This is a genomic window from Brevibacillus sp. IT-7CA2 (assembly GCF_949767855.1).
Classification (GTDB): domain Bacteria; phylum Bacillota; class Bacilli; order Brevibacillales; family Brevibacillaceae; genus Brevibacillus.
Map to the genome: position 1 here is coordinate 115343 of NZ_CATKQT010000002.1, position 57671 is coordinate 173013.

The following is a 57671-nucleotide window of genomic DNA, read 5'->3' on the forward strand; positions in this document are numbered from 1 at the left end:
AAGGTTAAGGCACAGAAAAATGCTCCGCAAATCGACTTGACCATCGTTGAGGGCGGCGAGCAAGAGAAAGGTCGTCAAGAAGGCCTATGGGAAGCCGTATCCGCAACAGATATCCCGAACATGAAAAACGTACCGGAAGATTTGCGTGTGACGGAGGATAGCGGTGTAGTCGTAAACTTCACGCCGATGGGGATTTCCTACAATGCGGACCTGGTAAAAGAAAAAGGCTTGCCTGTACCGAAGTCTTGGAATGACCTGGCTAAGCCTGAAGTGAAAGGCTACATCACGATGACAGACGTAGCGAGCAACTTCGGACGCTCTGCGATGATCATGCTAGCGTACGCAAATGGCGGGTCCGAGAAAAATATGGAACAGGGCTTCAAACAAATGGAAACGATTGCAGGATACATGCCGACCTTTGCGAAGAGTGCAGCACAGCTCCAGCAAAATCTGCAAAACAAGAGCGCAGCGTACACCACTTGGACAATGGCGCGCAGCTTGACACAAAAAGAAGCAGGCGTACCATTGGAGTTCGTTTTCCCTGAAGAGGGCGGAAACATCGTACCGAACGTAGCTACGCTGGTAAAAGGTTCGAAGAGTCCAAAAGCGGCAAAAGCATTCGTCGATTTCCTTTTGACAGATGAAATTCAAACGATGTACGCAACGAAGCTGTACTACAATCCGGCAACATCTGTGAAGCTACCAGACGATGTAGCGAAAACATTGGAATTCGATCGTACAAAGGTTGTTAACTTCGACTATAGCGTAGTGAGTAAGGAAACATCTGCTTGGCTGGATCGCTTTAACAAAGAAATCGCACCTAAAACAGGAAAGTAGGTATTCACGTGACCAAGGTGATTGACGTTGAACTGCGCGGCATCATGAAAAAATTTCAAAGCAATGTCGTGGTTCAAAACTTCAACCTGCAGGTGGAGCAAGGCGAATTCATCTCGTTTCTCGGCCCATCTGGTTGCGGTAAGACCACGACCTTGAATATGATTGCCGGTTTTTTGGACTCGGATGGCGGAGACCTCTTGATCAAGGGGCAGCGAATGAATGGCGTGCCTCCGTACAAACGGGAGCTAGGAATGGTGTTTCAGACGTACTCGCTGTTCCCGCATATGACTGTGGCGGAAAACATCGCTTACGGCTTGAAATTACGCAAAGTGAACAAGCAAGAAATGCAAGAGCGTGTGAATCGTGTACTTGGGCTGGTCAAGCTGCCAAACGTAGCAGACCGCTTCCCGAATCAGCTATCTGGCGGACAACGTCAGCGGATTGCGATTGCACGAGCGCTTGTGATTGAGCCGTCACTCCTGCTTTTGGATGAGCCGCTCAGTAACTTGGATGCCAAACTTCGTGAAGAGCTACGCGATGAGTTAAAGCGCTTACATCACGAAATCGGTGTTACGACTATTTTCGTTACACATGACCAAGAAGAGGCGCTAGCGCTCTCTGATCGCATCGTGGTCATGAATCACGGATTCGTGGAGCAGATCGGTACACCGCTGGAGATTTACAATCAGCCCGCATCTGAATTCGTACATACCTTCATCGGTAAGACGAACCGTTTGGAAGGGGAAGTCATCGGAATTGACGGGGATGTACTCACGCTGCGTACGACTGGTGGAATGCTAGTGAAGGCGGCGAAGCAACAGCGAACAGTGGCACTCCATGAAAAAGTGATCATTTTTATCCGACCAGAGAAAATCAAGTTGGCCGATACAGCAATCAGTGAGGAAGCGAATCGGGTAAAAGGACATTTGCAGATTGCCTCCTTCCTGGGCTCGTACACAGAATGTGAGGTCAAGGTCGGGGAGCATACGCTTTCGGTAAAAGTCCAAATGACCGATAGTTCGGTGGACCGCCAAGAAGGTCAAACGGTTTACTGTCAATGGAACGCGGACGACGTACTGGTCATGCCCGCAGGAAGGGGATGACGGATGAGTAAGCGTCTCTCGGTTACGTTGTTGACAGCACCTGCGATGATTTTGCTGCTTGGAGTATTCATCATCCCGATGATGATGATGCTTTTGCTTAGCTTTCAGGATGAGAATCAGGCATTCTCTTTGCACAATTATTTATTGTTTGTACAAGATCCGTACTACTTGGAGATTCTGTGGCGGACGATTCGTGTGAGTCTCTGGACGGTACTGGCGAGCCTCTTGCTCGGATTTCCTGTAGCGATGTACATGGCGCAGGCTACAGGGAAAATGCGTGGAATCGTCACGATGCTAATCCTGGCCCCTCACCTCATCAGTGTTGTGATTCGCAACTTCGGTTGGGTAGTGGTTTTGGGTGAAAAAGGGTGGATCAATGAAACGTTGATCAGTCTGGGGTTGATCGATCAACCATTACGGCTGTTGTACAACGAGCTGGGTATTGTGATCGGTCTGACGGATTCCTTTATTGCCTACATGGTTCTGGCGATTGCAACCAGCTTGTATGCCATCGATCCGTCCCTGAATAAGGCGGCGTCGATTTTGGGGGCTTCCCGCGCACGTACGTTTTTCAGTGTGACTTTGCCCTTGTGCTTACCGGGGATTATTGCCGGTACGACACTGGTGTTCAGCTTGTCGATGAGCGCTTTTGTAACACCTGCCTTGATGGGGGGAACGTCCGTGAAGGTCATGCCTGTCATCGCCTATGAGCAAATCATGGCGACACTGAACTGGCCTTTGGGTGCGGCACTTGCCTTCCTGCTTCTGGGCAGCACGATCCTATTGGTGACTTTGTATACGAAGCTGATTGAAACCAAGCGGTATAAAGAGGTGTTTGCGTCATGAAAAAAATAAACGTACTCGGACTCATCACGTTCTTTGTGCTTGTTTTGGTCAATCTGCCGTTTCTGGTCATTATCCCGAGCTCCTTTACCGCAGCAGGATATCTCGGATTTCCACCGGAAGGGTTTTCGTTGCAGTGGTATGAAATGATTTTGGATCGACCGGAGTTCATCGATTCGCTGTGGTTTAGTCTTAAGCTAGCTACGGTAACGGCAATTTTGGCGACTCTCATAGGGACATTGGCTGCATTCGCGCTGTCCAAATACAAGTTTCGTGGGAGTGGCATCATCAACGCACTGATGCTTTCTCCGCTTACCGTTCCTTCGCTCATTATCGGGATTTCCGCGTTGCTGTTTTTCACGCGAATTGGTATCGCAGGGACGTTTACGGGGCTTTTGCTGGCGCACATGCTGATCTCGATTCCGTATGTCGTAAGGCTGGTGCTCACAGGGCTTAGCTCGTTCGATTATACGTTGGAAAAAGCGGGATACATGCTGGGGGCCCATCCGTTTCGGGTGTTCTGGGATATTACGTTGCCACTGTTGCGTCCGGCCATCGTGTCGGGGATGATCTTTTCGTTCTTGACGTCGTTTGACAATGTGACGGTTTCCTTATTCTTGGTGGCACCGGATACGACGACGCTGCCACTCGCGATTTTCACCTATATGCAGGAAACACTTGACCCGTTGGTGGCTTCGATTTCCTCGGTGGTCATCCTGTTGAGTCTGGTGTTCATCGTCTTGTTGGAAAAAGTGTACGGACTAGAGCGCCTGTTCGGACTCAATTCACAATCTCACTAAGGAAGAGGCACTATGTCAATCCACACTTATGTACAAGAGAATATGTCCCACTATCTCCAGCTACTCGAAGAGGCAGTCAACATGGACTCGCCTTCTCGTGACAAACAGCTGGGCGACCGCATGGCGGGCTGGTTCGCCCTGCAGTTTCAACGGCTGACAGGGGGAGTAGCAGAGCTGATCCCGAATAAGACGTATGGCGATCAGGTGCGTTGTACGCTGGGCAACGGGGAAAAGCAAATCCTCATCATCGGTCACTACGATACCGTGTGGCTAGAAGGAGAGGCGGCTCGCCGACCATTTGCGATCCGGGATGAGAAAGCGTACGGGCCTGGCGTATACGATATGAAAGCGGGCGTTTTGCAAGCAATGTTTGCGATGCGGGCATTGGTGAAGCTGGATCGCCTGCCTGCAGATAAAAAAATCGTGCTCCTATTAAACAGTGATGAAGAGATCGGCAGCCCGACTTCTCGTCGACTGGTAGAAGAAGAAGCCGCGCGTTCGGTGGCGAGCTTTGTGTTGGAGCCGCCAACCGAACCGAGCGGCGCACTTAAAACATGGCGGAAGGGAAGCGCCTATTTTACCGTGGCAGTCAGCGGTATTTCCTCACACGCTGGCGTCGATCATCAAAAAGGTGTCTCTGCTATTGAAGAACTGGCGAGGCAGGTGCAATTTCTGCATGCCTTGACCGATTACGAGAAAGGCACGACCGTCAATGTGGGCGTCATCAAGGGCGGGATTGGTTCCAATGTCGTAGCGGATTCGGCAGAAGCTGAAGTAGACGTGAGATTTATCTCGATGGAAGAGGCATTACGCATTGAGAAGGTAATGAGCGAACTCACGCCAGTGCTCGCCGGTACAAATATCAGCATAAAGGGAGGCATTCGCCGACCGCCGATGGAGCGAACCGAAGAGACAGGCAAATTATTTTCCCTTGCACAATCGATTAGCATCAATGAACTAGGGATGGTTTTAGAAGAGTCGGGTACAGGTGGAGTCAGCGATGGCAACTTTGCTGCTGCTTGTGGAGTCCCGACACTAGATGGACTTGGTGTAAAAGGTGGCTACGCCCACTCGCCGGATGAATGGATCGAACTGGGAGAAATATCGACGCGTGCTACTTTGTTGGCGCGGTTGATAGAGGAAGTTTAGAGAGATAAAAGAGAAAGAGCACCTGCTCTGATGCGAAAGAGATTGCATCGGGGCAGGTGCTTTTGTGTGAGGAAGAAAGAGGTTATTTTTTCGAGGATGTATTCAGCTTTTTCACAAAGCTATTAAGGTAGTTCGCTCCGCGGCTGGTGAGGATACCAGCCAGCACGGCAGAAACGTAGTAGCCGCTGCCCTCAAGACCAAAGGGGTTGACTTGAAAAGCGAGGGAGAGCGAAATGCCAATGAGGATAGAGAGGATGTAAGTGGAGCGGTCTTTTAGTACGGGGAAGGCATTCTTTAAAATTTCGGTTACGGCTTCAATTAAGATCGCCATAAAAGTAAGCAGACTCAGGCTGTGAATGAACTGATCAATTTCAATCAAAGGTTGTTCCTCCTTTTGTTTTTAAAGCGGGGCGTGGTTCGGGGAGTCAGAGGCGATCAAGGCTGAAAGACAAACATCCAGCCGTCATTCATTTGGAAGGGAGTTAATTCGCGAGGCGAGATTTCGCCCCAAGGAAGGTAGGTGTCACCTTCGTGGATGACGCCTTGACCAAGCGGTCATTGATGAGGAACAAACGGAGATGCGGCTGGATCAGCTACATCTAGGAGACCCTTCCCTGCATGTACGTTTTGAGTTCGGTCTCCAGCTCTTTGACACGGTACTCTAACTGTTGTCTTTCTACTACCAGCGTCGTGTATTTATCTCGCCACTCCTGCACGATGGTTTCAAGCTCCATGCAACGGTTGCGCCAAACATGGAGTTCTTCCCGAAGCTTGTCCATTTCCTGACGCAGCTCCTGGCGAATTTGCTGGTTTTCCTGCGAGATTTGCTGCCTGTCTGTAATCATCAACTCTTTCTTGTTGTTGTGGCGAGCAACCAGATAGGTGACGATTGCCGTCAGCACACTGGATACTACCAAAGGGAGAGTGGAAGAGTTGAGTAGTGTTTGGATCATCCGTTTATTCACCCGCTTTCTCTTGTGAGGTCTATATATAGAGTAGACAGTTTGGGGAAATTCTCACGGTGTTTTGGGTGAAAATGCTACCACAATTGCTTGATTTGGAAGTAGGAATAAGCGGGGAGGGCTTCTATGACGCTGTTGGCAGAGAAGGAGTAGCCGAAAAGCTCTACGTAGTCGCCGGGCTGTAAACGGACGATGCTTGAGCCGTTTAAACACCAGGCATGGTTGGAATAGGAAACGATGCTGTTGAGTACTTTATGGAGTTGACCGTTGATTCGGACGTCTAAATGCAGTCCGTTGGGTGAGGTTGTTGGGCTTTTGATGCGAGCTGAGCCGACGATTAGGAAGTCGCCGGGTGTTTTTGCAATAAAGCGATTTAGTTTTTTATCGAATTGTTGTAGTTCGTCGTGGGTGGTTGTGTTGAAATTGATTTTGGTAAAGGTGTCGGGGGCGGTTAGGGTTTGGTCGGCGGACATGGTGACGGTTAGGTTTGTGGTTGTTTTTGCCGTAAAATCGGTAACGAGATTTGAGGAGAGGACAGTGAAGCTCTGGATGACAGGACTATCGAAGACACCATCCGGGGAATGAATAACAGCTTTTACTCGCAGATCTGAGTTGATTGGATTCGGGAAGGTAACTTGATTACTTAGTGTTGCGGGAATCCAATTAAATCCCCCGTCATTGGTAATAAACCAACTGATTGTACCATGCTTCTGATCCTCTTCCGCTGTTAACACTACATTAAGAATGGGAGATACAGCTGGCAGACGATTACTGACGAATTCTTGAGTGAGATTGCCTGATTCTCCACCGATTGTCAGGCTGAATTTTGTTATCTCTGGAGTCATGGTTACAGTTGGTGTTACAAGCTTCATCCTAAGGTTGATCGTATCAGTTGGGGATGAAAACTTTATCTCTTGGCCATTTGAAGCAGGGAGCCACTGTGCCCCATGGTCTGGAGAAATTTCCATAGAGAATGACGAAGAGGTAGACACAAAATCGCTCCGCATCATTGTCAGATTTTTGCTGTAGGCGGTAGATGCGTAGACACAGCGAATTTTTTGATTGGAATCCTTATATACATAGGAGAGGCTGCCTTTAAAATTCGTCACGAGAGTCTCGTCATCGGCGATCTCTAAAGTGTCTGCATTCACTGATAAGGAGCAGATTTTTCCTGTTAATTGGGTGTCGTAGGTGAAGCGATAGGTATTTCCGTCTTTCACCAAACTATGAATACGATCGGCAGTTCTGGGAAGTGCTTTTGCTTGGAGTAAGGTGCCTGAGAGGGGAGCTATCGTGCAAACGTAAATAGAGCTAGGACTGGCATTTTGTACGGCGGCAATAATAATTCTACGTGTATCTGGGTCAAAATAAGTAGCTAGGGAGTCATTGAAGCGTTGTATAGTTAGTTGCTTTGGGGACTGTAAGGGAGATCCAGTAAGGCTTATTTTTGTGAGGAAGACTCCATTCATATATAGTGTATGATGTATGGATACAATCGCTTCTTGATCACTATCGTAAAAAAGGCTAAGGCTAATCAAAAGACCATTACTGTTTGTTCCTGGTAGAAGAAATGTTGGTATCAAAGTATTCATTTCACTATCGAATTTTGCAATATAAAGGCCATAGGTTCCATATGTCCAACCGAACCATATGTGATTATTTTTGTCTACACAAAGAGAGGTAGACTTATATACGTCTCCACCACTTGTGGAATGGTGTAATACCCAGTCCTTATGGAAACTTCCGTCGCTATTAATACAACCAAGGTAAAGGTGCCTATAGAAATTTTCTTTGCTTGTTGGTACACCGAGCCAAACTCGGTTGTTATAATCGACTACGAAACTTACATCAGGTACATAGCTTCCATTAGTTGAAGCAGGATCAAAGTTAGGACTGAATGGAGTAGGAGATATTTTCTCAAAAGCAAGCGAGCCATCCGGGTTTTCAACTCGATAATAAACTCCCTCTGTTTTTAGGAAAGCGACATGCCATGTCCGATTCGTTCGATCTGTAAATGCAATTGGCTGGAAGTAGGAGCGAGTATCATCGTTGGTAAGACGTTCCGAGTTAGAAAATGCCATTGTTGAAGGAAGGACAGTATTGGCGTTTATCGTGACGGTATCGGAGCTTTTAACAGGAATAGGCTTGGTATAGAGGATTCCTTCCGAATTCCCGGGGGCAATTGATGCTTTCTGGTTCGAAGTATCGAACAAGATGTTAGTGGAATTGATACTATCGTAGTTATTGGTATTTTCAAAGCTCTCTTGAAAAGAAGCCGTTTTGGCAACCCTGACTGCGTTTGTCCGAACCGCTGCCGTAGTCTTATCATAATCAATACGGGAGCGGTTGCTAAAATCTTCATGGTGCGTATAAGTAATGGTACTTCGCTGTTTTTCGATCGAATCGATCCGGTCTTTTAATGCTGGGTCAGCCCCGACACTTGTAATCCCAGTACCAGTCCCAATAAATAGTTTATGCGTGTCTGTAGTAAAAAGCGGTTCCCCAGCAGGAGCGGAGGAAGGTAAATTCGTTTCTTTTCCTCGTTTGAATTTGATTGGTAGTGACATTAGAATGTACCTCCATCTACCTCTGTTATCGTGGAGCCATTGCCGCCGCCAGAGCCAACATTTATTTTGTAGTCTCCATTTGACAGCAAAAGGACGCGTAGATTGGTATTTCGGTTATATCCATATTTGTAGTCTACTCCGGGCATCGCCATGTCCCAGGAATCTAGTAAGTCTACATCCATGGTAAGGGAGTCTAAACTTGTTTCATCAGCGGTTGAAGACTGTTCGAAGTAGAATGCGCATCGCAAGTTTCTTGCTTGGCCTAACTTCTCGTCCCAGTCTTGGATGAGATTGAAATCGTCTATTGTCATTGCTTTTGCTCTGAAATCAATGGAGTTATTAACATCAACTGTGGTCCAAGAACCATCCTTTTGCTTTGCTCCCCATGTTGTTCCACTGTCCGTACTTATTGCTACTCTTAAAACACCTTTCTCTGTGCCTGATAAGGTTAAAGAGTTGATTTTAGCAACGCCAAGAAAGCTAGTATCATGTTTCATTTTCACGATTCTTGGTACAGGAACTCCAGTGAGATGAGCGACTGTGGGCTCTCTTTTAGGTTTCGAAACAAGGATTTTGAGGGTGGATTTGTCTATTAAATCTTTCAAGTAAGGGGCACATGTAGAGAGGTCGAGCATGCCTTTATTTAGAAACATATCGTCTGTAGGGGGAGTAGTACCAACGGTTTCCCAGCCGGAAGAAGTGTACGTTTTCACGTCTGTACCGTCTTGTACGAGGAATCTATTATTTATTGACTCAATTAGCAGAACAGGACGAAAGCCTCTACCTGGGGTTGTAAGGTCTGTTGTACCAGATGTCCAGTTTATGAGACCGTTATAACCCCGAATTACGCGGGCCTTTGAGTTGGATTGATCAGTAGTACTTGTCCATGAACCATGATTCAAGTTATTCCAGATGCGATCATCGGTCATGTATTTATCCCATTCGTTGTCTTTATCCGATGCATTTACTCCACCTGTCGGCAGTCGCAATGTTATTTCTATATCAGAGGATGTGAACAATTGGGCAGTATAAAAGCCGACATAATAATGTCCGTTCCATACAAAACGTTCTGATACTCTGATGCGATATTGTGTGTAAGCTTTATCATTATTGAATGAGAAGGTCTTTTTAAGACCGTGCCAGCTTGATACTTCATTTCCAGTATGCAAGATATCCCATGAAGTTCCGTCATGAGAAGCTTCGAAGACCCATTTTTTCGGACTGTATATTGCATATAGATAATACGAAGTAATTTTTGTTGGCGTTGAATACTCGATCTTTAAAATCTCTTCTGTTCTTTCAGTAGCAGCAGTACTTGTCCAGTACGTAGTCTCCGATCCATCAAAAGCCTTCCATGCTTGATAACTGGCTGTGTCATACTCTGTTGAAGCAGAAACGTTACACACGGCAGAAGAATACCCAGACAATCCTGGAGTGGTGTGCAGGCTTTTTATTGGCAGCCCGCTTCCGCTTGCAATCCCTGCTGTATTTAAGGCATCCCATGAAATGATTTGGATATTGCGGTCAGCCATCAGCAATTTATCACCTTTGTGATTTGTACCGTACATAATGAAATACCCATCACCATTTGCACTTGTTGCAGGAGCATTGGGAAGAAGTCCTGACATTTCTTTTCCGACAGATATGGTTCCAAACGCACCAGCAGGTGCCAAGTAGTTAAAACGAATACGTTTTCCTACAGTTAAATCTTTAACATCTATTACTTCATCAGGATGGAAAAGCCGACCATCAGCATCAATATCAATGGCATCAAGATACCACCAGAACCCGTCACCATTGTTGTAAATTTCAACAGAATGTTTTTTAAATTCTAGCCCTAGTTTCTCGTATTGAAGGATAGCACTTTGATTGTGAGCCCCAACAATGGCGCTATAGCTTTCTTCTACGCCGTCAATTACTATTCTTAGGTCTGGATGATACCCAGCATTAGCCACACCTAAAATTCTTAGCTTGTGTCCATAAAAGTTAAACTTGACTTTATTTTTGCCACTCCTCTCAGCATAAATGGCATTTCCGCCAGAACCAGCACTTGGTTGCACAACCCATGAGCCTATATATGAAATGGCTGGACTGTCATTCTCATATCGTCTCCATCCCGCTTCTGGTGTAAGTAACTGATCTCCAATTGTAGTCATAGGCTACACCTCCTTGTATTCAAATACTGGCCGAAAACCTGTACTCGCATAAGCTATTGATGAATTCCCCATGCCCAGACCTTTCCATATTGGAAAGTTATTCTCATTTCCTCTTATAACACGATAAGTATTGTCTTGATTTTCGGTAGTTCCTGTACTTGATATACGGGAACCTGTCAAAGTGGTATCTTGCGTCCATGTAAAAAGTACCTTGTAATGGAATACATCATCCAATGTATATCCATTTCTTATCATGCTCTGAGGAAATCCCATTAAATATCTTTCATATTCGTTGTTTACAGGAAAGCATGCCCCATCACTTAATCTGGCATCTAAGGTTTTATTTCCATTTGCATCTGCATAAGCAACTCCACCTGTTAAGCTCCGCATAATACCTGCCATTTCATACATTCTGATGTCTCCTATGCGGACATAAGTATTGGTTCCCACCCTTTCTGTGATGTGTATTCTATATTTTTTATAGGCTGTCTTGTTGTCTATGACAATCTCTATCTTGTCTGTCCATGTGCTATTTGATTTTCTATCTAGTACATCCCAGGTTGTTCCATCATTCGATCCTTCAAAAGTCCATACTCTTGGTCTTGCAGGGTCTGCTGATGAGTATGCAAGAATATCGTACCTCTTTACTATTTTTGGCTCAGTAAATTCATAAGCAATCCATTCTGGAGATGCAGGTGATGGAGCGCTTGCAGAGTGCCAAGCATTGGTTATACCTCCATCAAAAGAATGCCATGGAGGACTATTCGATAAGCTACTATTTGCACTGGCTATGCCACTGGGAGCTGTGTCTCCTGTCATGGCAGAGATGATATTTCCATTATTCCAAGCTATTCCTTGAATAAGCCTTCCTGTATTTAAAGCGTCCCATGGAATGGAGTGGTTTACAACTCTGTCTCCAATTAACAATCCTTTATCTACCTTGACAAAATAAAACGTTCCACCGTTTCCGCTGGTTGGTGCTGCTGTCATACCGGTGACTGGAATTTCACCACGAGTAGCTGTGCCAAGTAAGCTAAGGCTTCCCGTTGATCCTGCGGTGTTTTGCCAATATTCACAGACGATATAATCACCAATCTGCATGTCTAAAACTTTTGTTCTTTTTTGTCCTGTCGTTGCGGGTACTGGCATATACGGTACACCTCCTTATATTCAAACACTGGACGATTCAAGTCACCTTGATTTTCTCAATACTCGAGTATTGATTAACATCCAGAGTAAAAGAGTACACACAATTACCAGATGGAAGCACTACGTCTTCTGTCAATTCAATCGAGTAGTCGGTTTTAAGCCGTAATGTACCATCCAGCTCCATATAATTGTCATGGTCAAAGTTAGAGGCCTCGTTATTGGAAAAGGATGCAATTTCGAGAGTGAAATTTTGTTCACCAGAGGCAAATTTCAGAACTTCAATAGGGGATAATTTATAGTTAGAAGTGTAGGGGATGTTGATATTTACTTCTAAAGGAGAAACAGGAGATGCGATAACGCCATATTTTTCTACTTGAATCATTGAATTACCTTTACCAGGTGAACTACCTCCTACCGTATCTGTATAGGTGGGTAGAGTGTCTTTGTCATACCAAATGCAGCCAATGCTGTTGAGGACTGCTTTATCACTAAGATTGGCTCGAATGACAAGAGAATTACCTGGTAGGAAAGTGCTTAAGTCAACCAACTGATTCAACGGAAAACCAGTTGTGAACGTGTTTCCTCCATCGAATGACAAATCAATGCTGACGTTGCCCTCAAACTCTGCATCCAATAAAAGATGGGTCGGAGCTTTTGCCAATGGAATCGGTTTGGAAACCATGACAGGATTTTTATCAGATGCTTGCAGTATTTGTACCTCAGTAACGGTCATATAACCGCTTTTATTCCATACCGTTACTTTGACCTCATTAATGAGATAATCCAGAATTATGGGGTAGTGCCACGAACCGTCGCCATGTACTCCTTTATCGGTCTTGGAAGCGAGATTAATCCTTGGTGTAATAGCCTCCCATTTACCTGTTGAAGGGTTTTTTACGAAGATTTGATGATCGCAATAGTTGTGATCAACGCCATAACTGCCGTTCATCCAAAGAATAATTTTGGATACTTTTACGGGTGTCGCCCATTTCATGAATAAGTCAGCACTGGTACCACTCTGAAGCCAGTAATCAGAATATCCGCCTGAAGATACAGCGGCATTATCATCTGCGATTTTTTCAACAGAATAGTTTGATGTGGTGCCATTTGCTTTGAATGGTCGATAGGCAGTATTTTTATCGTTGTAATCTCCAACAGAAGAAGCAGTCTGTACACCTAGTGTCTGCCAGCTATAAACGGCGCCTGTTGATTTGATGAATTTTCCGTTTCCAATTTGATAGGATTCGGACTTTGAGGTATCAATTCCAGACGTATCTACAAATGCATCTGCATACAAATTATGCCGAACCGACGCTCCCTGATTCGCACCTTCTAAAGTGCGATAAGCATTACGCAAAATATTAGTAGCAGCAACAACGTCTACTAACGGTTTGGTACTGCTATGATCCCCACCTCCCCCTTCTTTACCTGGCATCTCAACAAGCATGCTATCGTCATACCAAGTAAATCCTAAAGATTTTAAACTGCCAGTAGCTGGAATGTTCGCTCGTAATTGGAGGTTTGTACCTTTTAGTGAAGAGGTATCGAGTAGCTTGTTTAAATCGATGTTGTTTACCCAAGTTGTTCCATCAAGGGTCAGGTCGAAGGTGACCGCGTCAGTATATTCCGCAGTTGTAATAATCTTCTTTGGAGAGCGGCCAACATTAACTGCCTTAGTGACTAGGGTAACAGCGTCAATAATTTCATAAAATTTAATTTCGTGCCAACCGGTATAAATTACCGGGTTTACACTACGATAACTGCGAAGCTTGGCCAGGCGGTAATAGCGGTATGCAGAGGTATTAGTAAATCTGTGTTCTAACTCTGAACCTGTGTTTGCATGAGATCCTGCGTATAAATCTGTCCAATTGGTATTGTCTTGTGAACCTTGCAGAGTAAACGTGGCAAGACCGTACTGTCCAGCTGAGATTCCAACAGCTCGGATTGCGAGCTTAGTAATAATTTTAGGGACGAAAAAGTCAATTTGCCACCAATGACCTTCTGCCGGAGGAGTCGCTCCATCTGAATAATAGAAATCAGTTAAATTTCCGTTGATTCCCATCCACCCAGGGTAACCAGATGTTTCACTAGACGAGGTTACGTGATAAGGGGCGGGTTCAGTAGGACTGGACATGATGATGTTTGTATCGTGAAGTCCGGGTAAGACAGCACCATTTATAATCCCAAAAGAAGATGACTTTTCGATATCAATTCCTGAGGAATCGCTAAATACATCTACATACATGTTGTTTTGACGATAGGCGGGTCTGTTATGTGTTTCCGCATCACGGAAGGTATTCAGCAAAATATTGATTGGGGTCTGTAAATCAAAGGAACTGCTCGAGGCTCCGCCGTTATTTCCCCCACCACCCCCACCAATCTTCCCCTGCATGTCATCCAACCGAGCTTTCAGACTGGGAAAAGACCTCCCATCCCGATCCCTACGTGCAGCGACCACCTCGGCGTTCGGGTTAGAGGAGACATCGCCTTGCAGCTTCAAAATGGCTTGGTCTTGCTGGGCATTCTTTTGTTCGACTTGCGAAAGACGGAGATCTTGTGTCTGATTTTTCGCTTCTGCCGCACTGACCGTTGACGATAACGTATTTAGCCGCGTTTGAAAGGTAGAAACATCACTTTTCACTGCATCAAGCTGACGATCCTGTTCATCGTCTTTTTCTTTTAGCTCACGGAATTTATCCTTTAAGCTCGGTTTATCTTCTCTGGCATCATCCAGCTCATGGAGGTAGGAGTCAATTTCGGCATGGGTACGCTTTCCCTTGTTGGCCAACTCATTATGATCGAGGACGACTTCGGTGCCTGTTCGGGTGATTCTGACCGACATACGTTCAGCTCCTTTTCGATTTATTTGGTATAAACGGCGGACAAATTGAGCCCGAAATGGACATGCGTCGTTTTATCTATAAGGGATGGATCGGTTTCTCGGGAAATCCGCGTCCAGAAAACTTGTTCATTTCCTGCCGCAGTATCTGGCAGGGTGAAGGAATCGCCCCACGTGCCGGGCACACCGTTTTTGTCTGTGGCAACATCTACAAGCCGCTTGTACTGATCGGTACCTGCATAGGAGGTGAGAACGCCTTGGATACCTGTAAAGGTTCCATGACGCATCGTATTTCGGGCGATCATTTTCACTTCTTTGTACTGGCCTTGGAGCATATGACCGAGAAATTCCTCTGTGTTGTCTTGCAGAGGGACCTCATTTCCTTCGCCATCGATAAAAAAGAGGGTGGGGGAGGGGGAAAAGTCGTATTCGTCTCCGCCCCACATTTCCATCTGGTCGCTGGAGCTAATGGTTGTTTTTCCGTCTGCCTCAATAAAACGAAGGGAACCTGTAAAAGGAATGGGATGCTGAGTCAAATCAAATTGAATGGATGTTTGGCTTGTCCGACACGTTTTGGAGTCGACAGGAGCTCCTTTGGAATCTAGCAGCTCCACGCGGGTGCCGGGAGAGAGGTTTGAGACAGTGAGAGTGGGGAGGGAGAAAACGCGGACGTGTTCCATGTCCAGATAGTCGTCTGTAGCGCTGCTGTTGAGAAACATACCGATTTTGGGGGCGAGGCGATTGAATTCTTCTGTACCGATGATGTTCCAGATGACGCCGTCCTCGGACCAATAGGCGGTGTAAGTATTGTAATCGCGTACTAACCGGAGCCAGGGGAAGGTTTTCGCAGTGCCTTGCGATGCATCGTAATATTCTTCGATGTGGAAAAAGTCGTTGTGGTTGATGAAAACAGTCAATCCACCTGTGCTTCCAGAAGCTTTCGGATTGTATGAATTTTTCATATCGAGGACGAATTGTTTCACGGGGGTAAGTGTGTCTAAAAAGAGTTGAAGTGGCTCAGCTCCGCCTTTTAAACGGAGCGAGCCTGGTGCGTCAGTTAGCGACCACCTTGAAGAATCATTTGGTGTCATGTTCCACTTGGAATCGAGGGTAAGAGAATCGAAGGAATCTTCGAAGAGAAACCCCGATTTACGCAGAGAAACCACACTCATAAAAGTACCTCCTTACGTAAATAGCCATATTCGTTTGCCAATCACACATGCCTCAGGGCGTTGTTTCCAGATCGCCAGCAAGCATTTGATCAGTGCTTCGACGCATTTGTCTCCGCTTCCGGGATCGCAGTAGGGGGTGACCCGTACGGCATCACATATCCAATTACTGAGTCTAATGAAGTCAATTTCACAATAATCCCAAACATCTTCGGTGCCGTTGGTCGTAAAGACCCATCTGTATGTGTGTTTACCCTTGGAGACAGGAAATACGGGTACTCCATGTTGGTTAGTATATGAGCCAGCAAGTGTACCATCTATAAAAAAATCTAGTCTGCTATTAAACGGAGCGGCTTTAAGACTCCAGTTTTCGGTAGCGTTGAACGAGCGCACCCGAAAAAGAGAAAAGTACTTTTTTCCTGTCCAAGTGCTTATCTGACCACGTTGTTCCGTTTTTATTTCGACTCTTACTTTGGAATTTCGTTGTTTTACTAGATTTGAAAAAGAGAAGCTGTAAAAGTCTGAAACTGCTAAAGTGTTGGATTGAAGTAAATGATCATTTTCGTCATACATGTTCACATGTAATTTACTTCCATTACATCCTCCCATCCAAATAGGTACATTTGCCGTTGTTTTAAAGGCATAAACAAAGGCGCTTGAAGGTTTGAGCGGGAACTTATCTTGAAATGTATATTGACCATTACTTAAACGTGCTTCAACATCGCAGTCAGAATCAAATTTGATTTTTATCGAATAGTTTTTCCCTTCTAAACTATCATTTTTTATACGTGCACGTATTGTCTGGATATCATCAAAGTCGTTGTAATTTCTTTCTGATATGAGCTGATTATCGTCATCATCATATATTCTGACCCTTACACGAGCGTCACGGCACGGTTTCTTTTTTCCTTCACGAATTGCAATAGTATCAATCCAACACCAAGAATCATCAGGGATAATTTCGTCAAAAGAAGGAGGTGTATTAGGTTCATAGGGGGACTTATTTTTGGGGTAGATGTTATTTAATTTGTCTGAACAATAGTCAATCCAGGTCTCTACCATGTTTCCGTTACTGACAATAAACATCCCACCATCGTCATATTTGCCTCCGCGATTGCTTTCTCCCTTAAAGAGGCGGTATTGGACAGAATACTTTTTTCCTTGAGGGACATCAACTGTAATAGTGCGCTCGAGACTTTCTTTACCCTCTGTATAATAGGTCTTCCTAGAAATAGTCCCTCCATTTACTGCATTCATAACGAATACTTCGACTGCTGTATTATCATATTCCTCTGTTAACTTATGAGGCTTATTAGAAGTTATTTTTAAATCTTTGATCGCCATGTAGAAAGGCCAGTTATTTTTACCGAGTCCGGAATCTTCTCTATAAATATCACGAAATCTGAATGCAATAGCATAGGTACCTCGATCTTTAATGTACAAAGGATTTCTCTTATATGGTGTGGAACTTCGCCAATCTTTTATTTCAAGAGGATTTTGAATCAAACCGATATGATCTTTAGAAGTAAGCTGACCCAATGATTGTGAGGCTATTAATTTCCCTTTCTCAAATTTTCCTAATTGACTCAATCCTTCCATACGTCTGACATAGGTTTGTTTCCCGCCACTTGGATTATTTTGTCCATTATCAAGTTCGTAAACATAGTATTGATAATCAAAATTAATGGTTATTTTTTCATCACCAACACTTTTAAAGATGACATACCAAGTAGTAGGTATAGAACCCGCACTGTCTTTATACGGTGCTACCTGTTGTGAAGTAATAACGTAAGTAGAATTGTAATGAATTGGGGTTTTTATTTTTGCATTTTTATGTGGGCTAAACTGCCATGTTACAGGGACATTATAAGAATCTTGAACGACTGTGCCTTTCCCAGCTAAAATCTTAAGTTTTTCCGTATATTTCGCTGTTCCAACGGAAGATGCTTGTATAGTCCTGTACACACCCCGCTTATCCAATGACCTAGCATGGCCAATTGGGGTAGAACCTTCAAAATAAATTCTGCCGGAATTTGAATATAGGTATGCCTTTCGAGGCGTATATATATAGTGCGGGTTAGAAGTTGGTATTGAATAATCTATTGGTACTGTCTGACTTCCTTTTGGATAGCATTCCTCACCAGCTATTACAGGATCTGGTCTTGTAGGCGGCTTATAATCTCGCTCAGGAACTTTCACCTTATCGTGATCCTCAAATTGCCATTTTAACGTTTGCTTGCCAGAAGGAAGCGGAACAATAACAGTTGTCCCCAAAGGATCGGAGGTGCTTTCTCTACCCGACCAGATTAGCGTTCCATTACGATACAACTTTAGCTTCTCATACTTTGAAAAAGAACCACCATACTCAAATTTTACGTATCCATCTTCGGCTAAATCGATGTCCTCAACATATAATCGATTTGTTGTCCCATCTTTATTTTCAACCTTAAGCACACCGTCACCACCATGACCAGGGCCATTGTAGCGGGTTACAATATCTTCCCATTCCCAGTGGTCTTCCACCCGGATTTCTTTAGCGTAATGATCTTTGGAGTTAAAGTCTTCAGAAAAGATCTCGGTATATTCATTTTCATGAGCAGATTCATCCACCAAGCTACTTAATGCTAAGTCCTCTGTAAGTTCAAAAGTAGTACCAGGATTTAGGTGAATCTTGTAGACATTTTCATCTCCATCGTTGTCCGTATAGCTAGAATCACCATCCGTCCGCCAATCACGGTCTACATCAATATAGCTCCCCATCGGTGTGCGGTGTTTTCCACGAGAGGAGCCATATGAAAATTCCCCCGGATATTCATTTTCTAGGGGTTCTTCCGTGGAAGTATCATGAATTCGGAAGGTAACAGTATTGGTTCCTTGGGAAAGGGGGACTCGTACGTTTTTCGCAGATTCATTTTCAAGGGAGCTAAGAACTTCTTCTCCGTTAACGATCACAGAAAAGGTTTCAGATGGACGCAGTCTGTGAAAAAAGCTAAACTCCATCCAGCCATCAGCTTCTAAATGTATGACTCGTGTGACATCTCCATTTCCTTTTACGATGGGATCCTCCATGTGGAACCCTGTGCCCACACCTCCAATTGTTTTCCAAGTCCATTTATTTTCACCAGAAAGCGAGAAGCCCTCTGGTTCTCTCAAATAAGTAGAGCGTTCTTCATAATGGTCAATCTCTAGTGGAGGGCAAATCATTTGAATGTCACCAGTCAAATCTACTGTGCAATCGTCTCCGACAGTTACCGTATAAGTAACAACTGCATTGTCTTCTTCTGTAGATGATTGTCTTCCATCCAAAGACCACTGCCAGCCATGTGTAGAATGAACTGTACTCCCCTTTTTACCGGAGCCAGATTGGTTGTTGGATGTAAAAGTGTCGTCAAAAAACATAAGTGACTCTTCTGTATAGGGGAGGTCATTTGTTCCCATTTGGTATTCGAAGCTAAAATCCCCTGCACAGTCGCTATCCATCACTCGTTGGACTCTTCTCGAACTTGTTCCAACAATTCCTGAGAAAAAGGTGGACATTTTACTCGAATCGGAATAGGTTAACCATTCCCATCCAGGAATGTTATAAGCCGCATCCCCCAACGTATCCACATCCGGTGGTGTCTGCTCATCCAGACTCTGCACCACTTCAACGCACTCCACATCTTTAACATAAACCGCATTCTTCCCAAACCGCCGATCACTCATCCGCCGCACAAACCAATCAAACTTGTACGTCTGCCCCGGCTTGACGTGAAACTTCGCTTCCTGCCAGTTGCTGTTCTGATTCCATTCCCCACCGACCTGATTATTGTTAATAAAAAACAGCAACCCATCGCCAGGAGCGGTGCTAGCCATGTACTTGAAACGAATGAAACCTTGCTTTTTAAAGCGCCATTGAAAAGTCACTTTGCTGGAGTTGCCGTGCTTGAGAGTGGTCACATCCAGCTTCATGATATTCTCATTCCCTGCCATCTCATTGGAGTCGATAGAGTGAACCATCTTCCATTCCTGATCTTCTGTCGAGGATACGTAACGGAAAAGGCCGTGAAACTTGTCCGATAGCGGGAGAGTCCGCATATCAAATGTAGGGACTTCTTTATCGATGGCATCGTAATGATTGAGATAGTAACCGCTAAAGTGATGATAGTAAGGAGCTGGACAAACTGGCAGAGAAACATTTTGGTGGGTTCCATCTGGCTGCTCGGCGTTTTTCAGGATTTTGTAAATGCAATCTCGTACCATGAGCAAGGCGCGTTGATAGTCGTTTTTTTGCGGATCGATTTGCTGGTTGACCCACCATTCCAGGCGACGGTACATGTTCCAAAGCGCTTCGCGGCAACGAACCTTGGCGTACCAGTTTTTGTCCCGAACAAATTGCTCAATCATCTGGTCGATCATGCTTTCGAGAGAGTCGAGATTTACCGTCTGCCAACGACCAATCTGACCCTTGCCGGGATCACCTAGTAGCGGATTCTGATATCCAGCGTAACGATCCTCTGCGCGAGGACGATTGGGGCTGTCCGGATTGTCCGGATGATTCGGGTGGAATGCGCCCTCTACCAATGAGGAGCGCATTTTTCCGAATGTGACGTTGCCCACTGATTTAGAAAAAATGCCAAACGTATGACCCAAAATGATCACCTCTAATCGGTAAAATCGTATTGCAAGTTGTGATCTACCCAGACGCGGATGCGGTTGCCTGTAACCCAAACACGCAGCGTATACCATTTCTCTTTTGCCCAAGCAAATGGGCTCATCGGGGTAGAGTACATGGTTGATCGGCCATTCTCTACTTTGAAAAGCTGCATGGGTCGCGGCATTCCGCTGGCGCTTCCGTCACTGACGACGAACATCCAGTAGTTCTGGTCGTTGTGATATTTGAACACGATACCAGCGCTGTCTCCATCTGCGGGCTCATCGACTTTGAAATCAACCTCAAACTGATAGTCTGAATAGGTAAAGTCATTTCGAATGTAACCACTCATGCCACTGGAGCCTTTTGTGTGGGTAAAAGTGCCTTGGTCGCGATTATGCTCCCATGTGCCAGAACCAAAACGAGTCCAGTTGTCTTGCCCCATCGCGAGTGCGTTCCTATCTGTCGTCCACGGATAGTACGCATTGAATGGATCGTGGGGATCGTATGCTTCTGGAACAGAAAAACCACCTGACCAATGCTCGGGATCGTGTTCAGCTTCGAGTACATCATCCGAGTAGTCGTAGACCAAACCTTGTCCTATTTCTTCTATACGATCTACCCACGCTTTCTTGTAGTCGCGAACGGAAAGTAATGGTTGCTCGATATGCCCTTTTCTGTGATCCATTTGGCCAGCCAAGTATTCGAGGATGACGGCATCTGCGAGTTCTTTTTTACCCATGATTGGGGTGAGCAGTGAGGTAGCTCGCTCTTGGTTGGAGGCGACCCAATCCGCGTTGATAACAGCTTGATCTGGTTGTTTGTAACTGAGGATGGATTCGATCAAATGAGCTGCTGCTTCCGGCTGATAGGCAATCAGTTGCTCATGCAATACCGTTTGTTCTAGCGCGAGCTTGGCATACTTTCGCCATTCATCGTCTTGCAGTTCCCCATCACGCGCACTTTTTTCGGCCACATCGTATAAATCGACGAGGTAACTGGCTCGTTCATGCGGGGAGGTAGCGAAGAGATAACCGCTGCACAATTCAGTGATTCTACTGCGCAGTAGTGCGGTGACCGGCAACTCGTCAAGATCGCTGGCGTGAGCGGATTTACGAGCTGTATGCTCGTCGAACAAAAAGGACGGATCGGGTTCCATGTAACCAAAAGGATGCTCAATTTGCAGCTCGGCTGGACGAAATACATCTTCGCCAACGAGTGTTTCTGCAATGGTTGCAGGGGCTGCCTCCAGTTGACTAGCGATCCCCACCTCTTCAACCGAGGAAGAGAGCAATACTTCCCGTTTTCCTGCAACCCCGTCCTCCTCCAGATGCGAGAGAACCTCATTCGGGCGGGTCGACTCCCATGTCTCAAAAGAAAGAATGCCGGCCCTGTCTTGCAACGCTTTACTGAAAATGACCTCAGATTCGATCAATGCCTGAACCCGTGTCCGTACACCCTCTAAAAATTCCTCATCTACGTAAGCATCGAAAGTCTTGTTGGTTAGCGCCCATTCCATGAGTGCTTCCAAAATACTCTGACCGTCTGTAAGGCGCGAGGCAAAAATCATATCGTCCATCAGGTGGGAAGGAAATTCTTTAGAAGCAAGGATGTCTTCCAAAAGATGAGCGGGCAGTAACCGTAAGATGGTCGCGAAGACTATATCTTCAGCCAGGAGACTTGGGCGTACATTTTCCAAGAGGGCGAAAATGTCATCCTCATCCTGATAAAAAGATGGCTTAGGTGCTTTGCCCCCACTAAGGTCGATAGCGCGTTCCTTTTCCCACAGATGAGCAGCACGCATGAGATGGCGATCTGCGCGAAGATCATCCGTCAAAATGGAAGCGGGGCGAGAAAGGTGTTTCTTTCCGAGTTCGAAGTGCTGGGGAATCCAGAGCTTACTTGCTTTTTCTCGCTGAGAATGAATAAGAGGATTAGGGATAAACAGTTGAGGATTGTTGTGTCGAAAAGCTTGTTCGAGATAGCTCAGAATCGATGCGTCTGTTTGAATCGAACGTGTGCTAGTAAGCTGTGACATAAGGATAGCAAGGTCCGAAATCGAGTATCGACTACCGAAAGTAAACTCTGTCATGAGTGTGCCTGGTGATTGATAGGGACGAGCAGCACAGAGGTGAGAAGTATTGATAGACAAGTCATTCTGGTACGGCCGAAAGCCTTTGAAGGTTAAGGTATTAAGTGAGAGAAGGCGCGTGAAATCTCGATAGCCCCAGTCTCGCTTCTGTAAAATGGAGCCACCTTGGAGCATGGTTCGAAAACCAGTAGAAGCCCGATGGATTGCTAAGTCTTGCGTAGCGATCCTGCCTGCACGGTGAAGGAAGTGCAGCAAGGCGTCATACTGACGGGCTTTGAGGTAAGCCCAGTCCATGTCGCGAAGCACCTTCGTCGGCTTTGTTTTAATCCGGTGGAAGGCTTGCACGAAGTGTCGGGTCATCTGGAAGGCAAATTGACGCTCGCCAATGGAACTGGACCAATCCGTAAACATGGCATGTCTATTATCGCGGCTGGAAAGAGGTAGGCTGCTCTCAATAGATAGGTGATGAGCGATCGATCTGGTTGCGTATTCCCTTTCCATCTGTACAAAGAGCAAGGACCAAAACTTTCGCTCAGCAGAGCTTCTTTCGGTGTTAACGAATAAATCGAAGGTAGATAAACGCTCTCCCGTGAACCATTCGTTCATCTTTTTTCCGGCGAATCGTTCAGTTCGTGTTGCTCCAGGTTGTTCTTTCCCGATGGCAGCTTCGGCAGAAATGGAACGGCTTGCCGATGCTGGTGGCAAATCAATATGCAGCTCATCCTTGTTCACGCGTATGGACATTTGGGCAGGGTTGAGCTTTGCCATCCCTGCTGTTTTAATCCGATCTGATAAATGAACGCGACGAATAACTTGTAGCGGCTGCTTGATGATTCGGTCAGCATCCAAGGCATCGTCCTGAAGAAAGCTCTCTTTAAGCGGCGAGCGATCGGATACCACGACTAGCTCCATGGGATTGGCCATGCTAGTATCATTCCGGATCATATCCTGTAAAGAGTCTTGAAGATCAGCAGCAAATGATTTCCGATTCGCGAGCAAATAATCCAGCATGACCATACTGGCACTTTGTCCGTAGGGAATATAGACGAAGGAATACTTACGGGAGGGCGAAGTCGTGAAAGTTACTTTTCCTATATAGTTGCGAATAGAAGCGTGGTGGTCTGTAAGTCTGAATTGATAGGCTGCTAGAGAAGAAATCCCGGTCAAATAGTTCACCTCCCAAAAAGAAGGGGGAAGACCAGATATGTGTTCTAGTTTCCCCCTTTTGCTAGCTATACGGTTTTAGAGGGACTTCTTTTAGTAGCGAACTTCCTTCAGGAACGCGACTCCCATTTTTACATTGGCGGAGTAGTTCATGAAATTCTGCTCGGTATTGTGATCGAAATAGCGGTATACTTCCTGCTTGTGCTTCTTGGTCGTGTCGCTCGGATCGACATCAATGATCAATTCATCCAAGTGGAGAATGTTGTTTTTCGAAACAGCAATGCATGCATCCAAGCTACCGCGGTATCCATCATATCCGTGCACGACATAAATCGGGCTCAAATGGTAACGGCGTGTCCAAGCAGATGCGTTAAAGCCTTGAGGCTCCAGAAGAAGTCCGGTGTCACCGAGCTTGCTGTCAGAATATGCCTTGCCCGGTTGAGGAGCTTGGGTAATGAAGGCAGGGTAGTGCTTTTGGAAGCGAATGCCCGATTTTGTCGCCAGCATTTGCAAGGTGTTGTTTCCAAAAGAGGTGTATTGACCATAATCGTGAGGGGCGATCGGAGCAGCAGGTTCAGCAGCGACTGCACCGGCTGTCAGCATGATGTTTCCAACCACATCATCCATGTTGTACTTGAATGGTTTAAGTGCGCCTACGTACAGGAAGCTCTTGCGATAATCTTCAAAGTGAACAGCCGGATCACCAACAGCTACGAGGGAAAGGCGATTGTTCATCACGTTCATGTACAGGTAGACAGGTTTATCAATCGTACGATCTGTCGGTTTGCCATTTACGACGAATTTCTCGTCAGCCCATTCGAAATTGACTGGGTGTCCTTCTGTTGCGAAGGTTTTGGCTGTCTGGTTGTATCCTTCCAATACTTGAACCGTCAAGGAGCTGTGTTCCTTCGGGTTGGTGAAGCCTGGATTGACGAATTTCACATAAAACTCTTTTGTCACGTTGTTAATATTGGAGCTGCCCTTTAAGACTAGCTCGGAGGTTTTGCCAGAAGCGGAATCTTTTTTTGTGAGATCGGTCATGACCGTCCAGGTAGATTTCTCCTGCGTCTCTCCAGCAGTTGCGTTATGGGGATAGTTGGTGATTTGTTCGATTTCAGATTTAATGGTATCCAGGAGTTCTTTAGAAGTGGTGATTTTTTCAATGTATTTAAAATTAGCCATGTAAAATTCCTCCTTTAATATACTTCTTTTAAGATAGCAATGGTGCAATCAGTAGGGTTGGGGGAGTACTTGAAGAAGTTGACCGGGGTATTGATTCGGAAGAACTTGTATACCTCTGTCCAAGTTCCGGCAGCAGGGTCCTTCGGATCTTTTGGTTCCTCGGTATCTACGGCGAGCTCGTCCTTGTTGATCAGATTATGGTCCTCAATTGCTACGACACTGTCGAGGTAGCCACGATAGCCTTCGAACTGGTGTACCAGATAGATCGGCGATGCATGATATTTCTTCGTCCATTTCGAGCTTTGGAAGCCGTTTGCTTCGAGTACCATTTTGGACAGCTCAGGAGGGAGCGTGCCCACCCCATCGTATTTGGGGAGCTGGGTAATGAAGGCAGGGTAGTACGCTTGGAAGTAGACGGAGCTTCGGGTTTGCAGCATGGAGAAGGAGTACATGCCGTTGGAGGTATAGCGCCCCCAGCCTGAGTAGTTAGGATTGGTGTCCTGTTTGATGTCGGCTGGTAGGAAGCTGGATTTTTCCTTTGTCAAGTCGCCCATGCCGACTGTAATTCCAAAATTGCCTTTGTGGTCATAGTCAGCAAAAGGAATAGTTTTTCCGATATAAGCAAAGCTGCTGTAGTAGGCATCCATATCAGGCGAAGGGTCGCCCTCAATTACGATTGCTACACGATCATTGCTGACAGAGAGGTTGTATTCGACCCAGTAGTCTGGGCGACGCTTCTTGTTTGGTACCCAAGAGACGACAGAGTCGGCGCCGTAGAAAAAGTGGGAGGAAGGGCTTTTGATTTCGACCTTGTCATCGTAATCGAGTGCCCATGCTTCGTGAGGTGGAGTGTATTTGTCGGTATCATCAGGATTGTTCCATTTGTTGTACTGGAGTTCAGCCTGTTTTTGATCGATGACGACAGGTACTTTACCAGGTATAACGTTACTATTATCGCAGGCTAGCAGGTAGGTATCGGCAGAATTGCCAACTGGGTTTTTACCTTTGAAGCCTTTGCCGTAGGACACATCCAAGTAGTTGTATTGATTAATAGGATGTTTGATCATGACAAAATAGTCGTTAGGGGTTTGGCCTGAAGGAACGTCAGGAACGGCTTTTAGGACGACAGTGCGGTCGTAGTGGTGGACGGGGTTGGCAATGTATTTGACCATTCCGAATTTGTAAGGAGCGGAATCTACATAGGTTGAATAACCTCCTGCGGAATAGACAGTCCATTTAGATTTTGCTAGAACGTCGTTCCAATCGGAAGGCATTTGTGTGATGATCTTGTACTCGTTCCATTCAGCTCCAGGTGTAAAAGTAACTCCATCAAGCTCGTATTTACCTTGAAGGAGTACATAGCACTTCTTACCGACTGTGTTTGCAGAATCGGTATCATCGACATTAACCACCAATAGACCTGGGACAGATAGGGAAATGTCTTTGCCTTCATCATTTTTATAGACAAACTCTTTTACCTGAATTTTTTTACCCGATTTCGTATTGGCTGAGTTAAATGTTTCATAGACATACCCATCTTCATCAACGAGGGGTGTCCCTGAGTATACAGCTCTCAACTCCCGCAAATCCGGCAACACATAAACCTGATAAGTCTTCCCATCCGTATGCTTGTACGTCCCTTGTGTATCCGCAACAGTCGTCTTCTTAAACGTAACCCACTTATCTTCATTGACTTCAAACACCTTTTCCCATCGGTTCTTCGTATCCGGGATTTTGGCGTTGACGATTTCATCAGCCAGCTTGTTGATGAGCAAATCGGCTGTGACCTCGCCCTCGATCCAAGCTACTTGTTTACTAGGCATCCATACGCCTCCTTTACAGTTTCTTGCGTAAAAATTTCACATTGTACCAAACTTTCTTTTCCGTACCTGAAATGTTGTGGAAGTCAAAGCGGACCTGCGCATTTGGCTTCAACGGATAGACGATCCCAAAGCTGTTTCCCATCGAGACGGACTCTGGGAGCTCTTTGGTATAAATCGTTTCACAGACCTTCACGCCGTCCAGACTCAGCTCCCAGTAATCGCCGACGCAATAATTATTGGTAGCAAACGCCACGGACAAAAACTCTGTCGGATAGGGAAGGGCATAGGTATCGGAAAAGACTTGCTTGGACGCGGTCACATCAAGCATGCGTCCGCGAATGAAGGGCTCAGTAAATTTGGAAAAGTGCGGGTAGGGGAGTTCTCGTACCTTGTCGATTACGCCCCCGCCCGAATAAACAACGGAGAAGCCCACTTGTACTCACCTCTCTTTCTCTATACGAAGGACATCGGTGCCAGTTAAGAGGCCCCTCGTATCATAGAGTAGACGGATCAGGTAAGATCCTACCGTTTTTCCGTCAGGTGCGTAGCCCGCTGCGGTAACCGAGGTTAAGCGCCAAAGGGAATAGTACTCCCAGTCTGGATGGAGCTGATCGACTTCAAGCGGGAAGGTGGTAGTGTCTGTAGAGCCAAACGTGAGGGAGATGTCCAGCATGTAGCCAGACTCGTAGAATAGCTTGGCACCCGTGACCTTTTCGGGATCGAGGGGATGCTCCCGGATCAGACGTACAGAGGGTTCCTCTGCGAACGGGTCTGCCATGACTTTCGTGGTACGGTGGACTTCATCACGGATCAGATCGAGGATCGGGTAAATCAAATAATCATTCGCAATTCCGGCCATTACACAATAGCCCCCTCGTTGTTGCTCCAAAATAAATCGAGGATTTGCATATAGCCGTTCTGCGCATCAAACATCGTGCGGATTCCTTTGATGGTATACGCTTCGCGGGTGGTTGTATTGGAGTCGATAATGTAAATACGATCGAGGACATCTAGGGTAGGGTTACCGGGGATGGAAATTTGTAGCGTACGGCACAACCGTTTCAAATCAAAAAACGTTCGCTGGGCAGCCACCCTCTTCAGCTCGTCTGTTTTGGCATAAGGAACGGATCTAACGCCTGTACGTACCTCGCCCTTCAGCTCCATCAAAATCTCCGTGTCTACGAAATGACCGACCTTATTTTCTTCATCCAAAATGACAAGATGGCTTTTGCCACGTGAAAAATCGATGGTCTTATGAATCGTGATCAAATTGTCATGCTCGGTAAAAGTAGCCACAATCGGCCGATTCATATCAATCTCTTCCAGGCGATACGTACCGTAACGGTCACAATAGGAACGGAATGGCGTCTCTTTCATGATTTCCGCGATGGCTTCTCCGACTTTGTATTGATACGATTCGAATTTGCGTCCGGGTGGCTCAACAAAAGGATTTTTCCAACCTTTTGGGGTCAAAATGGATTCGGGATCGACTTCAATGAATTCGCCTTCTTTATCCGGTACCGCTTTGAAAACTTTGCCTGTCGCCTGCGTCACGTGGGTATAGCTCGTCTCTTGTACAATGGCATAGGGGTAGAAAATGTCTTGCGGATTGCTGCGCCAGCCATACATTCCTGCATGGGCGATCAAGTCCTGGACGATAGCCGATTTGAGATAGGCCGCTTTCGCAGTAGGCTCTGTCTGGACAGCTGGGGCACCCTCCCACTCTGGAATCGAATCAAACTCCGTGCTTGAGCGGAATTTTTGGTAGATTTGCCACACGCTGTTATACCAGTTCGTATCGCTCGCCCATTGATAAGCGCCCTTGTCGCCTCCTTGCCAAAAATATTTGACGTCGTCGACAGACTGGAAGCGCCACCCTTTGCTCGCCATGGCTTCCCGATAGCGAACGGCGCCACGATAGAGCTGTCGTTCGAGCCCTTGGTATTGCGGATCACATTTTTCTCCGGTATAGCATCCATACCCGAGAATGAAGTCTCCTGGAGGAAGCCCTTTCCCCAGTGTCCCCATGTTGGTTTCGTGCTCCGCAATGGCTAGCAGAAATTTATAATCGAGCTCTGGGCCCTGCTGCTTGGCCTGCTTTTTGGCCATCGAGATGATTTTGTCCCGACGAGACATCGCGGAAAAAACGTTGGTATCATGTGCGGCAGAATGTCCGACATCTGGGGGATATTGCTTGTCCTCGGTAATGACCTTGTTCAAAATCTTCTTATACATATCGCGGCAGTAAATGGTCATGGTCGATTCCTCGCCATTCAAATCGAGCTTGTCGATCAGACCAGTAAACACACGCATCAAATTCAGACCATAACCCATGTAGATCCGGACAGGAGTATTTTCGGAGAGAACACCAACATGGAATCCATTCACAAAATAAGACCAAGGCGTTTCCTTGTAGGTTTCCGGAAAGTAAAACGGATTATAGTCCGGGCTGTAGTAGCCGCCAGGGTTCGAGATTGTGATGCGTGCCTCACATGAATCCATTTCATATTGGTCGTCCATTTCGATGTGGTTAATATTGTCGAGGGTAAGGGTGTCCATATAGACGAACTTTCCGACCTGGAGCGATACTTTTCGCGGCTGACCAGGCATGAAGGTGCTCGTAATTTCCCGTTCCTCAAAAAACTCCTGCTGTACCGTCGGATCGACTTTGTCTTTGTTCCCGTACAGATCGGGTCGCCCTTGCAATTCCTTGATCTGAATGTACTGGAGGGAAAAACGATTGACTTGTTTTCCATTCCAAGACAGCTCGATACGGATTTCCATTTCGCCATTGGGAAAGGGGATGTCACGAATCTCTACGTTTTCTGTCCCGGAGAATTTGTTGACCTTGATTTGCATTTTTCCATTGAAAAAAACGCGTAGCTCGCCGGCACCTTCACCGAAGTTGGTGGAGAACCCCATGCTAAAAATGCCGGGGTGAACGGAGGTCAGCTTGAGATTCATACCTGTCGTAACGGTAGGGGATGGGAAGACGGTCTTGTACCCTTTGGGGTCAAAGGTAAAGGTAAGGTTGCTATGCTCAGTCGAGCTTCTCTCGATCATGGATAGCTTTTTGGTCAGCTCGTCTACTTTGTAGACAGATTTTGTGTGCCACGTATTATTGGTAAACCGTTCGTCCAAAAGAGTTGCTCCTGGCGTTCCAACATAGGTGGCATCGGTTGTGACTCCTGCGCCGTTATTGGAAGAGGCAGCGAACAGATGCTTCGAGCCATTCATATAAGGAAACGGATCGATGACAGCTTGTCCGTTCCAAACTTCAAAATGCAGATGAGCTCCTCTTCCTTTAGAGCGGGGGGAATTCGGATCGTCATAGGTGCCCATGTTCGTAACGCCGGCAGAGCGGACGTCTCCTGTATTGCCGCTTTTTCCGATAATAGTGCCTTGCGTGACATAATCCCCTGTTTTGACGTGGATTTCGCTCATATGGGCGTAACGGGTCCACATGCCATCTGCATGCTGAATTTCTACGCGAAAGCCAAAGCTCGTATATTTTTCAGACACGGTCACTTTTTTTACTTTGCCAGCCCAGGCAGCTTTGATGGGCGTACCGACTGGACAAGCGATATCAATCCCTTTGTGGTTGCGATTGTCGCCCATATAGGCTGTAATATCTCGGATGCTTTTGCCTTCCACCGGAAAGACAAAAGAAATCTTGGATGGAGCAGTGCCACCCTCTCCTGAGCCATCTTGAATGATGGTCCGGGTCAGCGTTTTCTCTTCCCGAGGATCACTCATAATGAAATCGAGTTCTTCGGTACGGCCTGGCACGAAGACGAGTCGATCGACCTCGACGCGGCAAGCGGGTTTTTTTAATTCTCCCAGTTTGAGTCTTTCGGAGAGAATTCTGCGAAGCTCATTGGACATTGTTTGCATGAAAGCACCTCCTATTTAAACCGTTCCAGGGACCATTTTCGAAAGCGATTCAAAAAAGAGACGGCTTGTGCCCGGGTGAGTAGCGAGTAAGGCATGAACCATTTTTCTTTCTCTTCTGCGTTGGATGACGATACCTCGTACATATGGTTGACGACAGCCGCTCCATCGACGAAATTGTTGATCGCAATTCCTTCGATCAAGTAATCTCCGTTGCCAAACCGCTCGTCTTCCATAGAGAGGACGGATGGTGCCCACCATGAAGGCTTGCTGCCTGTCATTCCACCGTTTAATGCGATCTTTTCCCCGGTGTTGCTGTTGTACATATATTTTTCACGCCCGACATCTTCAAAGCGGGTGCTCGTCTCTTTGACATAGAAGAAATGAACGTTTTTACCTGCCTCAAGCGGCATGTTGAACAGTACCGTATGATCATCAAATTCTTGATAGTCGGAACTGCTCACCACTTTTCCATCCACTTTGACGGCAAGCAGCTCCTTACCCGCAGGATAGGTACCATTCAGGCGAAAAACACGTTGCCCTTCGTATGCCGTGTGGGATTCATCCAGCCGTTGTGTCGGAGGTTGTGAATCTGTAAAGCGTTGGTAAAAAGAGCGCCGAAGCCGGTCAATGAGAAGAAAAGCCTCTGCCCGATTGATGTAGGCGTTGGGAAAGAAGCGGTCGTTTCTCCATACGCCAGGGCTTTTCACCGAAAAATATCCGCCTCGCATAAACAGAGCGCCGTTTTCGTAGCTGTTGTAGATGAAACGCAACTGAACGCCGTTTAGATTGTAGGGAAGGTAAATCGTGGCTCCGGGAGCAGGACTAACCATGTAGACGTCTTGCTTGAGTCCGATATATTTTTTGGCGAGGTCTTGGGCAGGTGTCGATTTCCATTCTTCTTCAGGCACGTCAATCCGCTTCAAGGAGCGACCATATGCGTACAAATACTCGTTGAATTGGCGGCTGAACGGATTGTAGAAATACGTGTCTCCGTTATCGAGGCGTTTGTTCGGGTAAGCAAAGGAAGAGGAATTGGGGGGAATCGGTTTGCCAAAACGGTCCAAGGCAGGCTTGCCGAAGCTGGAAAAGGCAACAACTGAATTGGCAGAAGGGGCGTAATACAGCTCGATATCTGTTTTGTTCGGGTCGGTTTTATTTGGACGGATTTCTTTGAAAAGGGTTTGAGTTCCGTCAATGAAGACAAAGAGGGGGTTATCTGCACTCGGTGTCAATTTGGCAGTGAGTGTAAATACCTTTTGCCCAGTGGAGCCCTTCTGTTCCTCATATAAGTAAGGGGCATTGCTTTCAAAGGAGCCGTAAGCGATTCCTTGAATGAACGGTTCTCCGTCGGCCATCAAATAATTGCTTGCCTCCATTACTTCGTTAAAAAACCAGTCTTTTTCATTCACATCAGCCCAGCTGATCATTTTCATCACCTCCTATATAGAGTAGACAGAAACGTTTTAACTGCCTCAGCTATTCCCGGATCATCCGTTCTACCAGTCGCCTTGTCCGATTCAAAAAGGCAATAAATTCGGCGCGTGTCACAAAATCATTGGGGCGGAAGTAAATGACGGGCTTTCCGTCACGAGTAATGACCGTGATCAGCCCAAGATTGGCCATTTCCTCGATGTTTTTCTGCGCCCAATGCCCTTCAATATCTTGAAACTGGAAACGTGATTCGCGTTCGATCGAGTCTTTTTTGATGAGGATCAGATCGACAGTTACGCTGTAGCGCCGTCCTGCCTCAAGCACATGGGGGGTAATGGATTCTGCGCTTCCAAGGAAAATGCTTCCCTTTTCATCGTAAAATTTGTGGGTCCAGCCTGCGTAGCTCAAGTAATCGTTGTACGATTCCTTGTCTGGAAAAAGCAAGGTCAATGAACACTGGTAGCTGCTAAAGCCGGAGTGGTGGATGTGCGAGGGAGCGTTAATGATTTTAATTTCGCGCAAGGAAGGCTGGGGACTTGGTGGAGAATAGGGCTCGATGAGACGGGCGTTTACTTCCATGAACTCGAAGCCTGTATCGACGAACAGCTTTTTTTTGTAGCGCTGATTAGCAGTGCCAAAGGCGTATTGTTGGGTCATCGTTGTACCTCCTTACAATCTCGTGTAGCTCGTGGCGATGCCGGAGCGGACTTGTTGGCTTAATTCGGTGGAAAGGCTTGCTTGTGTACTGCGAACGGCTTCGCTGACGGTCGAGCCGATGCGCTGTAGGTCAGCTTCCGTTCCGCTCATTTTGTCGATCGTAATGTTCACATTGCTGCCGCCGCCATAGGTAAGGTCGTAGGTGCTATGTGTTCCATTGGCCGTTTGCATGCCCCAGTAGGTCAGTGGCTGCAAGCCGTCGGGCATGTTGAAGGTTCCTTTGGTAGGCTGCTTGGACATATGCAGAGATACGAGATTGTCGTACTTGGCTTTTTCGAGGCTTCTTTTAATGTTCTCGATGTCTTTCTTGAATTTCTCGTTGTTTTGGTTCTCAGCCAAAAGCCGATCCATGTCAGAAGTAGCCGCATCAAAACTCTCAATGGTACTGCGTAAATATTCTTCATCTAGCTTCTTTACTATTTCAGAATTTGCGCTGTGACCAGCTAAGATTGCTTCGCTTCTGTTGATGTAATGCTGATGCTCTTTATTTGCCAGGTCAGAGCTTAGCTTGTCCGTCACGGAATCAATTTTGGTGCCGGCGGTATGGTTGATTTTATCGAGGTTAATTTGTTCATAAGAAGCGTCTAAGCCCGCAAGTATAGATTGTCCTACTAGTTTGGCGTCGCTTTTGTCAGGAATATTCTTTATGAGGCCTTCCAGAAAAAGCCGGGCTGTTCTGTTATTTGCTCTTCTACCATCTTGGTACCTTGTAAATAAGTCTAGCATTTCTTGGGAATCTTCTGTTTTGCCCTCGGACAAAAGTTTGCTCTTTTCTAGTTCGTATTTGGCTGTAAGATTTCTGTCATTATAGTCGAGCTTTTCCAGATGGTAACCAACTACTTCCTTGCCAAGGTCGAGTGTTTTGACCTCTTTCCATGAAGTAATTGGGGTATTGTCCAGCTTGGAGCCGCTGCCATCGATATCGATAAGCTTAGAGTTCTTGTCTTTCTCCTCCAGTTTTTTCTTATCGGATTTCGTTTTTTCGAATTCAAGGTCAGCTTCCTTCTCGTCTAGCTGAAGCGCTTTATTTAACTCTTCATTGAGCCTAGCACCGTCGTATTTATCACCAGCTTGCAAGGCTTTAGAGTAATCGCTCCATGAAGGAGCAGTGCCACCCATGAGGTTGATCGCACTATCTGTAACAGCATTAAAGGCTGTTGACATATAACCCATAGCCTTTAAAACAGGAGGCATTTTATCGATATTCATGATGTCAGCCACGAGATTTTTTTGGTTTTCTAAGACCCTGCTTTGTCGCTGAGTATCGGACATAAACAAAGGCTGTAGCCAATCTTTGTTAAAAGTATCCAAGAACGTGAGTGCCGTTAAGCCAACACCTAAGGCACCTGCGCCTTTGAGGAATTTCCCAGCATTTTTTAATCCTTTTCGCCATCCTGGTACACTTTTGGCTGCATCATCGACAGATGGTGAAGCAGCTTTGCCTGTTTTGGATGGAGCTTTCGGAGTGGAGTCTGACTCATCCGTATCGCTCGTTTTTTTGGCAGATTTAGGATTAGATTTAGATTCGGATTTAGGTTTAGATGCAGAATCGGATTCAGGTTCGGTTTTAGCTTCAGATTTAGATGCAGAATCAGAGTCAGAGTCAGAGTCAGAGTCAGAATCGGAGTCAGAGTCAGAGTCAGTTTCTTTCTTATCCTCCTTCTTCTTGCCTTTAAACATCTTGTCCCGTATCTTCGTCTTGAACTCGCCAGATAATTCGTCAAAAAGGAGAGCAGCAACAGGGGCCAGCCTGCTTGCGGTAGAGGATGAACTGCTTGCGGCTGCAGCCGAGGGAGCGGCTTGAGAACCCGCTCCGGCAGGCGGAGATTTGGGTACAGCCGTGGACAGTGCTTCTGTCAATTCCTTCAAGGCTTCCCGTGTTTTCTGGAGTTGTTTCTCTTGCTCTTCTAAGTCACTGGTCATGTTCTTGATTTGCTCATCAGTAGCAACAGACGTATCAGAGAGAGCACGCAGTCTCTCGTCCAGCGAGGAGACGGCAGGAATCAAGGTGGTAATCGTGTTCTGCAAACCACCGAATGCCCGCTGGGTCAAGTAAATTCGACTGGTGAGCAAATGTGCCTGACGCTCTACATCGCGCATCTTCAGCCAGAGCAGATGCAACTGTTTCAGCAGCTTTTTCTCTTCCGCAATCAATGCCTTTAACAATCGATCATTGTATGGATACAGCTCTTGCACTCGTTTTTGTTCCAGCCTGTTGCGTGCTAATCGAGTGCGGCTAGCCTGATAGGAAGACAGATTTTGCAATTGCCACGACTGGATTTCCAGCGCTTCTTGTGTAAAAGGAGAAGAGGATTGACCAAGCAGTGCGGTAGCACGCTCTTGTCTTCGTTGTTCACTACCTTCATGAAGATTGCGCCGGGCTTTGACGTAGGCAACTTTTCCTCCGTATTGATCCGCAGCATTTTTCAACAGGCGCACAGCGAGCGATAATTGGTTCTGGCTTTCTCTCATGCGCTGAAGCAGGTGGACCAAAAGCGTGGGAAAGCTACCAGGCTGATTTTTAAAAAGATCGAATGCTTCAAGGGATGCTACCTGCCAGATAGTTTGCATCTGGGTTTGGGAAGCAACAGGGTCTTCTGGTAACAAAGCTGCTTTCTCCCGAATATCGGCTACAGTTGCATGCGGGTCATTCGATTTGCGAGAAGACGTATAGTAGGCTCTGGTGACTTCTTCAAGGCTGACGGCATGTGTTAGCGCGATATCCCGCAGGTCTTGTTTGACTCCTGTTCGCAAGTATTCGCGCAAACCAAGTGCCTCTTCTTCCACTTGTTTTTGATCCGTCGTTCGTCCAGAAACGCGTGCCTGCGCCAAATCCATCATGTTTGTATCTTTGAACAAAAAATTACGCTCTGCCTTTTTTAACAGGCGATTTAAAGATTTCGCTGACTCCCAATTTTCGATATCCATCGAGGTGATCAGCGTGTGAAGGCCGCTACTCATCATGTTTCGCAACACATCTACGGCAGCCTCTTCCCATGCTTGTGGATAGCGGGTGCTTCTTGTGCCGTAGGACTTTTCCGTTCTTTTAACGGGAGCATCAGGAAAAGTAGCAAAGCGGAACGGAGAAATGACTTCTCTTGTACTTACGGACAGCCGGGGAGCAGGAGCAGCATGGGAAACAGACTGAGAGACATACTTACGTGAAAAACTGAGCGGCTTTGACTCAATGTCGCGTATCATCTGGCGTAATTCATACAGTTGTTGATGCAGAGCTTGAAAAAATGGGGTAGCTTGTTGGGCACGAAATGGGGATGCCGACTGCTCTACAGAACTCCGTGCAGCACTCGTTATAGAGCGGAGGGCATCGGTCAAACGTTGAGTTTCCATGAATATCACCTTCCTCAAAAGAAAAATCCCGTTCTGGTCTTAGAATAGACAGAAACGGGTTATAGACCACCTAACACTTTGCCAAGTACGGCAATATCGTCTTCGGAAATTTCCTGATAGTCTTGCGAGCTAGATGCATGGGGAGAGCTGTCGACAGAATTCGTTCCTTTTCTTCTCAAGAAAGGAAAACCCATGCGTGTCTCTACCTCAAATTGAATGTATTTGTTCACTCTCTTCATTAACTCTGCTACTTGGGGAAGGGTGTACTCCCAAATATCCCATTTCTTCAAACCACAGTCCTTATGGAGATGAAAAAATAGATCGCCCCAATCAAGTGGCTCACCAGATTCCATATCGCGAATGGTGGAACTGTCACCCTCGCCACTCTCTACTTTTTTAAGCCGTTTAGACCAATGAGAATGTTAATAAGCTTTTTGGCCGTCTCCAAATCACAATGTTCATCCAAGTACTCGCGAGTAACCGTAGGGTAGTTGCGAAAGCCCAGAAGCAAAATATCGAATAAATCTTCTTCCTTGTTTTCGTAGGGGAGAAAATTAAGGATAATCGCGTCAATATGGACGGTTCCCAGCTTTTTCATCAGGATACGGGCGTCTTTTAAGGTCACAGGCGGAATCCGGTAGGTTTTGCCGTCACGCAGCATGATTTCACTGTCATCTTCAAAGAAAATAGCTTCTACCAGATCAGCTTCCTGCTGTTTTTTGATACGCTCTATAGCTTCTTGGTTCATCATCTCTGCGTGTTTTCTTTCCAGATCTTCTTGGTGGTTTAGCACAGAAGAATCCCTCCTTGAATAATGCTAGAATGTATTTGTTAAATATATCTACTTGCTGAACGAGTTGTCGTTCGCTATGATTCGTTGTAAGTTATTCCCTTTGAAAAAAGCAAGGCAAGAGCGAAGAGCATGGAGCTCTCCACTCAGCCTGATTAACCTCGAAAGATTTATACTTTTTTGGTCGATACGTAGCGTTTCACACTGCCTAGCTTGCCATCTGCTCGCTCCGGATCAATAACGGACAAGGAAATAGCGGAAGTGCTGGCTGTAGAGCGTGCCGCATCAATTGAGAAGCTGCCTTTTGCCATGCAGGAGAACAGCTCTGTTTCAATGCCTGCATAGGTTCCGTCTTTTTGCAGGAAAGAGCCGTGATGGACGACATGAACCGGGAATGGCACTTCATCCATCAAAATGTCGACCACGTCTACGGTTTCGGTTCGCTGATAGTTGAAGACCACATCTTCATTGAGCAGGGCAGGAGAGAAGATCAAACGAGTTTTGATATCGCTGCCGTCATTGAAAGTATCCACCATGAACTCATCAGCTTGTGGTGCAGCAGACGTGCTCAACTTCACTTGTTTCAAAAGGCGATTGCTATTTTTTAGACGAACAGCAAATCCGCCACCGTTGAAGAGGGTACCGCCAAAGTCGACTTCACACACACCAGCGTCGCCAGTGGATGCTGTGCGATTCAGGCTGCCAGTAGTGACTGCTTTTTGCTCACCCAGCACATACACATAGTCGCTCTTTTGCTCTTGCAGCTTGGAGCCCATCATGAGCTCAAGCGCGGCAAGATCAAATTTGGCATCCGTTGCGGTAATCTCAATGCTTTTGGATTTGACGAGAGTGTCAATGGCGAAGAGTCCATCGCCGCCAAAGATATCCTCCATTTCAACATTCATATCAATTTTCAGGTCCTGCATATTACCAAGCGTAATGACTTCGACGCCGTTACCATCCTTGGAAGCGCGTTTGGCAAGAAATTGACCGACACCTTTGATAATCATTTTTTTAGACAATGAAAGTCACTCCTTCTAGATAGGGGATTTGGGTGCTGTTGCTGAATCGTGTGGAAAGGGAATCGCGATCAGCTTGTCATAGGATAGACGGGGTTTTGAAATGTCTAACAAACTTGCAAAGTAAACTTCGTGATCAGTGTGAAGCAGTACGCAGAGGAATGGCCGGTATCGGATTCCTGCTGGGAGACAACATACGTGTCCAATCCTTCTATTCCATTCATCGATAAGCTTTTGCCGTCTAAGAGATGGAAAAGATGGTTCGCGATTTGATGCGCCAGCTCGACATCATCGGGCGTGATCACATCCAATCGGAAGAAGCTGGTGAGAAGGAGGGGATTATCGGTGTCGCGCTTTCCGGAAGTTGCGTAGAAGGAAAGGAGAGGCTTCGTAACATCAGATAGCTGAGCGAGCTTTCTTCGCTTGATAATCTGCTTGGATAGGGAGTCCTTGTCCTCTGGGGCAATTCCGAGTAATGCGAGCAACTGATTATCCGTAGACAGTAATTCATAGAGATGATGATAGAGGTCGACAACCACGAATGATTCACCCCCTTTGCTGAGAATTTTTGGAACAAAATGTGCTCCTTCTACGTTCATAGGTTAGACAGATGAGGAAGATGTCTCCCTTGGAATACATATTCGGTCGTAAATAAGCCAGGAGGTCATAACATTGCGAAGTGATAAGATACAAATCATCATTCAACAAACGAAGGAAAAAGTTTCTGCGAAGGCGCTCGAAGATCATGAAGCCGTTGTTGGGATTATGGCGATGGGCAAGAGCTTCATGCTAAATGAAGAAAGTGTGCGTCACATTATTCACGAGGTTTTTGATGGAGATAAGGAACGAATGGCAAAGGCATTGACAGTAGCCAGCCATTTGATTGATGAAAGTTTGATTCAAAAAATCATCTCAGATGTAAAGTAAGCCCCGTAGAGGGCTTTTTCTTTTTGTAGGGAGAAAACTCATTCAAAACGGTCTATCCTATCTCAAACGAAAAAAGTGAGGGGATAAAAATGAGAGATTCCAAAAAAGCCGTATTGTATGTCGTAATTATTGCCGCATTAGCTGAATTTCTACTAGGAGAGGACATCGATCGCGAAGGCTGGGAGGAGCTCAGTGATGCGCTTGGCATGGTGGGAATGGATCTGAACGAGGTTTTCTCAGAGAATGATTCCTTGCTGCTTGGATTTCAAAAAGTTTGTCAGGAATTTGGGAAGATGAAAATAACAGAGGAAATGATAGAGGAGTTATACGTAGAGAACCAGCTGGAATAAACGGCTGGTTTTTTTTTATTTTCAAAATCCGCTTAATTCACCTCAAATCGCTTCGTATAGATTCGACAAGAGGCAAAAGGAGGGGAGAAACCATGTTATATCAGATTAGTTTTTCGGCAGATGGAGAGCAGGTGCAGGTCATGAAATATACGTCGACCCAAGATACCCCCATAGCCGTTTTGGAAGAGTTCTTTCGCGAGCATGTTCAAGTGAATCCTCAGTCCCTAAAAGGAATCGGGATCGTCAGGATCGGTGGGTAGCATGGCCTGTCAGGGATGTGATTATGAAAATGCCTGCCAAAAGAAAATGACAGTCAATGACATCGTGATGTCAGCAAAGGAACAGGATGTTGTGCCCATGACTTGTCGTTGTGTGGTTCATGACATTTGCCGCGATTGCCACTGGTACATCAAGCGTCAGTGTGCTTCATGGAAGATTTTGAATGGAAAAATATTCACGGCTGGTACCTTGCAAACTTGTCCGAAAAAAATTTTGAAAACTGGTTGCTAAAACCCTCCTCCAATTACCTAGTGTGATAGAGCAACTGTGAATAGGAGCATGAGGAGGGGATGAAGGACATGACAGATCAACTTCACCAAATGGACGAGTTATTTTTCGCAGGGAAAGTCGATGATTTTTTGCAGAAGGCAAAAGAAAACTGTGAAGCCAAGCTGACCGGGATGACGTTTGCTGGAATGACCCATGATGATGTCGTTCAGGAGGTTCTCTTAAAGGTGTATCGCACGATGAAGGATTACGACCAGGAAAAAGCCAGAGTGACTACCTTTGTCGATCATGTGATTACGAATAAAATTCGCGACTGCTTGCGGAAAGCCGGCACGCAAAAAAACCTGACAAACAGTAATGCAGTTCTTGTCTCTGGTGGAGATGAGAATGAAGAGGAAACGATGATCAGTCGTATTGCTGCTCCGAGTGAGGAGTTTCGATATGAGGAAGTAGAGATGATGATCGACATCATGGAGTATATGAAGCTGTCCACGCGAGACAAGCTAATTCTCCAAATGAGAAGTGAAGGCTATTACCATGAGGAAATTGGTCAGAGATTCAATATCAGCAAGGAAAGAGTGTGTCAAATCATCAAGGCGATTTTGAAGCGGTACGGTGAGTTGTAGACATACACAAATAATCGATGAAAAGGAATGATCCAGCATGGCAGTTTTGTTGAAAAAGATGAATGAGGAATTGACCGAGGAGCTCTCTCATCAGGTCATTGGAAAATATGTACATGTTCCGACCAATATGCATACAACACCTACAGCTGAAGGTGGAGAAGAAGAGGTAAATATTTGGTTCGGCGGTTGCATAGCGGGCATTGAAAAAGCAGTCATTGCCTTCGATTACGAAAAGCAGGAGTTTCGTGAGGAGCCGTTGACCTACACTAACTTTTTACTGACCGACGGTATGGGATACACGGTGAACCGACTCCATTCCGAGATTTATGAGATTACAAAGGAAGAATTCGAGCAAATGCTAGCAGATCATTTGGCTACTCAGGCTGCTGAGCTTGAAGCAGAGAAACAGCTTCGTGAAGCAGCAGAGGAAATCTCGACAAATGAGGAGACGATGTAGTGCCATGAGACAGCCCACGATTGTCGCTTTCGAAGGAATTGACGCCAATGCGAAGGAAGCCCAAGCGGCGTTGCTGGAAGAAAATTTGAGATGCCTCGGATATAAAGTGCGGAGAGTATCGTTTCCACGTTTAGATACCCCAATCGGAGCGGTCATTGGTATGTGGCTTCGCTGCGAAATTGAGCTAGATGAGAAAGCGGTAGGAAAGCTTTTTGAAGCAGATTTTCTGGACTATCAGCGAGAAATGGCGAGGATTTCGAAGGAAAACGTTGATTTTATCATCATTGATCATTACGAACTGTCCAATTATTACTACTTCTATATAAAGGATACTCCTCTTTCCTGGTATGCCACCATGAGTGATTTGACGAAGCGACCCGATGCAACCTTTTTTCTACGGACCGAAGTAGATGCGAATAATGCCATGCTGCTAAAGGTGCAGGATGCCTATCTTTCCCTTGCCCACGCTTCACGCCGATCGGTACGTACACTCGATACAGCAATAGGGGTGGAGAGAATGCAGAAAAACATTCTGCAAGCAGTCCATCAGCTACATCTGAAAAAGCGAGTTACGTGCTAACAAAACTAATCGGCATTGTTGCCGCAGTGTTCATTCCCGCAAATGCTGTACTGCCAGCCGTAGAAAAGGGGCTGTCGGATATTCATCCTGTGATGAAACTGGCCAGGGACACAGATAGGCAGTTGCATAGAAAAAAGGAACTTGCAAACGTAATCACACAGGTTGCGCCGAGACTTGATAAAGCTACAGTCGAGCTTTATACAGAAACAATTTTTGTATTATCCGAGCAATACGAAATAGATCCGGTATTGATCATGGCAATGATCTGGCAGGAAAGCCGTTTTCAGCACGACGCGATTTCTGGCAAGGGCGCTAGAGGATTATTACAAATCATGCCGCGCACAGGAAGCTGGCTGGGAGTTCATCCTGATGACCTGTTTGATCCCGTGATCAATCTACAAGCAGGTATCAAGTATTTGGAGCTCTTGCAAAAGAAATATGGAAACCTTCGTTTAAGTATCATCGCCTATAACCAAGGTGAGGGAAATGTTGACCGAAATCGTTATCACGATGGCTACTATACAAAAGTCATGACCCATTACAAAAAAATGAACGGCTTATTAAGAGAATCAGAAAGATAGGCTGGGAGGAGGTATTATGAGTGAGCATGCCATGTTCGTAAAACAGAGAGTTGGCAAGAATAAAGAACAATACTCCTTGTATAACATGGAGAATATTCGCCGCTGCAAGGAAGATAGTGAGTATCTTGGTGAAGTGATACTCGCAAATGAAGATCTCATTTGGCATTCTGTGCACAAATATATCGGAAAGCCAGAGACATTAGTGAGGCAATATTGCTTGGAAAAAGCGGATATCTTGCAATTGGGAAGAATGGGAATCATCAAGGCTATCAAAGCCTTTGATATAGCAAGAGGCGTGAAGTTTTCGTCCTTTGCAGTCATAACGATTGTGAGGGAGATCAACTGCTTTTTGCGAGACAGCGGAAATATTGTACGGCCGACTAGAACGGCAACAACGATTCTCCAACACATCAGTAAAATAGAAGCAGACCTGGGATATCTCCCTACAATAGAAGAGTTATCGGTACTGTTGGGTGAAAATGAGGAACAGATCAAAAAAGCGCTAGATGTCGGGAGACCTGTGAAGTATTTACAGGAGCCATACTTGAAGGCATCCGCTTCGAGCAATGAAGCTGCCACCGTTATGGATGTCTTGAAGGACGATGGACGAGACGTGGAAGAGTACGTGCTGGACAAGCTATATGTTTCTGCTTTGCTTGCGCAACTGCAAAATCAAATCTCATCAAAAGAGTGGCAAGTCCTGCAACTAAGGATGGCAGGCTACAATCAGACGCAAACAGCAGATTTTTTAAATGTATCCCAAATGTGTGTATCAAGAACCATGAAAAAAATTCAGAATATTTCGAAATATAAACTTTCCTAATCTTATTTTTCAATCCCCACCCAAATAGGAGATAATGGAAGAGCACTCCTATTAGGAAAAGAGGTCGATCACAATATGAAATACTACCGACTTGGTGGCAGTGGATTGAAGGTATCAGCATTGGGATTAGGCACGAACTCATTCGGAGGGCGTGCGGATAAGCAAACGTCAGTAAGCATCATTCATACCGCAATCGAAAACGGGATTACCTTTATTGATACGGCAAATATTTACACGCAAACAGAATCGGAGCGAATCATCGGGCTGGCGCTTTCAGGGAAGCGGCACGAAGTCGTTTTGGCGACGAAGGCTGGTTTGGTAAAAGGCGAAGGACCGAATCAGAGAGGCTCATCGCGTTACCACCTGATGCTGGAGCTGGAGAACAGCTTGAAGCGTTTGCGCACCGATTATGTGGACTTATATCAAATTCATACGTTTGATCCAGAGACGCCTTTAGAAGAAACACTCCGCGCACTAGATGACATGGTTCGATCCGGGAAGGTGCGTTACATCGGGGCTTCCAACTATGCGGCTTGGGAATTGATGAAGGCAATTGGCATCAGTCAGCGGGAAGGGTTGAATCGTTACGTATCGACGCAGGTCAGCTACTCGCTGGCAGATCGGACACCGGAGCGTGAACTCGTACCGCTATGTCTGGATCAAGGGGTGGGGATCATTCCGTACTTCCCGCTTGCTGGCGGAATTTTAACAGGCAAATATACCTCCGCAGAACAGACTCCGGCTGGTTCACGGGCAGATAAGGAGCCGCGTTTCGTACGGCTACTAAGTGAAGACAAGCTGGAGTTTGGACGTAAAATCAGTCAGGTAGCGGCGGAGGTTGGTGTATCCTCTAGTGTGCTGTCCTTGGCTTGGCTCATGCACAAGCCGGCTGTCTCTTCGGTGATCGTGGGCGCGACCAGTGTAGAGCAGCTTACGGATAATTTGCAAAGTGTAGCTTTGACGTTGGATGAAGCGACCTTGGCAGAGCTGGACCGATTGAGTGACACGTACCGAAACGGGGAACCATTTGCCGTCTATCGTTTGCCGTAACAACCGTGACAGTTGTTGATTAATATAGCCAGTCCCAAAGCCTCCATTAAGGGGGCTTTTTTGTATACAGCATAGACCCCAGAGCCATGAGGGATAGTAAACATATCCCGAACTGGAAAAAGAGTGATTTGAAATGAGCCATTCAGCAAAACAAGCTGCGCCCTTTCTTTGCTCGTTGGACGAAAATCTGGAAAAGGTGAAGCGAGAGCTGGGTAACAGCACAGACCTTGTAACGCGTCAGGTGCGTCTGGAGGCTGTCAATCAGATGCAGGTGGGGATTTTATACACCGAGGGTCTGGTCGACAAAAATATGATTAGCGGCTTTATGGAGTCTCTCATGCTTCATGCCAATAAAAACGACTTCCTTGTAGAAGCCGATCCGTTGATGTTGATGAAGGACTTCTTGCTCACGATCGGTGGAGTGGAAGAGGTCTATGACTTTGACCATTTGTATGATGCGATATTGACGGGGGATACCGTTATTTTGGTAGATGGGTATTCGTACGGCTTTATCGCAAATACGAAGCAGTGGGAAGATCGTGGTGTTCAGGAGACTTCCGTGCAAACGGTGGTTCGGGGTTCCAGAGAAGCGTTTTCGGAAAACCTCCGGACCAATACGGCTTTGGTGCGCAGACGGATCAATAATCGCAATCTTTGGTTGGAGACCGTACCGATTGGGGAGATGACTCAAACCAAAGTCGCCATGATGTATATAAAAGGAGTCGTGCAGGATAGCGTAGTAGCAGAAGTGAGAGAGCGGCTGGGGAAGATTAAGATCGACGGTATTTTGGAGAGCGGAAACATCGAAGAAATGATTCAGGATCATACCTTTACTCCATTTCCGACGATTTACAATACGGAGCGTCCAGACTCGGTGGCAGCTGGGCTGTTGGAAGGGCGCGTCGCCATTCTGGTGGACGGTACACCGATTGTTTTGTTAGTACCAGCAGTCTTTGTCCAATTCTTCCAGTCTCCAGAGGATTATTACATGCGTGCGGATTTTGGGATCCTGCGTATTTTGCGGCTCATTTCTTTCTTTATCGCTTTGCTCGGTCCATCCCTTTATGTCGCCATTACCACCTTTCATCAGGAAATGCTGCAAACCAACCTGATCATGAGCATTGCTGCCCAGCGTGAAGGAGTGCCATTCCCTGCTGCAGTCGAGGCGATGTTAATGGAGTTTACTTTTGAAATGCTGCGAGAGGCAGGGGTACGCATGCCGAGGGCGGTTGGGTCCGCGATTTCCATCGTGGGAGCACTCGTTTTGGGGGAAGCTGCCGTGCAGGCAGGACTGGTTTCACCCGCTACCGTCATCGTCGTTTCCATTACGGCTATCACCAGCTTTGTCTTCCCTTCCTTTTCCATGTCCATTCCGATTCGCCTGTTGCGGTTCGGCTTGATAGCACTTGCCGCCAGCTTTGGTTTTATCGGCATATTTGTGGGGATGATCGCCTTGTGCATTCACCTGTGCACCTTGCGCTCGTTTGGTGTCCCGTATATGGCTCCGCTTGCCCCTGTGAATCTGTCTGATCAAAAGGATACGCTGCTTCGGATTCCGATCTGGATGATGCATACGCGTCCCCATTTTTTGCGTCAGAAAAATAGCGTCAGAGAACCAAAAAGTAAAATATAGCGCAAGTATCGTACCGATGTGATGAGAAATTAATAGCCGAGGTGGATACGGCATGAAGCGAATAGGTGTGTTCCTCCTGGTCCTGACTCTTCTCGTTTTGTTGACAGGCTGCTGGAACCGCAGAGAATTGAATGATTTGGCGATCGTCATGGGGACAGGTATTGACAAGATTGACGGGCAATATGTGATTTCCACCCAAATCGTCAATCCCGGAGCGGTAGCATCAAAAGAGAGCGGGAAGATAAGCCAATCAGCTGTTGCCACTTACAGCATGCGAGCATCGAGCATTTTTGAGGGAATTCGGAGAATGACAACGGAAACGCCCAGAAGGCTGTATTTTTCCCATATCCAGGTGCTGGTTTTGGGGGAGCAGGTAGCAAGAGAAGGGATAAAAGAGGCGCTGGACTTGTTATTTCGCGATCATGAGGTTCGACCTGATTTTTATGTCATTCTGGCGAAGGATACAACAGCGCTTCAAATCCTCAGCATGATCGACCCGTTGGAAAAAATCCCTGCGACGAAGCTCTATAAAAGCTTGGAAACATCAGAAAAGTCCTGGGGATCGATTGTCTCCATGCAATTGGATGAAGTTATTGCTGATTTGCTCCGGGAAGGTGTAGAGCCGGTTCTGGTAGGTGCTACGCTGAAAGGCAAGGTACATACGGGTACATCCGATATGAGTTCCCCAAAAAATAGCCAGCCCAATCTGTTGAAGTATCAAGACATTGGGGTCTTCAAAAAAGATAAGCTGCTGGGTTGGTTGAACGAAGAGGAAAGCATCGGATTCAGCTATATCACAGACAGAGTGGACAGTACAGTAGAAGAAATTCCTTGTGACAAAAAACATAAAATCGTCATGGAGATCATTCGGAGCAAAACAACGGTCAACGGGAAGGTGAAGAATGGCAAGCCGCAAATAGAAGTCAGTGTTTCGGCAGAAGGGAATGTAGGCGAGGTGGCGTGTCCGAAAGATTTGTCCAATCCCCAAACCATATACAAATTGGAGGAGGATGTGGAAAAGAGGATCAGAGAGAAAATCGTAAGCGCCATCCATATAGCGCAAAAGCAATACCGATCAGATGTTTTTGGATTTGGGCAGTCGATCTACCAAAATGACCCCAAAGGGTGGGAAAAGGTGAAAGAGGATTGGGATTCCCAATTCTCCAATCTGAAAGTGAAAATCAAAACAGACGTGAAGCTTAGGCGGACAGGAAAAGTGGGCAATTCGTTTATTCCTTTCATGAAAAAGGAGTAGAGCATAACTTTTTCCATCCATGGAAATGGTAAAGGTAATCCTGCAAAAAGTAGGTGCACTGCACAGCATGTGGACCATTATGATGATTTTGCTGATCAGCCTACTCATTGCCCTCTTTGAGGTACCTTATTTGAGAAAGAACGCGATGAACAGGGAAATGCTGGTTTTCTTCATTTTGCTTGTAGTTGCGACGGGACTTGGCATAGCTGAATCGCTTGAGGCGAATATTCCGAACCCGTTGGACTGGATCACATTTGTCTATAAACCATTCAGCGACTTCATTTTTGGAATTGTGGAATGAAGCAGTAGCCAGCAGCGAGGCGAGGGAGCGAGAGGAATTGATAGACAACGGTCATATTAGCGCAAGGCAATTCATGATACTCGTGGCGCTTTTTGGGATTGGGGATGCAATTTTGTATGTACCATCCCTTACTGCTACCGCTGCCAAACAAGATGCCTGGATCTCTGCCCTCATTGGGTGGGGAGAAGGCTTTCTTTTGACCTATCTGTATGTTTTATTGAGTATGCGGTATCCAAACAAGTCGATCTTTCAGTACAGCGAGGATATATTGGGAAAGTGGATGGGGAAAGCGGTGGCTGTTCTGTTCATCTCCTATTTCTTTATCGACGCTTCGCTCATGCTGATGGAGATTGGCGATTTTGTTACGACGCAGATTATGCAGGAGACCCCCATTGAAATTATTCTTGTCCTTTTTCTGGTGATTATCGTCATGGGGGTCCGCAGTGGAGCAGAAGTCTTTTCTCGAGTGAGCGAGCTGTTGTTTCCATACTTTCTATTGCTGTCTTTTGTCTTGATCGCATTTATCTCCCCCCAAATCAAAATAGAAAATGCGAAACCCGTGCTTGCACATGGTATCGCTCCTGTTTTTGGGGGGAACTTCAGGTACGTCGGTTATTTGCTGGAAACGGTCATTCTGATCGTGCTGTTTCCCTTGGTAAAAAGGCCAGCGCGTGCGGCCAAAGCTTATATCTTGGGCATCCTTTTGGTTAATTTCTTCCTGGCGATGATTACCGCTGTGGCAATCTTGGTTTTAGGTGCCGATATTACCGTACTGCTCACTTACCCAAGCTACACACTTGCACAAAAAATCAGTATCGGCAATTTTTTTGAGCGAATAGAAGTGTTGATGGCCGTGATCTGGTTTATCACGCTCTTTGTCAAAATTACTATTTGCTATTATGCGACGAACATTGGAATCGCATATACACTGGGGCTGCGGGATTACCGCCATTTGACACTTCCACTGGGGATGATCATGATTGTAGTGGCATTGTCGACGATGCCTAACCGCCCGTATTTCGACTCTTTCGTTTCGGACATTTGGATGCCTTATTCCTTGACGTATGGTTTGTTCTTGCCCGTTCTCTTACTGAGTGTGGGGGCTCTAAGAAAAAAACCAGTCTGCTAGCATTGTGAGCTGCAGACTGGTTTTTTGTGTTTACGCGTCGATTATATTACTCAGCAGCCATGCTGCTTTCTTTCAAGATAACGTCATGTGCGCCGCCTTCTACCAAGCTAGTAGCAGAGATGACGGTGATTCGCGCTTTTTGCTGAAGCTCTGAGATGGAGAGCGATCCGCAATTGCACATGGTCGATTTGATTTTGCTCAAGGTACGGTCGATGTTCTCGCGCAGGCTTCCCGCGTATGGTACGTAGGAGTCTACGCCTTCCTCAAAGACGAGGCTGCTTTTGCCGCCAGTGTCATAGCGTTGCCAGTTGCGAGCGCGGTTGGAGCCTTCTCCCCAGTATTCTTTCACGAAGTTGTTGCCGATCTTCACTTTTTTGGTCGGGCTTTCGTCGAAGCGAGCGAAGTAACGTCCCAGCATGACAAAGTCTGCACCCATAGCCAAAGCCATTGTCACGTGGTAGTCGTGTACGATTCCGCCGTCGGAGCAGAGCGGAACGTAAATGCCTGTTTCCTTGAAGTACTCGTCGCGAGCTGCTGCCACTTCAATGAGGGAAGAAGCTTGGCCGCGTCCGATTCCTTTTTGCTCGCGGGTAATGCAGATGGAGCCGCCGCCAATCCCTACTTTTATGAAATCTGCGCCCGATTCCACGAGGTAGCGGAAGCCTTCCTTATCGACAACGTTACCTGCACCGATAGGAACATTGAAGTTTTCTTTTACATATTGAACCGTCTCGCGCTGCCATTCGCTGAAGCCGTCGGAGGAGTCGATGACCAGAATATCAACGCCTGCTTCTACCAACGCAGGGACGCGCTCCTTGTAGTCCTTTGTATTGATACCGGCACCTACGATATAGCTCTTGTTCGCGTCCAAGAGGGATAGCGGATTGTTTTTGCGGGAATCGTAGTCCTTGCGGAAAACGAGGAAGTCGAGATTTTGATTTTCGTCTACGATTGGCAAGCAGTTCAGCTTGTGCTCCCAGATCAGGTCGTTGGCTTCAGAGAGCGAGATGCCGGATTTGCCATAGATCAGCTTCGAGAATGGCGTCATGATGTCGCTGACGAGTTTGTCCTGAGAGTCGCGGCTGATGCGATAATCGCGACCTGTTACGATTCCGAGCAGCTTGCCTTTTGCCGTACCATCTTCCGTAATGGCAACGGTGGAATGGCCTGTCGCCTCTTTCAATTCCAAAATGTCTTTCAGCGTATGGCTTGGTGTCAGGTTGGAGCGGCTAACGACGAAACCCGCCTTGTAGCCTTTTGCTTTGCGAACCATGGTTGCCTGGCTCTCGATGGACTGGGAGCCAAAAATAAACGAAATACCGCCACATCTAGCCAATGCGACCGCCATATGATGGTCGGAAACTGCTTGCATGACTGCGGATGAGAACGGTATGTTTAGTGAGATGGCAGGCTTTTCACCTTTTTTATACTTGGTAATCGGAGTGGATAAGTCCACATTGTTCGGAGTGCATTCTTTTGTGGTGAGATTTGGCAACAACAAAAACTCATTAAACGTCCGAGATGGTTCTGTGTAATAAAAAGCCACGATTCTCTCCTCCTAGGTGAAGTTGGTCTCGATTTTTTGAACTGCCTCTTTAATAGAGAAATTTTTACCATGGTAACCGTGAAGTACGACAACGTCAATAGGGAATCGTTAGAAGGAGTGATTTCTTTGCTAAAATTGCGAACAGGTCATGAACAACGCAAGCTTTTGGAACAAATTTCGTTAGAAGATTCGTACATTTTATACGGGAATATGTACTTGCGAACGGAAAGGAGCGTAATCGTAACGGACAGCGCCCAAGGAGAAGTAACCGCCATCGGGTCTTACTTGAAAGGGATGCCGTTTCACGCATTTTCTCTTCATGTGGTAGAGGGGGAGGAAAATTACGAGGTAGAGCCGATGCTCTCCTAGCCACACATCGCGCTCTTTTCGGAAGGAGGGGAAGCGATGGCCGTAGCAGGCTTTCATGTCTATGACAAAGCCTACGTAGAAATCGGAAACATGGGAACTTTATTTGATGGTCTTTGCAGATAATCCTACGGCGGTACACGTGTATGAGAAGCTTGGAATTGTCACGGTATCTTCCTACGCTTTTATTGAATTTCTCCTTTAAAAATAGAAAAAGAGAGGACAAGTGTCCCCTCCTATCAGTTCATTCGGCCTTTAAACTCAACGGGTACGATCATTGTAAAGCAAGGTCCATCTGGATCGTTGCGGGCATCGATCGTTCCTTTATGTGCTTCCAAGACGGCACGGGCAATAGCGAGTCCAAGCCCATGCTTGCCCGACTTTCCTTTACGGAAACGCTGGAACAAATTCGGCAACAGCGCCTCCTCAATGAGTGGCCCATCATTGGAAATCGCGATGACGACGCTTTTTCCTGCGTGTCTTCCTGTGATGGTGAGTCGGCTTTTGGCGTAGCGCAGTTGATTTTCCATGATATTAACGAACGCAGTACTCAATTGCTCGCCGTCTCCCTCCACGATCAAGTCAGCTGCTAGATTTAATTCCCACTCGATTTGTGGATTGAGCACGGAGAGCCGCTGCTTCAACAGGTGCATCATCTCTGACAGGTCGACGCGGTCGACTTGCATCATTTGCGAGACAGACTCGATTTTCGTGATATACAAGAGCTGTCCGACGACCTTTTCGAGGCGCTTGCTCTCTTCCATGATGATGGAAAGCCCTTTTTCCGCCTGAGGGCCCTGGAAGACGCCTTCTATGAGTCCTTGCGTGTATCCTTGAATCGCCATGATCGGTGTTTTGAGCTCATGGGAAATATTTTGGACAAAATGCTGCTGCGACTCGTCGTATTCCTTCAGTTGGTTTTTCATCATATCGAATGATCGGGCGAGCTGTCCGATCTCATCTCCGCGATCCATTGCAAGCGGGATATCGAACTGACGACGAGCGATTTTTTTACACAGCTCTTCAAGTGTGCGCAGCGGTCTGCTCAAATACCCGCTAAACCACACGGCCAACAACCAGCTTACGAGCAGCAGCAGACCAAAAATGAACAAAAACTGACGTGTCAAAATCGAGTTGATCTGGTTGAGCTCCTGTTCCTTGGAGAAGAGCACCATGTAGTAGGGAAAGCCATGGTAATCCATTTTTTTGCTGACGAACAAATAGCTCTCTGCTCCACGGTCCAACGAACCATGCTGGAGCTTGTTGCTTGGATACGAGGCGGCTTGTTGGAACAACTCCTTGGCATCCTCGTACGGAATGCGGCCATTGCTTCGGCTGCCCAGCTCTCGTCCGTTTTCAGCATAGACGATCATATCAAATGAGTACTCATAACGTTGGAGCAAGAGCTGTAAAAAGTAAGGGGCCGCAGCCGGAACAGGCAGCAGCTCATTATGCTCATTGAAGGAGATATGCTGAGATAATGTGTAAAACTCATCTTCCAAGAGCGAGTAAGTGTTGGATACCAGATACTGTTTGACAGCCAGTGGATACCCGACGCCAAGGCCAACCCCGAGGACGCTTGTCAGGATCATGAACAAAATGAGGATTTGCCTGGATATCGGCAGGTTTTTCAGCCGGAATTTGCTCATATACGCGTCATTCGGTAGCCGAAGCCATAGACCGTCTCCAATGGAAACTTGGGCATTTTCTTGCGGATGCGCTTCACCAAGTCATCGACAGCTCTGTCTGAGCCGATGTAGTCTTCTCCCCAGATGGAGGTCAGAATCTGCTCGCGATTCAAGGCCAGTCCTTGATTGTGCAAAAGGTACACGATGAGCTCGAATTCTTTTGTGGTTAAATCAATGAGTTCGTCGCCTTCTTTTACTTGTCTGCCTTTTTCTGAGATCATATAAGGATCAACCGTTACCCAATCTTGGAAAGTTTGGGTAGAGGAAGCAGTGGCACCGGGCTTCTCATAGGTGCGCTGTAGCAGCTTTTTCGCACGGATGACCAGTTCGCGAGGGAGAAAAGGCTTCGCCAAGTAGTCGTCACTGCCCAGTTCCAGTCCGATGATTTTATCGACATCTTGATCGCGAGCGGAGATGAAGATGATCGGGACATTTGATTTTTCACGAATGAGACGCAAGAGCTCATAGCCGTCGATGTCGGGCATCATGATGTCCAATATCCACAAATGTGGCTGTGCTTCTTCATCAAGTAACGGCAAGACGTCCTTGCCACTAGAAAACGCTTTCACCTGCAATCCGGCACTTTGCAAATACGATTGCAAGAGCTCCAACAGGTTTGTTTCATCGTCCACCAGATAGACGAGGTAGGGAGTATTCATAGATTTCGGCCTCGCTTTGCATCTGTTTTATATCAGTATTGTAGCATAGCCAAAAACGAGATGTGTGGCATGGACGTATGAGAATCGTGGAAAACGTGTGGAAGCAGGATTCCTCTGTATCCTTCTGGAAAAAGAAACAGGGAAAAAAAGACAACGAGAGATGGAAAGGAGCGATTCATATGAAACGAACAGTCAAATCGTCTCTCATGGTACTAGCCTTCATGCTCTTAACGACGGCCTGCGCTCAAAAGCCGGTGGACACCCAACCTAGTCCGCAGATACCTGATCCGATTGTGCAAACGCCACCGGAAACGAATCAGCCCATCGAATATGCGTATAAGGCACCGATGACAGGACTTGGCAGTCACGAAAACCTGGGAAGCAAGCGACCGATCATGGTAATGATCAACAACGCCCCGCCCGCCCGTCCACAAACAGGCGTCAACAAAGCGGACATGATTTATGAGGTATTGTCCGAAGGGGAAATGACCCGCTTTCTTGCGATATTCCAAAGCCAAAAACCGGAAGTAATTGGACCCGTCCGCAGTATCCGTCCTTATTTTATCCAGATCGGGACTGGTTTTGATGCGGTCCTCGTCCACGCGGGAGGCAGTCCGGATGCGCTGGAAACCTTGGCGCGAAAAGACCTCAGCCATCTGGATGAAATCCCGAACGGTCAATACTTTTGGCGAGAAAAATTCCGCAAAATGCCACATAATCTGTACACTAAGCCAGAGCTCTTGGAAAAAGCGATGCAGGATAAAGGGATGCGTCAATCGGCAGAGGTGCCTCACTTCACGTTCCTGCCGGAGGATGCCGAGATCAAGGAAGGCGAGCTTGCTACACAGGTAGATCTGACTTTCCACTCATTGAATAAAGCTGCTTTTACCTATGATGCCGAGCAAAAGAAATACATGCGCTTCACGGCAGGCAAGCCGCATTTGGACTTGAGCGACAAGAAACAGTTGTCCACGACCAATCTGTTGGTCATCTCCGCCAAACACCGCGTGCTGGATAAAGAAGGGCGTCTATCGGTCGATGTAATCGGCCCGGGGGACGGTTATTTATTCCAGCAAGGAAAAACGCGCAAGGTCAAATGGAAGCGCAGCAATGGTGTCATCCGTGCCTATGAGGACGCGGCTTTGACGCAAGAAGCACCGCTTTTGCCAGGAAATACATGGGTGGCTATATTGCCAAACTCACCGGGCCTGTCGAAGTCACTCAAGTTCCAGTAAGGATTAGGGCTTGCGGATGAAGGCGGTTTCTTCTAAGATAATTGTTGAAGCTTTAGTGCTTAAAAATTGTACAGTGAGAAACCGCTCGAAAGACGGACTATATAACAGAGGTGACAGACATGCAATTGGAAAAATTAAAAGGAAAAGGGCTCGAACAGTTATTTGAAGCTGTTCTTTCCCTGGAAACGATGGAAGAGTGCTATCAATTTTTTGACGATCTGTGCACGGTGAACGAAATGCAGTCGCTCGCACAGCGACTGGAAGTAGCGAGAATGCTCCGCAAAGGCTTTACTTACAATCAGATTGAAGCAGAGACTGGCGCAAGTACGGCGACCATTTCTCGTGTCAAACGCTGTTTGAACTATGGAAATGATGGATACCAGATGGCGCTTGAGCGGATTGGAAAATAGCTAGGGGGCAGGCAACGTTGATTGACTATCGTGGCTGGCGCCATACATTTAAACTAGACCCGGATAAAACAATCGATGACGAGGCCTTGGAGACGATTTGCGAGTCCGGAACAGATGGGATCATTGTAGGCGGCACGTACGGTGTGACCTATGACAATACACTCGAATTGATGTCGCGATTGCGTCGTTACGCAGTTCCGGCTGTCTTGGAGATTTCTTCGCTGGATGCAGTTGTGCCGGGATTTGATTCGTACTTGATCCCGCTCGTACTGAACGCTGGCGATCCAGACTGGATTTTTGCTCCGCATGTATCGGGGCTCCAAGCGTTTGGCGCTTATATTCATTGGGATGAGATCATTACAGAAGGATATATAATCGCCAATCCAGACGCGGGCGTAGCACATCTGACGAAAGCACGTCCGATTGCGGATGCCTCGCAGGCCAAAGCGTACGCACAGGTAGCGACGAACATATGTCGTTTGCCGATTGTTTATATGGAGTACAGCGGTACATACGGCGATCCGGCAATCGTGAAGGCTGCCAAAGCAGGCGCGGGCGAAGCCCACCTCTTTTATGGTGGCGGGATTCGCAACCCGGAGCAAGCGGCAGAAATGGCTGCGATTGCAGATACGGTTGTCGTAGGGAATGTCATTTATGACAATCTAGCTGCTGCATTGGCTACTGTGAAGGCCGTTAAGGGAACAAGCAACTAAAAAAACCACCTCCCCAACTTATGATTGGGCGAGGTGGTTTTTCATGTCTGCTTTAGTTTTTCAAGGGAATGGTTGCGCTCCAGTCGCTATCTTTGTTTTCTTTCAATTGCTCCTTGATTACAAGAGTCAGTTCTTTCGGGATAGCTTTCAATTCTTACTCCAAATCGAGAGGACCTTTCATGACAATATAAACTTTTTCCAAAGAGAAGGAATTTTAAGATTTTTTATAGAAAATGGAAGGAAAATCCTATTGCTTACGAAATAAATAGTCGAATATTACCAAAATATATAATTTTTTGCTAATATTTGTAGATTTCTGTAAATTCATGAAATATAATGAACTTGTCTTAATTTTCGATCATAGAGAGGAGGAACTATCCATGAAAATCCAAGCGAAAAAAGTTGAAAGCGTTCGCACTACTGCAGTAGCAGCTTAATTCTCTTAAAAAGAGGGGGAATAGCACACGAGCTATTCCCTTTTTTCATCTAAAATGAGCCGGGTTAGCGAACCCCACTATTGGGAGGTGTTTTGATGGAACGTCGTCCTTTATTTAAACCAGTGCATCCCGTCTATGAAGTGACAGAGCAGATGATCCGCTTGGGAGAGGCTCCTGGCTATACCTTCGAATTGGAAGACGAGAATGGGTCCATCCGCAAGATGATCAAACTGATGGATGGCACTCGTACTGTCGGTGAAATACATACATTATTGGTTGTCGATTACCCCGAAATTACGTATGAAGAAATATCGGAAGCAGTGGAGTCTCTGAGTGGATTGGGCTTCCTGATGGATCAGGCAAAAGAAGAGGCTTCCGTTCTGACTTCGGAACAAAAGGAAAGATATAAAGCGAATATCCGCTATTTCTCCTTGTTTACCGATCTCAATCAAAGTCCAAGCGAGCTACAGGAACAGGTAAGTAGAAAAAAAGTGACGATCTTAGGGATGGGTGCCTTTGGCTCTACGCTACTGGTCAATCTGGTAGGAGCGGGAATCCAGCATATCAAGCTCGTGGATTTTGATAGAGTAGAGCTCAGCAATTTGAACAGACAAATGGTCTTTAACGAGCATGATATTGGTCGCCTGAAGGTGGAAGCGGCACGTGATTTCATCGGAAGGCTTCATTCAGAGGTATTGATTGAAACGGAGACGATGCAAATCAAGTCCAGCGAAGACGTGGAGCGGGTTATCGCGGGAAGTGACCTCGTGATGCTCGCAGCCGATCATCCCTTTTTCTTTTTGCAGAGATGGGTGAATCATGCCTGCACCAAGCTGCAAATCCCGTTTATTGCTGGTGGATTCAATCTGATTGAAGGACAGTTCTTCATGGTAGAACCGGGCAAGACAGGCTGTATCGATTGCATGCATTTGCATCGTTCTACACAGATCGAGGACTATCCGCAGTTGATCCAAAGGCTGCTCGATACCAACTTTATTCTGCCTACCGCCACCATTGCACCCAACACCATGATGATTACGGGAATGATGGCTTCCGATGCAATCAGGTATTTGACAGGAATCGCTCCGGTACAATCAGCGGGCAAATTTATCATTTTCGATTTCAACACTTTGGAAAAGAGCGTGTTTTTTGAGTGGGAGCGAAATGAAGCCGAATGCCCGACTTGCGGAGGCGGCAGCGGAACGGAGCCGATTTTTCATATCAAGAGAAATGAAGTGCTCGCAAAGTAAGGAGTCGTTCCTGTAAGAGAGGAAGGTGTCTGTCAAGTGAATATCTCGGGAGATAGCATTCTCAAGATGCACCCGCTTGCGCGTCGGGCGGAAAACGAGGAAGAGATCCTCATTGGACGAACGGATATCAGCAATTTCATTGTGCTTCCGGCCATTGGTGTCGAGATCATCGATATGTTGGATGAAGGGAAGAGCATCAATGAAGTCGCGACGATCATGGAAGAACGATTGGGCGAACCAGTGGATGTGCTTGACTTTGCGCAGGATTTAATTGCTTCCTATCAATTTGTGTTCATGGTAGATGGAGAAGTTGTCAACGAGCCAGTACCGGTTGTGGATCACTTCTCTTGGATCAAGCAGGGTACGGGTCAGTTTTTCTTTAATCGTGTTGCCTTTGGATTTTACGGTATCTTATTTTTCACAGGTCTTTTGATTTGTGTATTTACGGGCAAGTATATCCCGGTCTATTCCGATATTTTTGTTTCTTCTTCCGTGACGGTTTCGGTTGTGGTTTCTTTCGTGGCCACTTGGGTTTTTCTATTTTTCCATGAGATGGCCCACTTAATGGCGGCGCGATCATTGGGAATCGGCAGTCGTATTGGACTGGGGCATCGACTTGTTTTTGCCGTAGCAGAGACGAATATGTCCAATATTGTTCTCGTCGAGCCACAGCGCAGATACAGGGCGTTTTTGGCGGGAATGTCCTGGGATGCGATGTTTATGGGAATCGGTGTGATTCTGTTGTTTGCCAATGATCAAGGCTGGCTGACGCTTGTGCCCTTCATGGAAGCATTCATTCGTATGCTGAATGTGATCCTGTTCATGGCTTTGGCCTTTCAGTTCATGGTTTTCATGCAAACCGACTTGTATTACGTGTTGGCAACCAAGTTCCAATGCTCCAATCTGATGGTGAATACACGCCTGTTTCTAAAAGCGAAATTCCGTTCCTTGACGCAGGATGAGCAGGAGGAATGGGAGTACGTAGCCGACCATGAGAAAAGTGTCATCCGCTGGTATAGCTGGGTCTACTTGATTGGATCGGTGTGGGGAATCTGGTTCTTTGTCCAGTATCAGCTACGCATGGCGCTTGATTTTATCTGGATCATCGCCGACGACATGAAAAATGCTTCGCTTCACTCGTGGGAGTTTTGGGACGGCATCCTGTTGATCCTGTTGGTTCTGGTTCCGTTTCTCATTTTGGGCTGGTCGTGGATGAGAGCGTACCGACAAAGGAGAAGCGAAAGAGAGCGGGCAAAATCCTTGCAGGGCACATAATTTGCGTCTTCACCTTGCCAAGCTGCCCTGTTACGCTAGGGGGAAGAGAGATACTCAGGCAAAGGAAGTGCTCACATGAACCCGATGATCCAAAATATCATTCATCTGCGAAAAGAAGGGCATCTGGACGAAGCGATCCAGCTTGCCCTTCAGCTCGTCAGCCAATCCCCGAATGATCCTGTCGCCCATTATCAATGTGCTTGGTG

The 57671-nt window shown here is 46.4% G+C and carries 49 protein-coding genes (2 of these 49 running past the window's edge); 25 read left to right on the top strand and 24 right to left on the bottom strand.

The genetic code is table 11. The annotated features are described in order from the left end of the window. The 5 genes in view from ACM6JA_RS01520 to ACM6JA_RS01540 are tightly spaced (at most 12 nt apart) and all read left to right on the top strand, a layout consistent with a single transcriptional unit that may run on beyond the window. Positions 1–837 carry the 3' portion of an ABC transporter substrate-binding protein gene (locus tag ACM6JA_RS01520; protein WP_414850860.1) on the top strand. 282 nt of this gene lie to the left of the window's left edge, so the window shows 837 of its 1119 coding nt (coding positions 283–1119); the start codon falls outside the window, past its left edge; the stop codon is at positions 835–837. An 8-nt stretch (positions 838–845) separates the two neighbouring features. After that, entirely contained in the window at positions 846–1940 is a 1095-nt protein-coding gene (locus ACM6JA_RS01525; RefSeq protein WP_414850861.1) for an ABC transporter ATP-binding protein, read from the top strand. A 3-nt stretch (positions 1941–1943) separates the two neighbouring features. After that, positions 1944–2786 carry an ABC transporter permease gene (locus ACM6JA_RS01530; RefSeq protein ID WP_007717381.1) on the top strand — a complete coding sequence of 281 codons (843 nt, stop codon included), beginning with the start codon at positions 1944–1946 and terminating at the stop codon, positions 2784–2786. Next, positions 2783–3583, top strand: coding sequence for an ABC transporter permease (locus tag ACM6JA_RS01535; RefSeq protein WP_007717384.1), 801 nt, complete (start codon positions 2783–2785; stop codon positions 3581–3583). Before ACM6JA_RS01530 ends, ACM6JA_RS01535 begins: the two co-directional genes overlap by 4 nt. Before the next feature lie 12 nt (positions 3584–3595). Beyond that, complete coding sequence (locus ACM6JA_RS01540) at positions 3596–4732, top strand: M20 family metallopeptidase (protein ID WP_414850862.1); 1137 nt, start codon at positions 3596–3598, stop codon at positions 4730–4732. Positions 4733–4814: 82 nt separating this feature from the next. Here the strand turns inward: ACM6JA_RS01540 and ACM6JA_RS01545 are convergent, their stop codons facing one another. The 21 genes from ACM6JA_RS01545 to ACM6JA_RS01645 form a co-directional block, all read right to left on the bottom strand. Next, positions 4815–5111: a hypothetical protein gene (locus ACM6JA_RS01545; RefSeq protein ID WP_414850863.1), complete on the bottom strand. Its 297-nt coding sequence runs from the start codon at positions 5109–5111 to the stop codon at positions 4815–4817. Between the two features lie 220 nt (positions 5112–5331). Continuing rightward, positions 5332–5685 (bottom strand): hypothetical protein, encoded by a 354-nt coding sequence (locus tag ACM6JA_RS01550; protein WP_173618347.1) that lies wholly within the window; start codon positions 5683–5685, stop codon positions 5332–5334. Positions 5686–5771: 86 nt separating this feature from the next. Next, a complete protein-coding gene (locus ACM6JA_RS01555; RefSeq protein WP_414850864.1) occupies positions 5772–8261 on the bottom strand; it encodes a hypothetical protein in 2490 nt (829 codons plus the stop codon). Further along, complete coding sequence (locus ACM6JA_RS01560) at positions 8261–10417, bottom strand: hypothetical protein (RefSeq protein WP_414850865.1); 2157 nt, start codon at positions 10415–10417, stop codon at positions 8261–8263. Before ACM6JA_RS01560 ends, ACM6JA_RS01555 begins: the two co-directional genes overlap by 1 nt. A 3-nt stretch (positions 10418–10420) precedes the next feature. Then, complete coding sequence (locus tag ACM6JA_RS01565) at positions 10421–11566, bottom strand: discoidin domain-containing protein (protein WP_414850866.1); 1146 nt, start codon at positions 11564–11566, stop codon at positions 10421–10423. Positions 11567–11603: 37 nt separating this feature from the next. After that, a complete protein-coding gene (locus ACM6JA_RS01570) occupies positions 11604–14408 on the bottom strand; it encodes a discoidin domain-containing protein (protein WP_414850867.1) in 2805 nt (934 codons plus the stop codon). Positions 14409–14428: 20 nt separating this feature from the next. Continuing rightward, positions 14429–15577, bottom strand: coding sequence for a hypothetical protein (locus tag ACM6JA_RS01575; protein WP_414850868.1), 1149 nt, complete (start codon positions 15575–15577; stop codon positions 14429–14431). 12 nt (positions 15578–15589) lie between these two features. Further along, a complete protein-coding gene (locus tag ACM6JA_RS01580) occupies positions 15590–20206 on the bottom strand; it encodes a hypothetical protein (RefSeq protein ID WP_414850869.1) in 4617 nt (1538 codons plus the stop codon). A gap of 11 nt (positions 20207–20217) precedes the next feature. Continuing rightward, a complete protein-coding gene (locus tag ACM6JA_RS01585; protein ID WP_414850870.1) occupies positions 20218–23475 on the bottom strand; it encodes a family 16 glycoside hydrolase in 3258 nt (1085 codons plus the stop codon). Between the two features lie 81 nt (positions 23476–23556). Further along, positions 23557–24645 (bottom strand): hypothetical protein, encoded by a 1089-nt coding sequence (locus ACM6JA_RS01590; protein WP_414850871.1) that lies wholly within the window; start codon positions 24643–24645, stop codon positions 23557–23559. 14 nt (positions 24646–24659) lie between these two features. Beyond that, positions 24660–26468, bottom strand: a complete 1809-nt coding sequence (locus ACM6JA_RS01595; RefSeq protein WP_414850872.1) for a hypothetical protein — start codon at positions 26466–26468, stop codon at positions 24660–24662. A 13-nt stretch (positions 26469–26481) separates the two neighbouring features. After that, positions 26482–26901: a hypothetical protein gene (locus ACM6JA_RS01600; RefSeq protein ID WP_007717420.1), complete on the bottom strand. Its 420-nt coding sequence runs from the start codon at positions 26899–26901 to the stop codon at positions 26482–26484. A gap of 6 nt (positions 26902–26907) precedes the next feature. Next, a complete protein-coding gene (locus tag ACM6JA_RS01605; protein ID WP_007717421.1) occupies positions 26908–27327 on the bottom strand; it encodes a hypothetical protein in 420 nt (139 codons plus the stop codon). Then, entirely contained in the window at positions 27327–30362 is a 3036-nt protein-coding gene (locus tag ACM6JA_RS01610; RefSeq protein WP_414850873.1) for a M23 family metallopeptidase, read from the bottom strand. The genes ACM6JA_RS01605 and ACM6JA_RS01610 overlap by 1 nt, the downstream gene beginning before the upstream one ends. A gap of 11 nt (positions 30363–30373) precedes the next feature. Further along, a complete protein-coding gene (locus ACM6JA_RS01615; protein WP_414850874.1) occupies positions 30374–31789 on the bottom strand; it encodes a hypothetical protein in 1416 nt (471 codons plus the stop codon). Between the two features lie 49 nt (positions 31790–31838). Continuing rightward, positions 31839–32450 (bottom strand): S-layer homology domain-containing protein, encoded by a 612-nt coding sequence (locus ACM6JA_RS01620; protein WP_414850875.1) that lies wholly within the window; start codon positions 32448–32450, stop codon positions 31839–31841. Positions 32451–32462: 12 nt separating this feature from the next. Then, a complete protein-coding gene (locus ACM6JA_RS01625) occupies positions 32463–35858 on the bottom strand; it encodes a hypothetical protein (protein WP_414850876.1) in 3396 nt (1131 codons plus the stop codon). A 59-nt stretch (positions 35859–35917) separates the two neighbouring features. Next, on the bottom strand, positions 35918–36211 hold the full coding sequence (locus ACM6JA_RS01630) for a hypothetical protein (RefSeq protein ID WP_007717432.1): 294 nt from the start codon (positions 36209–36211) through the stop codon (positions 35918–35920). A gap of 35 nt (positions 36212–36246) precedes the next feature. Next, the gene (locus ACM6JA_RS01635; protein ID WP_414850877.1) at positions 36247–36651 is read right to left on the bottom strand and encodes a hypothetical protein; all 405 of its coding nucleotides are present in this window, start codon (positions 36649–36651) and stop codon (positions 36247–36249) included. A 167-nt stretch (positions 36652–36818) separates the two neighbouring features. Then, positions 36819–37670, bottom strand: a complete 852-nt coding sequence (locus ACM6JA_RS01640) for a hypothetical protein (protein WP_414850878.1) — start codon at positions 37668–37670, stop codon at positions 36819–36821. A 104-nt stretch (positions 37671–37774) separates the two neighbouring features. After that, positions 37775–38266, bottom strand: coding sequence for a hypothetical protein (locus ACM6JA_RS01645; RefSeq protein ID WP_414850879.1), 492 nt, complete (start codon positions 38264–38266; stop codon positions 37775–37777). A gap of 73 nt (positions 38267–38339) precedes the next feature. On the opposite strand from ACM6JA_RS01645, the gene ACM6JA_RS01650 reads away from it, so the two are divergent. The 13 genes from ACM6JA_RS01650 (at position 38340) to ACM6JA_RS01710 (ending at position 47886) form a co-directional block, all read left to right on the top strand. Next, the gene (locus tag ACM6JA_RS01650; protein ID WP_414850880.1) at positions 38340–38594 is read left to right on the top strand and encodes a hypothetical protein; all 255 of its coding nucleotides are present in this window, start codon (positions 38340–38342) and stop codon (positions 38592–38594) included. An 89-nt stretch (positions 38595–38683) separates the two neighbouring features. After that, entirely contained in the window at positions 38684–38944 is a 261-nt protein-coding gene (locus ACM6JA_RS01655) for a hypothetical protein (protein WP_414850881.1), read from the top strand. A gap of 92 nt (positions 38945–39036) precedes the next feature. Then, positions 39037–39204: a hypothetical protein gene (locus ACM6JA_RS01660; protein ID WP_414850882.1), complete on the top strand. Its 168-nt coding sequence runs from the start codon at positions 39037–39039 to the stop codon at positions 39202–39204. 318 nt (positions 39205–39522) lie between these two features. Continuing rightward, entirely contained in the window at positions 39523–40077 is a 555-nt protein-coding gene (locus ACM6JA_RS01665; protein ID WP_414850883.1) for a sigma-70 family RNA polymerase sigma factor, read from the top strand. A 37-nt stretch (positions 40078–40114) separates the two neighbouring features. Continuing rightward, positions 40115–40534, top strand: a complete 420-nt coding sequence (locus tag ACM6JA_RS01670) for a hypothetical protein (protein WP_414850884.1) — start codon at positions 40115–40117, stop codon at positions 40532–40534. A gap of 4 nt (positions 40535–40538) precedes the next feature. Beyond that, positions 40539–41114 (top strand): dTMP kinase, encoded by a 576-nt coding sequence (locus ACM6JA_RS01675; RefSeq protein WP_414850885.1) that lies wholly within the window; start codon positions 40539–40541, stop codon positions 41112–41114. Beyond that, positions 41108–41695, top strand: a complete 588-nt coding sequence (locus ACM6JA_RS01680; RefSeq protein WP_414850886.1) for a lytic transglycosylase domain-containing protein — start codon at positions 41108–41110, stop codon at positions 41693–41695. The genes ACM6JA_RS01675 and ACM6JA_RS01680 overlap by 7 nt, the downstream gene beginning before the upstream one ends. Positions 41696–41711: 16 nt before the next feature. Then, a complete protein-coding gene (locus tag ACM6JA_RS01685; protein ID WP_414850887.1) occupies positions 41712–42518 on the top strand; it encodes a sigma-70 family RNA polymerase sigma factor in 807 nt (268 codons plus the stop codon). A 75-nt stretch (positions 42519–42593) separates the two neighbouring features. After that, positions 42594–43568, top strand: a complete 975-nt coding sequence (locus tag ACM6JA_RS01690; protein WP_414850888.1) for an aldo/keto reductase — start codon at positions 42594–42596, stop codon at positions 43566–43568. A 133-nt stretch (positions 43569–43701) separates the two neighbouring features. Further along, the gene (locus ACM6JA_RS01695) at positions 43702–45201 is read left to right on the top strand and encodes a spore germination protein (protein ID WP_414850889.1); all 1500 of its coding nucleotides are present in this window, start codon (positions 43702–43704) and stop codon (positions 45199–45201) included. Between the two features lie 52 nt (positions 45202–45253). Beyond that, complete coding sequence (locus ACM6JA_RS01700; RefSeq protein WP_414850890.1) at positions 45254–46456, top strand: Ger(x)C family spore germination protein; 1203 nt, start codon at positions 45254–45256, stop codon at positions 46454–46456. Positions 46457–46481: 25 nt separating this feature from the next. Beyond that, complete coding sequence (locus ACM6JA_RS01705; protein ID WP_414850891.1) at positions 46482–46757, top strand: hypothetical protein; 276 nt, start codon at positions 46482–46484, stop codon at positions 46755–46757. After that, positions 46741–47886 (top strand): GerAB/ArcD/ProY family transporter, encoded by a 1146-nt coding sequence (locus tag ACM6JA_RS01710; protein WP_414850892.1) that lies wholly within the window; start codon positions 46741–46743, stop codon positions 47884–47886. The genes ACM6JA_RS01705 and ACM6JA_RS01710 overlap by 17 nt, the downstream gene beginning before the upstream one ends. 46 nt (positions 47887–47932) lie before the next feature. Here ACM6JA_RS01710 and ACM6JA_RS01715 read toward each other — a convergent pair whose 3' ends face one another. After that, positions 47933–49432: an IMP dehydrogenase gene (locus ACM6JA_RS01715; protein WP_414850893.1), complete on the bottom strand. Its 1500-nt coding sequence runs from the start codon at positions 49430–49432 to the stop codon at positions 47933–47935. 126 nt (positions 49433–49558) lie between these two features. On the opposite strand from ACM6JA_RS01715, the gene ACM6JA_RS01720 reads away from it, so the two are divergent. Further along, positions 49559–49801 carry a hypothetical protein gene (locus ACM6JA_RS01720; protein ID WP_414850894.1) on the top strand — a complete coding sequence of 81 codons (243 nt, stop codon included), beginning with the start codon at positions 49559–49561 and terminating at the stop codon, positions 49799–49801. 236 nt (positions 49802–50037) lie between these two features. On the opposite strand, the gene ACM6JA_RS01725 is transcribed toward ACM6JA_RS01720, so the two are convergent. Next, positions 50038–51447, bottom strand: a complete 1410-nt coding sequence (locus tag ACM6JA_RS01725; protein WP_414850895.1) for an ATP-binding protein — start codon at positions 51445–51447, stop codon at positions 50038–50040. Next, the gene (locus ACM6JA_RS01730; protein ID WP_414850896.1) at positions 51444–52145 is read right to left on the bottom strand and encodes a response regulator transcription factor; all 702 of its coding nucleotides are present in this window, start codon (positions 52143–52145) and stop codon (positions 51444–51446) included. Before ACM6JA_RS01730 ends, ACM6JA_RS01725 begins: the two co-directional genes overlap by 4 nt. Positions 52146–52324: 179 nt before the next feature. On the opposite strand from ACM6JA_RS01730, the gene ACM6JA_RS01735 reads away from it, so the two are divergent. From ACM6JA_RS01735 to ACM6JA_RS01760, 6 genes are all read left to right on the top strand, one after another. After that, positions 52325–53380: a DUF3048 domain-containing protein gene (locus ACM6JA_RS01735; protein WP_414850897.1), complete on the top strand. Its 1056-nt coding sequence runs from the start codon at positions 52325–52327 to the stop codon at positions 53378–53380. 119 nt (positions 53381–53499) lie between these two features. Next, a complete protein-coding gene (locus ACM6JA_RS01740; RefSeq protein ID WP_007717484.1) occupies positions 53500–53790 on the top strand; it encodes a YerC/YecD family TrpR-related protein in 291 nt (96 codons plus the stop codon). 17 nt (positions 53791–53807) lie between these two features. Then, the gene (locus tag ACM6JA_RS01745) at positions 53808–54503 is read left to right on the top strand and encodes a heptaprenylglyceryl phosphate synthase (RefSeq protein ID WP_414850898.1); all 696 of its coding nucleotides are present in this window, start codon (positions 53808–53810) and stop codon (positions 54501–54503) included. 532 nt (positions 54504–55035) lie between these two features. Then, positions 55036–56190: a HesA/MoeB/ThiF family protein gene (locus ACM6JA_RS01750; RefSeq protein WP_414850899.1), complete on the top strand. Its 1155-nt coding sequence runs from the start codon at positions 55036–55038 to the stop codon at positions 56188–56190. Positions 56191–56226: 36 nt separating this feature from the next. After that, positions 56227–57465 (top strand): PqqD family protein, encoded by a 1239-nt coding sequence (locus ACM6JA_RS01755; RefSeq protein ID WP_414850900.1) that lies wholly within the window; start codon positions 56227–56229, stop codon positions 57463–57465. A 75-nt stretch (positions 57466–57540) separates the two neighbouring features. Then, positions 57541–57671, top strand: the beginning of a protein-coding gene (locus tag ACM6JA_RS01760) for a tetratricopeptide repeat protein (RefSeq protein ID WP_414850901.1). The gene runs 355 nt beyond the window's last position; 131 of the gene's 486 nt are visible here — the first part of the coding sequence; its start codon is at positions 57541–57543; its stop codon lies beyond the right edge, outside the window.

Excerpts from the sequence above, each read along its gene's own strand:
- ACM6JA_RS01530 (WP_007717381.1), top strand. The coding sequence starts at position 1,944 with ATGAGTAAGCGTCTCTCGGTTACGTTGTTGACAGCACCTGCGATGATT.
- ACM6JA_RS01535 (WP_007717384.1), top strand. The coding sequence starts at position 2,783 with ATGAAAAAAATAAACGTACTCGGACTCATCACGTTCTTTGTGCTTGTT.
- ACM6JA_RS01540 (WP_414850862.1), top strand. The coding sequence starts at position 3,596 with ATGTCAATCCACACTTATGTACAAGAGAATATGTCCCACTATCTCCAG.
- ACM6JA_RS01550 (WP_173618347.1), bottom strand. The coding sequence starts at position 5,685 with ATGATCCAAACACTACTCAACTCTTCCACTCTCCCTTTGGTAGTATCC.
- ACM6JA_RS01555 (WP_414850864.1), bottom strand. The coding sequence starts at position 8,261 with ATGTCACTACCAATCAAATTCAAACGAGGAAAAGAAACGAATTTACCT.
- ACM6JA_RS01560 (WP_414850865.1), bottom strand. The coding sequence starts at position 10,417 with ATGACTACAATTGGAGATCAGTTACTTACACCAGAAGCGGGATGGAGA.
- ACM6JA_RS01565 (WP_414850866.1), bottom strand. The coding sequence starts at position 11,566 with ATGCCAGTACCCGCAACGACAGGACAAAAAAGAACAAAAGTTTTAGAC.
- ACM6JA_RS01570 (WP_414850867.1), bottom strand. The coding sequence starts at position 14,408 with ATGTCGGTCAGAATCACCCGAACAGGCACCGAAGTCGTCCTCGATCAT.
- ACM6JA_RS01575 (WP_414850868.1), bottom strand. The coding sequence starts at position 15,577 with ATGAGTGTGGTTTCTCTGCGTAAATCGGGGTTTCTCTTCGAAGATTCC.
- ACM6JA_RS01590 (WP_414850871.1), bottom strand. The coding sequence starts at position 24,645 with ATGGCTAATTTTAAATACATTGAAAAAATCACCACTTCTAAAGAACTC.
- ACM6JA_RS01595 (WP_414850872.1), bottom strand. The coding sequence starts at position 26,468 with ATGCCTAGTAAACAAGTAGCTTGGATCGAGGGCGAGGTCACAGCCGAT.
- ACM6JA_RS01605 (WP_007717421.1), bottom strand. The coding sequence starts at position 27,327 with ATGGCCGGAATTGCGAATGATTATTTGATTTACCCGATCCTCGATCTG.
- ACM6JA_RS01610 (WP_414850873.1), bottom strand. The coding sequence starts at position 30,362 with ATGCAAACAATGTCCAATGAGCTTCGCAGAATTCTCTCCGAAAGACTC.
- ACM6JA_RS01615 (WP_414850874.1), bottom strand. The coding sequence starts at position 31,789 with ATGATCAGCTGGGCTGATGTGAATGAAAAAGACTGGTTTTTTAACGAA.
- ACM6JA_RS01620 (WP_414850875.1), bottom strand. The coding sequence starts at position 32,450 with ATGACCCAACAATACGCCTTTGGCACTGCTAATCAGCGCTACAAAAAA.
- ACM6JA_RS01625 (WP_414850876.1), bottom strand. The coding sequence starts at position 35,858 with ATGGAAACTCAACGTTTGACCGATGCCCTCCGCTCTATAACGAGTGCT.
- ACM6JA_RS01630 (WP_007717432.1), bottom strand. The coding sequence starts at position 36,211 with ATGGAATCTGGTGAGCCACTTGATTGGGGCGATCTATTTTTTCATCTC.
- ACM6JA_RS01645 (WP_414850879.1), bottom strand. The coding sequence starts at position 38,266 with ATGAACGTAGAAGGAGCACATTTTGTTCCAAAAATTCTCAGCAAAGGG.
- ACM6JA_RS01655 (WP_414850881.1), top strand. The coding sequence starts at position 38,684 with ATGAGAGATTCCAAAAAAGCCGTATTGTATGTCGTAATTATTGCCGCA.
- ACM6JA_RS01660 (WP_414850882.1), top strand. The coding sequence starts at position 39,037 with ATGTTATATCAGATTAGTTTTTCGGCAGATGGAGAGCAGGTGCAGGTC.
- ACM6JA_RS01665 (WP_414850883.1), top strand. The coding sequence starts at position 39,523 with ATGACAGATCAACTTCACCAAATGGACGAGTTATTTTTCGCAGGGAAA.
- ACM6JA_RS01670 (WP_414850884.1), top strand. The coding sequence starts at position 40,115 with ATGGCAGTTTTGTTGAAAAAGATGAATGAGGAATTGACCGAGGAGCTC.
- ACM6JA_RS01675 (WP_414850885.1), top strand. The coding sequence starts at position 40,539 with ATGAGACAGCCCACGATTGTCGCTTTCGAAGGAATTGACGCCAATGCG.
- ACM6JA_RS01685 (WP_414850887.1), top strand. The coding sequence starts at position 41,712 with ATGAGTGAGCATGCCATGTTCGTAAAACAGAGAGTTGGCAAGAATAAA.
- ACM6JA_RS01690 (WP_414850888.1), top strand. The coding sequence starts at position 42,594 with ATGAAATACTACCGACTTGGTGGCAGTGGATTGAAGGTATCAGCATTG.
- ACM6JA_RS01695 (WP_414850889.1), top strand. The coding sequence starts at position 43,702 with ATGAGCCATTCAGCAAAACAAGCTGCGCCCTTTCTTTGCTCGTTGGAC.
- ACM6JA_RS01700 (WP_414850890.1), top strand. The coding sequence starts at position 45,254 with ATGAAGCGAATAGGTGTGTTCCTCCTGGTCCTGACTCTTCTCGTTTTG.
- ACM6JA_RS01705 (WP_414850891.1), top strand. The coding sequence starts at position 46,482 with ATGGTAAAGGTAATCCTGCAAAAAGTAGGTGCACTGCACAGCATGTGG.
- ACM6JA_RS01725 (WP_414850895.1), bottom strand. The coding sequence starts at position 51,447 with ATGAGCAAATTCCGGCTGAAAAACCTGCCGATATCCAGGCAAATCCTC.
- ACM6JA_RS01730 (WP_414850896.1), bottom strand. The coding sequence starts at position 52,145 with ATGAATACTCCCTACCTCGTCTATCTGGTGGACGATGAAACAAACCTG.
- ACM6JA_RS01735 (WP_414850897.1), top strand. The coding sequence starts at position 52,325 with ATGAAACGAACAGTCAAATCGTCTCTCATGGTACTAGCCTTCATGCTC.
- ACM6JA_RS01740 (WP_007717484.1), top strand. The coding sequence starts at position 53,500 with ATGCAATTGGAAAAATTAAAAGGAAAAGGGCTCGAACAGTTATTTGAA.
- ACM6JA_RS01750 (WP_414850899.1), top strand. The coding sequence starts at position 55,036 with ATGGAACGTCGTCCTTTATTTAAACCAGTGCATCCCGTCTATGAAGTG.